This is a genomic window from Stenotrophomonas sp. YJH_SMC_33 (genome assembly GCF_059372295.1).
In genome coordinates, this window is record NZ_JCAFVJ010000010.1 from 113,355 (window position 1) to 168,158 (window position 54,804).

56 protein-coding genes and 2 tRNA genes (1 of these 58 cut by a window edge) are annotated in these 54,804 nt (G+C 66.8%); 24 read left to right on the top strand and 34 right to left on the bottom strand.

What is annotated here, in order from left to right:
• A protein-coding gene (locus AC5P9W_RS15310) for a TonB-dependent receptor (RefSeq protein WP_478433068.1) crosses the window boundary here: on the bottom strand, nt 1-2,351 show its 5' portion. It extends 163 nt beyond the left edge of the window; the window shows 2,351 of its 2,514 coding nt (coding positions 1-2,351); it begins with the start codon at nt 2,349-2,351; its stop codon lies off the left edge, out of view.
• A gap of 218 nt (nt 2,352-2,569) precedes the next feature.
• Here AC5P9W_RS15310 and upp point away from each other — a divergent pair, with 218 nt between their 5' ends.
• Entirely contained in the window at nt 2,570-3,202 is a 633-nt protein-coding gene (gene upp, locus AC5P9W_RS15315) for a uracil phosphoribosyltransferase (protein WP_495219348.1), read from the top strand.
• 186 nt (nt 3,203-3,388) lie between these two features.
• The gene (locus AC5P9W_RS15320) at nt 3,389-3,682 is read left to right on the top strand and encodes a PsiF family protein (RefSeq protein WP_019661214.1); all 294 of its coding nucleotides are present in this window, start codon (nt 3,389-3,391) and stop codon (nt 3,680-3,682) included.
• A 40-nt stretch (nt 3,683-3,722) separates the two neighbouring features.
• Here AC5P9W_RS15320 and AC5P9W_RS15325 read toward each other — a convergent pair whose 3' ends face one another.
• The 6 genes from AC5P9W_RS15325 to rsmD all read right to left on the bottom strand — a co-directional run bounded on the left by AC5P9W_RS15325 (nt 3,723) and on the right by rsmD (nt 8,537).
• Nucleotides 3,723-4,610 carry an MBL fold metallo-hydrolase gene (locus tag AC5P9W_RS15325; protein ID WP_019661213.1) on the bottom strand — a complete coding sequence of 296 codons (888 nt, stop codon included), beginning with the start codon at nt 4,608-4,610 and terminating at the stop codon, nt 3,723-3,725.
• A gap of 119 nt (nt 4,611-4,729) precedes the next feature.
• A complete protein-coding gene (gene ggt / locus AC5P9W_RS15330; RefSeq protein ID WP_495219349.1) occupies nt 4,730-6,460 on the bottom strand; it encodes a gamma-glutamyltransferase in 1,731 nt (576 codons plus the stop codon).
• A complete protein-coding gene (locus tag AC5P9W_RS15335) occupies nt 6,457-6,738 on the bottom strand; it encodes a YfhL family 4Fe-4S dicluster ferredoxin (RefSeq protein WP_010484376.1) in 282 nt (93 codons plus the stop codon). Before AC5P9W_RS15335 ends, ggt begins: the two co-directional genes overlap by 4 nt.
• A 132-nt stretch (nt 6,739-6,870) precedes the next feature.
• Entirely contained in the window at nt 6,871-7,362 is a 492-nt protein-coding gene (locus AC5P9W_RS15340) for a hypothetical protein (RefSeq protein ID WP_010484374.1), read from the bottom strand.
• Between the two features lie 60 nt (nt 7,363-7,422).
• A complete protein-coding gene (coaD, locus tag AC5P9W_RS15345; protein WP_005416145.1) occupies nt 7,423-7,932 on the bottom strand; it encodes a pantetheine-phosphate adenylyltransferase in 510 nt (169 codons plus the stop codon).
• 26 nt (nt 7,933-7,958) lie between these two features.
• The gene (gene rsmD / locus AC5P9W_RS15350) at nt 7,959-8,537 is read right to left on the bottom strand and encodes a 16S rRNA (guanine(966)-N(2))-methyltransferase RsmD (protein WP_019661211.1); all 579 of its coding nucleotides are present in this window, start codon (nt 8,535-8,537) and stop codon (nt 7,959-7,961) included.
• Nucleotides 8,538-9,185: 648 nt separating this feature from the next.
• On the opposite strand from rsmD, the gene htpG reads away from it, so the two are divergent.
• Nucleotides 9,186-11,078: a molecular chaperone HtpG gene (htpG, locus tag AC5P9W_RS15355; protein ID WP_058980285.1), complete on the top strand. Its 1,893-nt coding sequence runs from the start codon at nt 9,186-9,188 to the stop codon at nt 11,076-11,078.
• A 177-nt stretch (nt 11,079-11,255) separates the two neighbouring features.
• Here htpG and AC5P9W_RS15360 read toward each other — a convergent pair whose 3' ends face one another.
• On the bottom strand, nt 11,256-11,555 hold the full coding sequence (locus tag AC5P9W_RS15360; protein ID WP_021203986.1) for a hypothetical protein: 300 nt from the start codon (nt 11,553-11,555) through the stop codon (nt 11,256-11,258).
• Between the two features lie 129 nt (nt 11,556-11,684).
• On the opposite strand from AC5P9W_RS15360, the gene ftsY reads away from it, so the two are divergent.
• The 3 genes from ftsY to AC5P9W_RS15375 all read left to right on the top strand — a co-directional run bounded on the left by ftsY (nt 11,685) and on the right by AC5P9W_RS15375 (nt 14,459).
• Nucleotides 11,685-12,965, top strand: coding sequence for a signal recognition particle-docking protein FtsY (gene ftsY / locus AC5P9W_RS15365; protein ID WP_206621486.1), 1,281 nt, complete (start codon nt 11,685-11,687; stop codon nt 12,963-12,965).
• A gap of 94 nt (nt 12,966-13,059) precedes the next feature.
• Nucleotides 13,060-14,184, top strand: a complete 1,125-nt coding sequence (gene mutY, locus AC5P9W_RS15370; RefSeq protein ID WP_111103666.1) for an A/G-specific adenine glycosylase — start codon at nt 13,060-13,062, stop codon at nt 14,182-14,184.
• A 5-nt stretch (nt 14,185-14,189) separates the two neighbouring features.
• Nucleotides 14,190-14,459 carry an oxidative damage protection protein gene (locus AC5P9W_RS15375; RefSeq protein WP_019661206.1) on the top strand — a complete coding sequence of 90 codons (270 nt, stop codon included), beginning with the start codon at nt 14,190-14,192 and terminating at the stop codon, nt 14,457-14,459.
• A gap of 67 nt (nt 14,460-14,526) precedes the next feature.
• On the opposite strand, the gene AC5P9W_RS15380 is transcribed toward AC5P9W_RS15375, so the two are convergent.
• From AC5P9W_RS15380 to AC5P9W_RS15425, 10 genes are all read right to left on the bottom strand, one after another.
• Nucleotides 14,527-14,976, bottom strand: a complete 450-nt coding sequence (locus AC5P9W_RS15380; RefSeq protein WP_021202024.1) for a DUF6491 family protein — start codon at nt 14,974-14,976, stop codon at nt 14,527-14,529.
• 188 nt (nt 14,977-15,164) lie between these two features.
• On the bottom strand, nt 15,165-15,878 hold the full coding sequence (lolD, locus tag AC5P9W_RS15385) for a lipoprotein-releasing ABC transporter ATP-binding protein LolD (RefSeq protein ID WP_019661204.1): 714 nt from the start codon (nt 15,876-15,878) through the stop codon (nt 15,165-15,167).
• The gene (locus tag AC5P9W_RS15390; RefSeq protein WP_019661203.1) at nt 15,871-17,112 is read right to left on the bottom strand and encodes a lipoprotein-releasing ABC transporter permease subunit; all 1,242 of its coding nucleotides are present in this window, start codon (nt 17,110-17,112) and stop codon (nt 15,871-15,873) included. Before AC5P9W_RS15390 ends, lolD begins: the two co-directional genes overlap by 8 nt.
• Nucleotides 17,113-17,135: 23 nt before the next feature.
• Entirely contained in the window at nt 17,136-17,585 is a 450-nt protein-coding gene (locus AC5P9W_RS15395; protein WP_021202023.1) for a hypothetical protein, read from the bottom strand.
• A complete protein-coding gene (locus AC5P9W_RS15400) occupies nt 17,536-17,784 on the bottom strand; it encodes an FAD assembly factor SdhE (protein WP_019661201.1) in 249 nt (82 codons plus the stop codon). The genes AC5P9W_RS15395 and AC5P9W_RS15400 overlap by 50 nt, the downstream gene beginning before the upstream one ends.
• Before the next feature lie 98 nt (nt 17,785-17,882).
• A complete protein-coding gene (locus AC5P9W_RS15405; protein WP_005409079.1) occupies nt 17,883-18,668 on the bottom strand; it encodes a succinate dehydrogenase iron-sulfur subunit in 786 nt (261 codons plus the stop codon).
• A 66-nt stretch (nt 18,669-18,734) separates the two neighbouring features.
• A complete protein-coding gene (gene sdhA, locus AC5P9W_RS15410) occupies nt 18,735-20,525 on the bottom strand; it encodes a succinate dehydrogenase flavoprotein subunit (protein WP_014036803.1) in 1,791 nt (596 codons plus the stop codon).
• A gap of 31 nt (nt 20,526-20,556) precedes the next feature.
• Nucleotides 20,557-20,943 (bottom strand): succinate dehydrogenase, hydrophobic membrane anchor protein, encoded by a 387-nt coding sequence (sdhD, locus tag AC5P9W_RS15415; protein WP_005409077.1) that lies wholly within the window; start codon nt 20,941-20,943, stop codon nt 20,557-20,559.
• Complete coding sequence (gene sdhC, locus AC5P9W_RS15420) at nt 20,940-21,332, bottom strand: succinate dehydrogenase, cytochrome b556 subunit (RefSeq protein ID WP_005416132.1); 393 nt, start codon at nt 21,330-21,332, stop codon at nt 20,940-20,942. Before sdhC ends, sdhD begins: the two co-directional genes overlap by 4 nt.
• 56 nt (nt 21,333-21,388) lie before the next feature.
• Complete coding sequence (locus tag AC5P9W_RS15425) at nt 21,389-21,559, bottom strand: DUF1674 domain-containing protein (protein WP_074901279.1); 171 nt, start codon at nt 21,557-21,559, stop codon at nt 21,389-21,391.
• Nucleotides 21,560-21,598: 39 nt separating this feature from the next.
• Between AC5P9W_RS15425 and ygfZ the strand changes: the two genes are divergently transcribed.
• Nucleotides 21,599-22,474 (top strand): CAF17-like 4Fe-4S cluster assembly/insertion protein YgfZ, encoded by an 876-nt coding sequence (gene ygfZ, locus AC5P9W_RS15430; protein WP_021202021.1) that lies wholly within the window; start codon nt 21,599-21,601, stop codon nt 22,472-22,474.
• A 159-nt stretch (nt 22,475-22,633) separates the two neighbouring features.
• Here the strand turns inward: ygfZ and AC5P9W_RS15435 are convergent, their stop codons facing one another.
• Nucleotides 22,634-23,716, bottom strand: a complete 1,083-nt coding sequence (locus tag AC5P9W_RS15435; protein ID WP_111103687.1) for an ABC transporter ATP-binding protein — start codon at nt 23,714-23,716, stop codon at nt 22,634-22,636.
• A gap of 352 nt (nt 23,717-24,068) precedes the next feature.
• Between AC5P9W_RS15435 and zwf the strand changes: the two genes are divergently transcribed.
• The 5 genes from zwf (at nt 24,069) to eda (ending at nt 30,152) form a co-directional block, all read left to right on the top strand.
• Entirely contained in the window at nt 24,069-25,505 is a 1,437-nt protein-coding gene (zwf, locus tag AC5P9W_RS15440) for a glucose-6-phosphate dehydrogenase (protein ID WP_019661197.1), read from the top strand.
• Nucleotides 25,502-26,509: a glucokinase gene (gene glk, locus AC5P9W_RS15445; protein ID WP_019661196.1), complete on the top strand. Its 1,008-nt coding sequence runs from the start codon at nt 25,502-25,504 to the stop codon at nt 26,507-26,509. Before zwf ends, glk begins: the two co-directional genes overlap by 4 nt.
• On the top strand, nt 26,506-27,228 hold the full coding sequence (gene pgl / locus AC5P9W_RS15450; protein ID WP_058980277.1) for a 6-phosphogluconolactonase: 723 nt from the start codon (nt 26,506-26,508) through the stop codon (nt 27,226-27,228). The genes glk and pgl overlap by 4 nt, the downstream gene beginning before the upstream one ends.
• A 58-nt stretch (nt 27,229-27,286) precedes the next feature.
• Nucleotides 27,287-29,203: a phosphogluconate dehydratase gene (gene edd / locus AC5P9W_RS15455; RefSeq protein WP_021202019.1), complete on the top strand. Its 1,917-nt coding sequence runs from the start codon at nt 27,287-27,289 to the stop codon at nt 29,201-29,203.
• 289 nt (nt 29,204-29,492) lie between these two features.
• The gene (gene eda / locus AC5P9W_RS15460; protein ID WP_109814982.1) at nt 29,493-30,152 is read left to right on the top strand and encodes a bifunctional 4-hydroxy-2-oxoglutarate aldolase/2-dehydro-3-deoxy-phosphogluconate aldolase; all 660 of its coding nucleotides are present in this window, start codon (nt 29,493-29,495) and stop codon (nt 30,150-30,152) included.
• A 319-nt stretch (nt 30,153-30,471) separates the two neighbouring features.
• On the opposite strand, the gene AC5P9W_RS15465 is transcribed toward eda, so the two are convergent.
• From AC5P9W_RS15465 to ispG, 3 genes are all read right to left on the bottom strand, one after another.
• Nucleotides 30,472-31,119: a response regulator gene (locus AC5P9W_RS15465; RefSeq protein ID WP_021202017.1), complete on the bottom strand. Its 648-nt coding sequence runs from the start codon at nt 31,117-31,119 to the stop codon at nt 30,472-30,474.
• 200 nt (nt 31,120-31,319) lie between these two features.
• Complete coding sequence (locus tag AC5P9W_RS15470) at nt 31,320-32,069, bottom strand: phosphatase PAP2 family protein (RefSeq protein WP_058980273.1); 750 nt, start codon at nt 32,067-32,069, stop codon at nt 31,320-31,322.
• Nucleotides 32,050-33,315 (bottom strand): flavodoxin-dependent (E)-4-hydroxy-3-methylbut-2-enyl-diphosphate synthase, encoded by a 1,266-nt coding sequence (ispG, locus tag AC5P9W_RS15475; RefSeq protein ID WP_019661189.1) that lies wholly within the window; start codon nt 33,313-33,315, stop codon nt 32,050-32,052. The genes AC5P9W_RS15470 and ispG overlap by 20 nt, the downstream gene beginning before the upstream one ends.
• 114 nt (nt 33,316-33,429) lie before the next feature.
• Here ispG and AC5P9W_RS15480 point away from each other — a divergent pair, with 114 nt between their 5' ends.
• Both AC5P9W_RS15480 and AC5P9W_RS15485 read left to right on the top strand, forming a co-directional pair.
• Nucleotides 33,430-34,656, top strand: a complete 1,227-nt coding sequence (locus AC5P9W_RS15480; RefSeq protein WP_197576026.1) for an ATP-binding protein — start codon at nt 33,430-33,432, stop codon at nt 34,654-34,656.
• Nucleotides 34,653-35,216 carry a response regulator transcription factor gene (locus AC5P9W_RS15485; RefSeq protein ID WP_005409063.1) on the top strand — a complete coding sequence of 188 codons (564 nt, stop codon included), beginning with the start codon at nt 34,653-34,655 and terminating at the stop codon, nt 35,214-35,216. The genes AC5P9W_RS15480 and AC5P9W_RS15485 overlap by 4 nt, the downstream gene beginning before the upstream one ends.
• Before the next feature lie 21 nt (nt 35,217-35,237).
• Here the strand turns inward: AC5P9W_RS15485 and AC5P9W_RS15490 are convergent, their stop codons facing one another.
• The 8 genes from AC5P9W_RS15490 to pcnB all read right to left on the bottom strand — a co-directional run bounded on the left by AC5P9W_RS15490 (nt 35,238) and on the right by pcnB (nt 44,310).
• Nucleotides 35,238-38,135, bottom strand: a complete 2,898-nt coding sequence (locus tag AC5P9W_RS15490; RefSeq protein ID WP_206621485.1) for a type 2 lanthipeptide synthetase LanM family protein — start codon at nt 38,133-38,135, stop codon at nt 35,238-35,240.
• 80 nt (nt 38,136-38,215) lie between these two features.
• The gene (locus AC5P9W_RS15495; RefSeq protein WP_010484314.1) at nt 38,216-38,422 is read right to left on the bottom strand and encodes a DUF6229 family protein; all 207 of its coding nucleotides are present in this window, start codon (nt 38,420-38,422) and stop codon (nt 38,216-38,218) included.
• 280 nt (nt 38,423-38,702) lie between these two features.
• Nucleotides 38,703-40,217, bottom strand: a complete 1,515-nt coding sequence (gene pgi / locus AC5P9W_RS15500; protein WP_021202012.1) for a glucose-6-phosphate isomerase — start codon at nt 40,215-40,217, stop codon at nt 38,703-38,705.
• Entirely contained in the window at nt 40,214-40,594 is a 381-nt protein-coding gene (panD, locus tag AC5P9W_RS15505; protein WP_005409061.1) for an aspartate 1-decarboxylase, read from the bottom strand. The genes pgi and panD overlap by 4 nt, the downstream gene beginning before the upstream one ends.
• Before the next feature lie 161 nt (nt 40,595-40,755).
• Nucleotides 40,756-41,595: a pantoate--beta-alanine ligase gene (panC, locus tag AC5P9W_RS15510; RefSeq protein WP_111103697.1), complete on the bottom strand. Its 840-nt coding sequence runs from the start codon at nt 41,593-41,595 to the stop codon at nt 40,756-40,758.
• The gene (gene panB, locus AC5P9W_RS15515; protein ID WP_111103699.1) at nt 41,592-42,407 is read right to left on the bottom strand and encodes a 3-methyl-2-oxobutanoate hydroxymethyltransferase; all 816 of its coding nucleotides are present in this window, start codon (nt 42,405-42,407) and stop codon (nt 41,592-41,594) included. Before panB ends, panC begins: the two co-directional genes overlap by 4 nt.
• 34 nt (nt 42,408-42,441) lie before the next feature.
• Nucleotides 42,442-42,927, bottom strand: coding sequence for a 2-amino-4-hydroxy-6-hydroxymethyldihydropteridine diphosphokinase (gene folK / locus AC5P9W_RS15520; RefSeq protein ID WP_111103702.1), 486 nt, complete (start codon nt 42,925-42,927; stop codon nt 42,442-42,444).
• 3 nt (nt 42,928-42,930) lie between these two features.
• A complete protein-coding gene (pcnB, locus tag AC5P9W_RS15525; protein WP_111098753.1) occupies nt 42,931-44,310 on the bottom strand; it encodes a polynucleotide adenylyltransferase PcnB in 1,380 nt (459 codons plus the stop codon).
• A gap of 52 nt (nt 44,311-44,362) precedes the next feature.
• Between pcnB and AC5P9W_RS15530 the strand changes: the two genes are divergently transcribed.
• A tRNA-Glu gene (locus tag AC5P9W_RS15530) sits at nt 44,363-44,437 on the top strand.
• A gap of 387 nt (nt 44,438-44,824) precedes the next feature.
• Here the strand turns inward: AC5P9W_RS15530 and AC5P9W_RS15535 are convergent.
• Nucleotides 44,825-46,249, bottom strand: a complete 1,425-nt coding sequence (locus tag AC5P9W_RS15535; RefSeq protein WP_111097708.1) for a sugar porter family MFS transporter — start codon at nt 46,247-46,249, stop codon at nt 44,825-44,827.
• Between the two features lie 193 nt (nt 46,250-46,442).
• Here AC5P9W_RS15535 and fdxA point away from each other — a divergent pair, with 193 nt between their 5' ends.
• Complete coding sequence (fdxA, locus tag AC5P9W_RS15540) at nt 46,443-46,766, top strand: ferredoxin FdxA (protein WP_004153066.1); 324 nt, start codon at nt 46,443-46,445, stop codon at nt 46,764-46,766.
• Between the two features lie 169 nt (nt 46,767-46,935).
• Here the strand turns inward: fdxA and AC5P9W_RS15545 are convergent, their stop codons facing one another.
• Both AC5P9W_RS15545 and dapA read right to left on the bottom strand, forming a co-directional pair.
• On the bottom strand, nt 46,936-47,451 hold the full coding sequence (locus tag AC5P9W_RS15545) for a hypothetical protein (protein WP_019661179.1): 516 nt from the start codon (nt 47,449-47,451) through the stop codon (nt 46,936-46,938).
• Nucleotides 47,452-47,483: 32 nt separating this feature from the next.
• Complete coding sequence (gene dapA / locus AC5P9W_RS15550) at nt 47,484-48,377, bottom strand: 4-hydroxy-tetrahydrodipicolinate synthase (RefSeq protein WP_019661178.1); 894 nt, start codon at nt 48,375-48,377, stop codon at nt 47,484-47,486.
• Between the two features lie 164 nt (nt 48,378-48,541).
• Between dapA and AC5P9W_RS15555 the strand changes: the two genes are divergently transcribed.
• The 8 genes from AC5P9W_RS15555 (at nt 48,542) to AC5P9W_RS15590 (ending at nt 54,195) form a co-directional block, all read left to right on the top strand.
• Complete coding sequence (locus AC5P9W_RS15555; RefSeq protein ID WP_019661177.1) at nt 48,542-49,102, top strand: glycine cleavage system transcriptional repressor; 561 nt, start codon at nt 48,542-48,544, stop codon at nt 49,100-49,102.
• A gap of 79 nt (nt 49,103-49,181) precedes the next feature.
• A complete protein-coding gene (locus AC5P9W_RS15560) occupies nt 49,182-49,661 on the top strand; it encodes a peroxiredoxin (RefSeq protein ID WP_019661176.1) in 480 nt (159 codons plus the stop codon).
• Between the two features lie 84 nt (nt 49,662-49,745).
• Complete coding sequence (locus AC5P9W_RS15565) at nt 49,746-51,146, top strand: PhoH family protein (RefSeq protein WP_019661175.1); 1,401 nt, start codon at nt 49,746-49,748, stop codon at nt 51,144-51,146.
• Nucleotides 51,143-51,649 carry a hypothetical protein gene (locus tag AC5P9W_RS15570; RefSeq protein WP_495219350.1) on the top strand — a complete coding sequence of 169 codons (507 nt, stop codon included), beginning with the start codon at nt 51,143-51,145 and terminating at the stop codon, nt 51,647-51,649. The genes AC5P9W_RS15565 and AC5P9W_RS15570 overlap by 4 nt, the downstream gene beginning before the upstream one ends.
• A gap of 12 nt (nt 51,650-51,661) precedes the next feature.
• Nucleotides 51,662-52,330: a YoaK family protein gene (locus AC5P9W_RS15575; protein WP_019661173.1), complete on the top strand. Its 669-nt coding sequence runs from the start codon at nt 51,662-51,664 to the stop codon at nt 52,328-52,330.
• Between the two features lie 65 nt (nt 52,331-52,395).
• Nucleotides 52,396-53,205, top strand: a complete 810-nt coding sequence (thiD, locus tag AC5P9W_RS15580) for a bifunctional hydroxymethylpyrimidine kinase/phosphomethylpyrimidine kinase (RefSeq protein ID WP_180833044.1) — start codon at nt 52,396-52,398, stop codon at nt 53,203-53,205.
• A complete protein-coding gene (locus AC5P9W_RS15585) occupies nt 53,202-54,128 on the top strand; it encodes an alpha/beta hydrolase family protein (RefSeq protein WP_171952197.1) in 927 nt (308 codons plus the stop codon). The genes thiD and AC5P9W_RS15585 overlap by 4 nt, the downstream gene beginning before the upstream one ends.
• Nucleotides 54,119-54,195: transfer RNA gene (locus tag AC5P9W_RS15590), tRNA-Arg, on the top strand. Before AC5P9W_RS15585 ends, AC5P9W_RS15590 begins: the two co-directional genes overlap by 10 nt.
• A 499-nt stretch (nt 54,196-54,694) precedes the next feature.
• Here AC5P9W_RS15590 and AC5P9W_RS15595 read toward each other — a convergent pair.
• Nucleotides 54,695-54,804: IS3 family transposase (locus AC5P9W_RS15595; RefSeq protein WP_288037892.1), on the bottom strand; the 110-nt coding region annotated here is incomplete at its 5' end.

Consider the following 54,804-nt stretch of genomic DNA (forward strand, 5'->3'; position numbering starts at 1 on the left):
TCGAGCTGGGTGTTGGGTGCCACGTAGATGTCGAACGCGCGGCCCTTGCCGATGCTGTCCAGATACTCGCTGCGGTACACGGCCGCCAGGCGCGTGCTTACACCATACTTTTCATAGCCGATGTGTGCGCTGTAGACATGCTTGGAAGCGCGCGGCAGCGTGAAGTCCTCGCCCGCACGGTCCTTGATGCCGGCATCGAACTCGGTATCCAGCCAGGTGCCACTGGCGCCGACCAGCAGGCCATCCAGGCCCTCCGGCAGGAAGGCCAGCTGCTGCTGCCAATTGAATTCGGCACCACGCACGGTGGCCTTGCGGCCATTGATCGGTTGGGTCACGTCGTATCCGCCGTAGGCCGGATCATTGGTGCGCACGGTCTCCACGATGTAACCGTCGATCGATTTATGGAACAGGCCCAGCGAAACGATGCCACTGCTGCCGATGTACTTCTCCACCGAGAGGTCGATGTTCTTCGACTCGTACGGGTCCAGGTCCGGGTTGCCCAGGCGCACTTCCTCGTCACCCCGGCTGTAACCCACGCGCGGCGAAACGTCGCCGAAGGACGGGCGCGAAACGGTCTTGTTGGCCGAGGCGCGCAGCACCCAGTCATCGGCCGCGTCATAGCGCAGGTGCAGGCCCGGCAGCACGTTGGTGTAGCTGCTGTTGGCCACGCGCGGGGCAACGGTGAAGCTGCGGCCGTTGGCAGCGACGTCCACCTGGTTGCCGATCGCCTTGAACTGCGTGTTTTCCACGCGAACACCGCCGATGATGCGCAGTGCGCCCACGTCCCAGGTACCCATGGCATAGCTGGCGAAGATGTCCTCGCTTGCCACGTAATCCTCTTCCAGCGACGTCATCGCATTGCCACCGGCGTCCTGCGGGCGGGCGCTGTACTGGCCGCCGTTGGCAGCCCAATAGGCACGCATCGCGGGCGAATCCATGCCGTCACCGATATCGCCGTGGCGGTGTTCCGGCGAGGTGGTGGTCCAGCTCGACAGCGCCACCTTCGGGCCGACACGCAGTTCGCGCTCGTCCACATTCACATCGCGGTCGCGCCAGCGGCCCAGCAGGCCGAACTTGATGCTGCTGCTGTCGCCGTCGAAGCGCACGTTGACCTGCGCGCTGTGTTCCTTGTCATTCACCTGCTTCGGCGAGATCACGAAACGATCGAACGCGTAGTTGGCATTGTCCAGCCACTGCGGATTGTCGAAGCTGTAGCTGGGCAGGCGGCTGCGCTGGTCCAGCGTGCCGTTGAAGGCCTTTCCGTTGAGCTTGAAGCGCGCCTCCATCTCGTCATTTACCCGCTCTTCGGTACGGGTGTAGCCGATCCGGTAATCGACCACGGCATTGGTCAACTTGTTCTCGCCGCCCAGGCTGGCCGCGAAGGTGTTTTCCTTCTTGGTGCGATAGCGCATGCGCTTGTCGATGGAATCCTTCGGCATGCCGTCCAGGCGGTACTGGTCGGTGCCGGTCTTGACCATCTTCGCGTCATCGAAGTTGAAGATCACGCGCTGACGGGTCTCCGCATCATCGAACTGACTGTACAGCGTGCGCAGGTAGTACTTGCTGTTTTCGTTCGGCCGCCAGTCGAGGTTGAGGTTGGCGCCGATGCGCTTGCGCTCGATCTCGTACTTGCGGTGCTGCAGGTTGATCGCGGTGACGTCGCCAGGTACGGCGTCATCCTCGCCGTCGTACTCCACTTCGGTGTTGTCCGACTCGAACTTCCGCTTCTGGTAGTTCACGCCCAGGGCCACGCCGAAGGTGTCGTTGAACACTTCGCTGTAGTTGAAGGCGGCCTTGGGGCTGGTCTCGCCGGACAACTGCTGGTGGCTGCCTTCGATCTTGCCACGCAGGCTGCGACCGTCGCGGTCGAAGGCCGAGGCTGATTCCACCAGTACGGCGCCGCCGATGGCATCACCGGGCATGTCCGGGGTCGGCGACTTGACCACGCGCAGGCGTTCGGTGGAGTCGGACGGGATAACGTCCAGCGGCGCGGCGCGGCTGGAATCTTCCGGCGTGCCGACGGCGATGCCATCCACGCTGACGCTGTTGAGATTGGCATCCAGGCCGCGGATGACCACGAAGCGGCCCTCGCCCTGGTCGCGGGTCACGCTGATGCCCGGCAGGCGCTGCAGCGACTCGGCCACGTTCTTGTCCGGGTACTGGCCCAGTGCGTCGGAGGACACTGCATCCTCGATGGCGTCGCTGCTGCGCTTGAGATCGACTGCGCGGATCTGCGACTCGAGCTGGGCGCGTACTTCGATGCGGTCCAGGTCGACCGCGTCGGCGGCCACGGCGCCGGTGGCGGCTACCGCCTGCTGCCCGGCCGCCTGCAGCGGTGCTGCGGCCCCCATTGCCAGGGTCAGGGTGATGGCAACGGCCAACGGAGTCTTGATATGCACTGGGAATCCCCATTCCTGTTAAGAATGGGTCTGCACGATATGTCCGCAAGGTTGCATGGCCATGACATGCACCTGCACATTTCCGGTCACGCCGCTCCGGGGCCGGTTTGGGATTCGACACGCCAATCCGGCAAAATGGCCTCCTCTCTCTCCTTTCACCCTTCCCGACCATGAAGATCGTCGAAGTGCGCCACCCGCTGGTGCAGCACAAGATCGGCCTGATGCGCAATGCCGCGCTCAGCACCAAGGATTTCCGCGAACTGGCCAACGAGCTGGGTACCCTGCTGGCCTACGAGGCCACCGCCGACCTGGACACCGAGCCGCACACCCTGCCCGGCTGGGCCGGCCCGGTGACGGTTCAGCGCATTGCCGGCGCCAAGATCACCGTGGTGCCGATCCTGCGTGCCGGCCTGGGCATGCTCAGCGGCGTGCTGTCGCTGATCCCGGCCGCCCGTGTCAGCGTGGTGGGCCTGCAGCGCGATGAGGAAACCCTGCAGCCGGTGCCCTACTTCGAGCGCCTGACCGGCCGCCTGGAAGAGCGCGACGCACTGATCCTCGACCCGATGCTGGCCACCGGCGGCACGCTGATCGCCACCATCGACATGCTCAAGCGCGCCGGCGCCCGTCGCATCAAGGGCATCTTCCTGGTGGCCGCGCCGGAAGGCATCGAAGCAGTCAAGGCCGTGCACCGGGACGTGGAGATCTACACCGCGGCCATCGATGCCCAGCTCAACGACAAGGGCTACATCCTGCCGGGCCTGGGCGACGCGGGCGACCGCATCTTCGGAACCCGCGTCGGGTAATCCCGGTGAACGGGTCGGATCCCTCTCCGCAGGAGAGGGCTCTGACCCGCCAACCACTCGCGGGCGCGCTTCGCCGCGGCACGTGAACGCCCGTGGACGCGGGCGTGGCCGACGCGTGATTCTTCACGTGGCCTTACCGGTCGGAAGCGAATGCTCCGCGCACCCGCCACCGCTTGGAGCATTTCGATGAAAGCCGCTTTCCTGCTGGCCGCCGTCCTGCTGGTTGGCCTGCCCCTGGCTGCCAACGCCACCACCCCGCAGCAGCAGCGCATGGCCGAATGTTCGGCCAAGAACAAGGGGCTGAAGGGTGATGCCTACAAGACCGCGCAGAGTTCCTGCCTCAGCGGCCACGCCGCCGAAACCAAGGCGGTCAATCCACAGCAGGAACGCATGCGCAAGTGCAATGCCGACGCGGGTGCGAAGAAGCTGGCAGGCGATGCGCGCAAGACCTTCATGAGCAGCTGCCTGAAGGCGTCGTAACGAGAGTGATGTAGAGCCGAGCCCACGCTCGGCTCTGCCGTTACCCCAGGGCGCGCGCCTTCAGCTCGCCCTGTTCGTGCAGGGTCACGAAACGTCCCTTGTCATCACGGCCCAGCTGCGCCAGCGCCACCTGCGGGTCGTGGGTGAAGAACAGCCGCACGTTGCGCGCCAGCTTGTCTTCAAGGAACTGCCGCTTCTCGTCGATCAGCAGCTCGGCGTTGCGGTCGTAGCCCATGGTGATCGGCACGTGTACCCATGAGCGCCCCGGGATCAGGTCGGCACAGAACACCACGCCACCGTGCGCATCTTCACCGGCATGCGCATGACCAACGATCTCGGCCAGCATCAGCCCCGGCGTATGCCCGTCGCTGTAGCTGAAGCGCACGCTGCGGCCAAGTGCCTTCGAGTACTCCCCCTCCACCACTTCCAGGCGGCCACTGGCCTGCAGCAGGCCGGGCAGCTCAGGAATGAAACTGGCCCGATCGCGCGGGTGTGGCTGCACGGCGCGCTGCCAGTGCTGCGCACCGACCACATAGGTTGCGTTGGGGAACAGCAGCTCGGGCTCGCGCCCTTCGCTCCATGCGGCAAGCAGACCACCGGCATGATCGAAATGCAGGTGGCTGAGCACCACCACGTCGATGTCCTCGTGCTCGAAACCTGCTTCGCGCAGTGAATCGATCAGCACGTGCTGGCTTTCCTGCACGCCGTAGCGCTCGCGCATGCGCGGATCGAAGAACGCCCCGATACCGGTTTCAAACAGCACGGTCTTGCCTTCCAGCGGACTGGCAAGCAGCGCGCGGCAGGCCAGCTCGATGCGATTGAGCTCGTCCGGTGCCGCCCATTTTTCCCACAACGCGCGCGGCGCGTTGCCGAACATCGCGCCGCCATCAAGGCGTTGCGAGTTTCCACGAATAGACCAGAGTTTCATGTGTCGATTATCGGCGCCGGACCGTTAAATAATCGCTAGAAAGCAAACGGAAAACCCCGCCGGCGAAGACGGGGTTTCGATATCCGCCGAGGTGCCGGCCAGTGGCCGGCACTCCCACGTCAATGGGCCGGCACGACCTGGGCACTGCCCACCGGATTGCGCGGGTCGCTGCCGCCGAACAGTCGGTTCGCCTTGCGGTCCCATTCCACGGTCTGCAGGTTGCCCCACACGTGGCTGGAACCGCGGCCGCCTGCGGCGACATTGCCCGGCAGGTCGATCTTGTGGCCCATCGCCTGCAGCTGCTTCACCGTCGCCGCGTCGAATGCATCGTCCTCAGCTTCGATCAGGTCCGGCAGCCACTGGTGGTGATAGCGCGGCAGCGCAGCAACCTGCTGCGCGTCCAGGCCGGCGTCGTAGCCGAGGATGCCCAGCAGCACCATGGTGATGATGCGGCTGCCACCCGGGGTGCCCAGCACGATCACCTTGTCGCTGTTTTCCATGAAGGTCGGCGTCATCGAGCTGAGCATGCGCTTGCCCGGCTTCGGCGCATTGGCCTCGTAGCCCATCACGCCGAATGCATTGGGCGTGCCTGGTTTCAGCGCGAAGTCGTCCATCTCGTTGTTCAGCAGCACGCCGGTGCCCTTCGGAATCAGGCCCGAGCCGTACAGCAGGTTGACGGTCTGGGTGGCGCCGACGCGGTTGCCGTCACGGTCGATGATCGAGAAGTGCGTGGTCTCGTCATCTTCCAGTGGCGTCGGGTTGCCCGACAGCAGGTCGCTGGGCGTGGCCTTCTCCGGATGGATGGTCGCGCGCAGGCCCTGCGCGTAGTCCTTGCTGGTCAGCACCTTCTGCGGGATCTGCACGAAGTCCGGATCGCCGAGGAAGAAGGTACGGTCGCGGTAGGCACGGCGCATCGATTCCACCACCAGGTGGGTGCGGTGCGCCGGGTCCATCTTCCTGATGTCCCAGCCTTCCAGGATCTGCAGCATGCTGGCCAGCGCGATGCCTCCGGATGACGGCGGCGGCGCGGTGGTGATCTTCCAGCCGTTGTAGTTGAACACGATCGGTTCGCGCTGCTTCACGCGATAACCGGCCAGCTCTTCAGCGGTCCAGTTGCCGCCGGCCTGCTTCACGCCGGCCAGCAACAGCTTTCCGGTCTGGCCCTTGTAGAAGCCATCGAAGCCACCCGCAGCCAGCCGCTCCAGCGTCTGCGCCAGTTCCGGCTGCCTGAACAGGTCTCCGGTAGTGATCGGCGTACCGTTACGCAGGTAGACCTCGCGCGTGCCGGGATAGCGCTCCATCACTTCACGGCGCGAGGCGTAGCCCTTGGCCATGCGCTCGTACACCGGGAAGCCTTCGCGTGCGATGCGGATGGCCGGCTGCAGCGAGGCCGACAACGGCAGCCTGCCGTGCCTGGCCGACAGTTCGACCAGCGCTGCAGGCAGGCCCGGGATGCCGGCCGACCAGGCGCCGTTGACCGAGCGGTCACGGTCCAGGTTGCCCTGCTTGTCGAGGAAGGCCTGCGGGGTCGCGGCGGCCGGCGCGGTCTCGCGCGCGTCCAGCATCACGTCCTTTCCGGTGGCCGCATCGTGCAGCAGGAAGAAGCCGCCACCGCCCAGACCGGAACTGATCGGCTCGACCACCGCCAGCGTGGACGACACCGCCACTGCAGCGTCGAAGGCGTTGCCGCCCTGGGCCAGGATGTCGATACCGGCCTGGGTGGCCAGCGCATGGCCGCTGGCAATGGCGGCGCCATCAGGGCGCTCGGCACGGACCGGGCTGCCGGCCCAGGCAATCGGGCTCAGCAGCAGGCCGAGCAGCAACAGGGGGCGGACGATCAGCGTCTTCATTCGGATGGGGGCTCCGCGTAGAGTTCGGGGTGATCGTGCTGCAGCTGGCGCAGCTTGGCCAGCAGCTGGTCTTCCGTTTCCACGATCTCCGGGTCCGGGTCGATGCACTCGACCGGGCAGACGACCACGCACTGTGGCTCGTCAAAATGACCGACGCATTCGGTACAGCGCGCAGGGTCGATCACGTAGATGGTTTCACCCATCGAAATGGCCTGGTTCGGGCAGGCCGGCTCGCAGACGTCGCAGTTGACGCAGAGCTCGTTGATTTTCAGCGACATGGCGATACTCCTCGCCCGCGCCTTGGGACAAAGGACCGGCCAGCGCGGGCGCGCGGGCCGGTCAGGTCATCAGCGGCACCCTTGCGGGGTGCCGCCCGGGCCATGCCGGAGCATGGCCGCCATGGCTCGGTATTACTTGGCTTCGACGAAAATGTACTCGGCGCCGGTCGGCTGGACCGCCGCCTGCACGCGGGCGTTGTCGGCCGACTGGCCGATGAAGACGACGCGCACGCCCTTCATCGAATCCGGCGCCACGTCCTTGAACACAGCCTGGATCATGTCAGCCATCTTGCCCGAGGCCGACGAACCGAAGGCCAGCATGTTGCCCGGCTGCACGCCACGGGCCACCGCCTGGGTCGCGCTCTCGGTCTGGCGCTCGTACTTGGCCTGGAAGTCCGGGTCCGATTCCGGCGAGAGGTAGTACAGGAACGGGCTGTTGCTGATGTTGCCCATGTTCTGGATGGCCACTTCCTGCAGGTACTTCTTCCAGCCGGCATCGTCATCCTTGGACGGCGCGACCAGGGCCTGCTTGGCCTCGTCGACAGGAGCGGCCTCTTCCTTCTTGCAGGCGGTGAAGGCCAGGGCCAACGAAGCGATCAGCATCGCGCGCATGGTGGTGTTCATGGGTTTCCTCCCGGAATGGTGCGTGGTGGTGTACGTAATGGGGTGCGGGTACAGCGGGGCTTACGACTGTGCCGCCTTCGCTTCGCGGACCTTGCGCAGGGCTTCGAGCACCGCGGCCGGCACGAAGCCGGACACGTCGCCACCCAGGCGGGCGATCTCGCGGACCAGCGAGGACGAAATGAAGCTGTGCTGCTCGGCCGGGGTCAGGAACAGGGTCTCGACCTCGGGGATCAGGTGGCGGTTCATGCTGGCCATCTGGAATTCGTATTCGAAGTCGGACACCGCGCGCAGGCCGCGCAGCAGCACCCCGCCCTGCACCGAACGTACGAAATGCGCCAGCAGGGTATCGAAGCCGATGACCTCGACATTGCCGTGATGGGCCAGGGCGCCGCGTGCCAGCTGCACGCGCTGCTCCAGCGGCAGCGCCGGGCCCTTGGACGGGCTCTGCGCCACGCCGACCACGACTTTTTCGAACAGCGGCGCGGCCCGGCTGACCAGGTCGATATGACCGTTGGTGATCGGATCGAATGTGCCGGGATACACGGCAATGCGGCGGTTGGCCACGGTCATGGGCGGGTGCAGATGTTCAGATGAGGTCAAAGTGTAGCAGTGGCGCGGCGGTACAGGGCAAAGCGCACCTCGCGGGTGCCGCCCTCGCGGTGCAGCAGCCAGTCCGGCGGCAGCACCGGCACGTGGCCGGCCGGCGATTCCAGGTACAGCCAGGCATCGGCGGCCAGGTGCCGCGGCAGCTGGGCCAGCACGTCCTGCCACAGGCCATCGGCGAACGGCGGGTCGATGAAGACCAGATCGGCCTGCTGCGCCTGCGCCCCTTGCAGCCAGCGCAGGGCATCGGCCTGCACCACGGTGATCTGGTCGCTGGCCTGCAGCCTGGTCACGGCGGCGGTCAGGTTGCGCCCCAGCTGAGCATCACGCTCGACCAGGGTGGCGTGAGCAGCGCCGCGCGAAACCGCCTCCAGGCCCAGCGCGCCACTGCCGGCGAACAGGTCCAGCACCCGCGCCCCGCCCAGCTTGGGCATCAGCCAGTTGAACAGGGTTTCGCGCACGCGGTCGCTGCTGGGTCGCAGCCCCGGCAGGGTCGGCACCGGCAGGCGGGTGTTGCGCCAGCGCCCGCCGATGATGCGGACCTGACCGTCATTGCCCCCACGGCCGCTCACCGGCGCCCCCGGCGGGAGGTATTCAAGAATTTCAGCATGAGTGGGATTGTAGTTCGGCCGGCCCGCGGCCGGCACCCGCAGAGGCCGAAGCGACAGCCAGAGCAACGGCAAAAGCTGGTTCCCTGGGGGTAGGCGGGGTAGGTCAGGCTGTGGGGGACGCCGTAAACCCGTCCATGGGGGCTTGGCCGCGGCATCCATGCCGCGGACACCCCCACAACCTGACCCACCCCGCCTTCGACAGTTTCCTGCGAGCTGTCGGAACGACTCTTGGGGTCAGATCCGTTTTCCTGCGGAAAACGGATCTGACCCAAGTTTTATTTCGATATCTGACAGATGTGTCGACCAAGGTCGACACCTACCAACAGCCGCGTGAACCTGTCAGAGGCGGGGCACTGTGGGTTCGCGGGGTGTGAGCCGCATGGATGCGGCGACCAAGGCTACATGGACGTACTTGCGCCGTCCCCGCGAACCCACAGTGCCCCGCCATCCCACGGAATGCCGCTCTGGCTCTGGCTTTGGCAGTTGCAGTTGCACTGGGCGGGTGCCGGGCGCAGCCCGGCCGACCAACCCCTTGATTTCGGGACAATCAGCCATACCCCTTGGCGAGGCCGCACGCGCTGGCGCGGCATTGCACATGGAGCCCTATCGATGACCGACACCATCCAGACCGAAACCCTTGGCTTCCAGACCGAAGTCAAGCAGCTGCTGCAGCTGATGATCCACTCGCTGTACTCCAACAAGGAAATCTTCCTCCGCGAGCTGGTCTCCAACGCCGCCGACGCCGCCGACAAGCTGCGCTTCGAGGCCCTGACCCAGCCGGCGCTGCTGGAAGGCGACAGCGAACTGCGCGTGCGCGTCAGCTTCGATCCCTCCGCCCACACCATCACCATCGACGACAACGGCATTGGCATGAGCCGCGCCGAAGCCATCGCCCACCTGGGCACGATTGCCAAGTCCGGCACCGGCGACTTCCTGCGCCAGCTGTCCGGCGACCAGAAGAAGGATTCGCAGCTGATCGGCCAGTTCGGCGTCGGCTTCTACAGCGCCTTCATCGTTGCCGACGAAGTGGAAGTGACCTCGCGCCGCGCCGGCCTGGCCGCAGGCGAAGGCGTGCGCTGGACCTCGCGCGGCGAAGGCGATTTCCAAGTGGCCACCGTCGACAAGGCCGAGCGCGGTACCCGCATCGTGCTGCACCTCAAGGACGGCGAGCACGGCTTCGCCGATGGCTGGCGCCTGCGCAGCATCCTCAAGAAGTACTCGGACCATATCGGCCTGCCGATCCAGATGCCGAAGGAAGGTGGCGAAGAAGGCGCCGCGGCCGAATGGGAAACCGTCAACCGTGCCAGCGCGCTGTGGACCCGTCCGCGCACCGAGATCAGCGACGCCGAGTACACCGAGTTCTACAAGCACGTTGCACACGATCACAGCGATCCGCTGGCGTGGAGCCACAACAAGGTCGAAGGCAAGCTGGAGTACACCTCGCTGCTGTACGTGCCTGGCCGCGCGCCGTTCGACCTGTATCACCGTGATGCGCCCAAGGGCCTGAAGCTGTATGTGCAGCGCGTGTTCGTGATGGACCAGGCCGAGCAGTTCCTGCCGCTGTACCTGCGCTTCATCAAGGGCGTGGTCGATTCCAACGACCTTTCGCTGAACGTCTCGCGCGAGATCCTGCAGTCCGGCCCGGTCATCGATTCGATGAAGGCCGCGCTGACCAAGCGTTCGCTGGACATGCTGGAAAAGCTGGCCACCGACAAGCCGGAGCAGTACGCCACGTTCTGGAAGGAATTCGGCCAGGTGCTGAAGGAAGGCCCGGCCGAGGACTACAACAATCGTGAGAAGGTGGCCGGGCTGCTGCGCTTCGCCTCCACTCGTGGCGACGGCGATGCACAGACTGTGTCGCTGGCCGATTACCTCGGCCGCATGAGCGAAGGCCAGGACAAGATCTACTACCTCACCGGCGAGAGCTACAGCCAGGTGCGCAACAGTCCGCACCTGGAAGTGTTCCGCAAGAAGGGCGTGGAAGTGCTGCTGCTGACCGACCGCATCGACGAGTGGCTGATGGGCTACCTGACCGATTTCGACGGCAAGGGCTTCGTCGACATCGCCCGCGGCGACCTCGACCTGGGCGCGCTGGAAACCGAAGCGGACAAGCAGGAACAGGAAGCGGCGGCCAAGGACAAGCAGGGCCTGGTCGAGCGCCTGAAGACGGTACTGGGCGATGACGTGGCCGACGTCCGCGTCTCGCACCGCCTGACCGATTCGCCGGCGGTGCTGGCCATCGGCGAGCAGGACCTGGGCCTGCAGATGCGCCAGATCCTCGAAGCCAGCGGGCAGAAGGTGCCGGACAGCAAGCCGGTGCTGGAGATCAATCCGGGCCATCCGCTGATCGCCAAGCTGGATGCAGAAGCCGACGGCGCACGCTTCGATGATCTCGGCCGGGTACTGTTCGACCAGGCCGCACTGGCCGCCGGTGACAGCCTGAAGGACCCCGGCGCCTATGTGGCGCGCCTGAACAAGCTGCTGCTGGAGTTGTCGGCCTGATCGAGGCGGTGGTCGCCGGGCATGGCCCGGCGATGCTCTGGTTGGTGCCAACCTTGGTTGGCACTGCAGCAGAGGCCAACCTTGGTTGGCGCCCCAAAAGCGTGCCAACCAAGGTTGGCACCTACTCAGGGGGGCGAGCGTGTCAACCCAGGTTGACACCCACCAAAGCCGGGCGGCTCAGACCTCCCGATCCAGCAGCGAACCCAGCATCTGGTCCTGGCGCCGTATCACCGTGGCATTGGCGGCGAAGGCCACCACCTCGGCTTTCGCCGCCAGCAGGTCCCCCAATGGCGCGCCAGCATCGGCGTCGGCAGGGGTCATCGCGGCCTGCACCCCGCCCTGCTCCGCCTCACTGCGCAGCAGTTGCAGGCGTCGGGCATCAGGAGTCGCCAGGTTGGCCACGTTGTGCGCGGCCACCTGCACGCCCTGGTGGGCCGCGCGCATCCCGCCGAGAGCGATTCCCATCACGTCGTTCATGGCGGTCTCCGGGCCGCGCTGCGCAGCCCTTCGGACCGGTTAACGGCCGGCGGGCCGCGACCTTGAGTCCACATCAGCCCGACAGGCCCGAGTGGTAGCATATCCCCCTGATTTCAGCGCCTTTTGCCAATGCTCAGTTTTTTCCGCCGCAAGAAGCCCCAGGATGCCCCCGCCACGGAGGCACCCAAGACCCAGCACTACTCGGCTGAAGAGCTGGCGGCGGCGTTCCCGTCAGCCGCCCCGGCCGAAGACGCCGCCACGATCCCGGTAGTCGAAGCCGCAGCACCGGCACCTGTACCGGAACCGGCGCCCGTCGCCGAATGGCCTGCCGTACCGGCTGCGCAGCCGGTCACCGCGCCGGAGGACGTCCAGGCCGAAGTGCTGGCTGCGGCCGCCGTGCTGGCCCCTCTGGCTCCGGTCATTCCGGTCGAGGAACCAACCGCCCCGGCCGCCGACCTGCCAGCTCTGGTGGATGCCCCGCCAGCCCCGGCCGGCAAGCCCGGCTGGCGCGAGCGCCTGCGCAACAGCGTCATCGCGCGCAGCTTCGGTGGCCTGTTCTCGCGCAATCCCAAGCTCGACGACGACCTGCTGGACGAACTGGAAACCGCACTGATCACTGCCGACGTCGGCGTGGGTGCCACTACCGATCTGGTCGAGGGCCTGCGCAAGCGCATGAAGTCGCGCGAGTTCGCTGATGCCAATGCGCTGCTGGCCGCGCTGCGCGCCGAGCTGATCGCGATCCTGCAACCGGTCGCCAAGCCGCTGGTGATCGACCGCAACGCCAAGCCCTTCGTGGTGCTCACCGTCGGCGTCAATGGTGTCGGCAAGACCACCACCATCGGCAAGCTGGCCAAGCGCTTCAAGGACGAGGGCCACAGCCTGATGCTGGCCGCCGGTGACACCTTCCGCGCCGCCGCCGTGGCCCAGTTGCAGGCCTGGGGCGAGCGCAATGGCGTGGCCGTGGTCGCGCAGGGGCAGAACGCCGATGCCGCTTCGGTGGCGTTCGACGCGCTGCAGGCCGGCAAGGCCCGCGGCACCTCGGTGCTGATCGCCGATACCGCTGGCCGCCTGCATACCCAGTCCGGCCTGATGAACGAGCTGGGCAAGATCCGCCGCGTGCTCGGCAAGATCGACCCCACCGCCCCGCACGAAGTGCTGATGGTGATCGATGGCACCACCGGCCAGAACGCGCTGTCGCAGCTGCGCCAGTTCAATTCTGCGGTGAACGTGACCGGCCTGGTGGTGACCAAGCTGGACGGCACTGCCAAGGGCGGCGTGGTGTTCGCACTGGCCCGCGAGTTCGGCATCCCGATCCGCTTTGCCGGCATCGGCGAGCGCCCGGAAGACCTGCGCGTGTTCGACCCGGAAGCCTTCGTCGACGCCCTGCTGCCCGAAGCGCTGGGCGCCTGATACACCGTGCAGCCACGCATGGCGTGGCTCTACTGCACCGCAACCGCAATCCAGTAGAGCCACCCTACGGGTGGCTGCCTTCCCCGGAACACCCATGCCCCGCCAGCCGCACGCCAGCGCCGACAGCCCCCAGCAAGACGACTTCATCGCTCGCCTGCTGCACTGGTTCGACGACCACGGCCGCCACGACCTGCCCTGGCAGCACCCGCGCAGCCCTTACAGGGTCTGGTTGTCGGAGATCATGCTGCAGCAGACCCAGGTGACCACGGTCATCCCGTACTTCCTGCGGTTCCTGCAGCACTTCCCGACCCTGCCCGACCTCGCCGCCGCCAGCAATGACGCGGTGATGGCGCAGTGGGCAGGGCTTGGCTACTACGCCCGTGCGCGTAACCTGCATGCCGCTGCAAAGCGCTGCGTGGAACTGCACGGCGGCGACCTGCCGCGCGATTTCGATGCATTGCATGCCCTGCCCGGCATTGGCCGCAGCACCGCTGGCGCGATCCTCAGCCAGGCCTGGAACGACCCGTTCGCGATCCTTGACGGCAACGTCAAGCGCGTGCTCAGCCGCTATCACGGCATCGACGGCTTCCCCGGCCTGCCAGTCATCGAAAAGCAGCTATGGGCGATCGCCGAGGCACACGTGGCGAAGGTGCCGGCCGGTCGCATGGCCGATTACACCCAGGCACAAATGGACCTGGGCGCGTCCGTATGCAGCCGGGCCAAGCCCGCCTGCGTCATCTGCCCGCTGCAGGACACGTGCGTGGCACGCCGCGAAGGCCGCACCGCTGAACTGCCCACGCCCAAGCCCAGCAAGACCCTGCCGGAGCGCGAAGCCGTGGCTCTGCTGCTGCGTGACGCCCAGCAGCGCGTGCTGCTGCAGAAGCGGCCGGACACCGGCATCTGGGCGCAGCTGTGGACGCTGCCGCAGGCGGAGGCCGGCAGCGACCTGCAGGACTGGTTCGACGCACATGTCGACGGCTCGCTGGAAGATGCAGAGGAACTGCCGGTGCTGCAGCACACCTTCAGCCACTACAGGCTGCACCTGCAGATATTGTCACGGAAGGTGCGCGGCCTGCGCGTGGAAGAACCCACGCTGCGCTGGGTCGCCAACGACGAGCTACCCGCATTGGGCCTGCCAGCGCCGATCCGCAAACTGCTCGACGGCGCCACGATCAGGACGCCAAAACGAACTTCCAAGAAATCCCGCAACCACGAGTGAGTGCCATGCCCCGAACCGTCTTCTGCCAGTACGAACAACGCGATGCCGAGGGCCTGGACTTCGTGCCCTACCCCGGCGAGCTGGGCCAGCGCATCTTCAACAACATCGGCAAGCAGGCCTGGGCCGCATGGCTGGCGCACCAGACCATGCTGATCAACGAGAACCGGCTGTCGCCGCGCACCCCGGAGCATCGTGCGTTTCTTGAAGGCGAACTGGTCAAGTTCCTGTTCGAGAAGGACGCAGAGAAGCCGGCTGGCTTCGTTCCGGAAGCCTGACCTGCCGGTAGCGCCGGGCCATGCCCGGCGTCCAGGCATCCGCCGGGCATGGCCCGGCGCTACCCGTTCATTTCCCGGATTCCTCGCGCTCCTGCACCTGCGCCTGTCGCAGCTCCTGCTCGGACGCGCGCAGCGCCTTCACATCCAGCTTGCGGATGCTGTCGATGAAGCACGGCATGCGCGGGCCACCGGTAGGGTCGCGCACCAGCACCTTGTCGAAGCGCGCCGAAACACGATTCATCTGGCTGGTCAGGCCGATGGCGGTGGCATACGGCAGGTCCTGGCAGGGGCCTCTCAGCTCCAGCAGGTAGGCCTCGCTCGGGCGCGTCCAGACCGCCAGTGCGCTGTCGCCCAGTTCGGTCCAGCCATTGAGGGTGCCGAAGAACTGCATGTCGCTCTGCGGCGCACCGGCGTGGGCGCGGTAAAGGTCAAGCTTCTCGGCGCTGCTGAGCCGGCCGGTGGTCGCGCAGGCGACCAGGGCGAGGCAGAGGCCGGCCAGCAGGATCGGGGTCTTCATGGCGATCTCCTCGGGGAACTGTCGCCATCATGCGCCCGGGCTCGCAACGCTGGCGCGACGACCGGCAGCCCATTCAGCCGCCGGTCGGCGGCTGCTGGCCGGACCACGGTAGACGCCAACCTTGCTTGGCGCTCGCCCTGAAGGAGCAGCCGACCCAGGTCGGCTTGCACCAAAGCGGGCCCAGCGCCTCAGACGTCGGCGTGGGCCAGTGCGTGCAGGCGCCCTTCCCGCAGTTCCAGCACCCGGTCCAGGCGACGCGCCAGGCTGCGGTCATGGGTCACCAGCACCAGGCTGGTATGGCGCGCGCGGTTGAGTTCAAGCATCAGCTCGAACACCGTTGCCGCCGTGCGGTCATCCAGGTTGCCGGTAGGCTCGTCGCCCAGCACGCAGGCCGGGTGATTGACCAGTGCCCGCGCCACCGCAGCACGCTGCCGCTCGCCGCCGGACAGCTCGCCCGGCTTGTGGTCCAGGCGATGGCCGAGGCCGACCGCTTCCAGCAGCATGGTGGCGCGGCTGCTCGCTTCGGCCACCGCGGTGCCAGCCAGCAGCACCGGCATCATCACGTTTTCCAGCGCGGTGAACTCCGGCAGCAGGTGATGGAACTGGTAGACGAAGCCCAGCGCCTGGTTGCGCAGCAGACCGCGCGCGGTATCCGACAGCGCCGACATGCGCTGGCCGGTCACATAGACCTCACCGGCAGTGGGAATGTCCAGGCCACCCAGCAGGTGCAACAGCGTGCTCTTGCCGGCGCCGGAGGCACCGATGATCGCCACCGTTTCGCCGGCGGTCACGGTCAGGTCCAGCCCATCGAACACCGGGGTCTGCATGCGCCCTTCAGCGTAGGTCTTGCCCAGTGCTTCGGCACGGATCACTTCGTCGCCGCGGTTGAAGACCTTATTCATAACGCAGGGCCTCCGCCGGCTGGGTGCGTGCTGCCCGCCAGGCGGGATACAGGGTGGCCAGGAAGCTCATCAGCAGCGCGACCACGGTGATCGCCACCACGTCGCCCGTCTGCATGTCGGTCGGCAGGCCGGTGATGTAGTACACATCCTCCGGCAGCAGCTTGACGTTGAACACGCTCTCGATGGCGCCGAGGATGCGTTCCAGGTTGAGGGTCAGGGTGATGCCGCCGATCAGGCCAGCCAGCGTACCGAAGATGCCGATCAGCGAACCCTGCACCATGAACACCTGCATCACGCCACCCGGGGTCAGGCCGAGGGTGCGCAGGATGGCGATGTCGGCCTGCTTGTCGGTCACCAGCATCACCTGCGAAGACACCAGGTTGAACGCACCCATGGCGATGATCAGCGACAGCAGGATGCCCATCACCACCTTTTCCATGCGCAGTGAGTGGTAGAGGTTGGCATTCTGCTGCGTCCAGTCGCTTACGCGGTAGGCGCCACCGAGGTTCTGCGCAAGATCCACGCCCACCTCCAGCGAGCGGTCCATGTCGTGCAGTTTCAGGCGCACGCCGGTGGCACCGTCGCTGCGCAGCACGCGCTCCAGGTCCTGCATGTTGGCGAAGCCGACGCCGCGATCGACCTCGTTGTAGCCGGCCTCGAAGAGGCCACTGACGGTGAAGCGTTTCATCCGCGGCACCGCGCCGGCCGGCGTGCCCTGCACTTCGGCAAAGGTCACCAGCACCTGGTCACCAACGTCCACGCCCAGCCAGATCGCCAGCTCCTTGCCCAGCAGCAGGTTGAAGCTGCCCGGCTTGAGGCTGTCATAGCTGCCCTTGGTGATCTTCTTGTCGATCACTGAGACGTTCGGCTCCAGCGCCGGATCGATGCCCTGGATGATCGCGCCCTGCACGCGCGGGCCGCTGATCATCGACTGGATCTCGATGTACGGTGCGGCGCCGGCCACACGCGGGTCCTTCCTGGCCACGTCGACCACCCGCATCCAGTCCGGCATCGGTTCGCCGTCGCGGCTGATGGTGGTGTGCGCGGTCATCTGCAGCAGGCGGCTGCGGATTTCCTTCTGGAAACCGCTCATGACGGCCAAGGTGGTGATCAGCACCGTAACGCCGAGCGCGATGCCCAGGATCGATGCCATCGAGATGAAGGAGATGAAGCCGTTGCGGCGCTTGGCACGCAGGTAGCGCAGGCCGATCGCCACGGGAATGGGTTTGAACATGCAGGCACGCCAGTCAATTCAGCTTATGGTGCCATTGACCGGGGCCGACGGGAAACGCCGCGTGCGGCCACGGCCAGTCGCAGTTCACGTCGCTGCCCGGAATCGAGCACATCGGGCCAGAACAGCAGGCGCCGGCGGCGCCGATCCTCACACCACAGCAACAACAGCCATGGGCCACGCACCACCAGCCGTGGCGTATCAACGTCCTGCCCGGCCACCTGCAGTGGTTCGGGAAGCGGCGCAAGAAGCACCTGTACGCGTGGCCTGCGCTGGCGCCAGGCCAGTTCGGCCAAGCCGACGCCCCAGGCCAGCAGCAGCGCGGGCATCAGCAGCCGCGCAGGCAGATCCGAGGCGCGCAACAGCCAGGGTGCGGCCAGCAGCACCGCCAACTGAGCGGCGGCCTGCAGCCTCGAAGGGCGCCACTCAAGGCTTGAGGGTGAGGATCTTCTGCATGAGGGGGATCGCGTGCGCATGCGGACAGGCCTCGTAGCCCATGAACCAGCGCCACAACTTATCGTCCTCGCAGTCGAGCAGGAACAGGAAAACCTCGCGCTCTTCGGTCGGCGCAGTGCGCCATTCGTGGTCGAGATAGCGCTCGAACAGCTGATCCAGCTCACGCATGCCGCGGCGGCAGCGCCAGCGCAGCTTCTTCAGCAGAACGTCTTCTTCCATCGTGCTTCTCCAGATACAGCAAAGCCACGCATGGCGTGGCTCTACTGAGGTGGTGCAGCCACGCATGGCGTGGCTCTACCGGGTACAGCCAGGCCTGATCAGGCGCGGCGTTCCATCATCAGCTTCTTGATCTCGGCGATGGCCAGCGCCGGGTTCAGGCCCTTCGGGCAGGTGCGGGCGCAGTTCATGATGGTGTGGCAGCGGTACAGCTTGAACGGATCTTCCAGATCGTCCAGGCGCGCGCCGGTGTCCTCATCGCGCGAGTCGATGATCCAGCGATAGGCCTGCAGCAGGATCGCCGGGCCCAGGTAACGCTCGCCGTTCCACCAGTAGCTCGGGCAGCTGGTCGAGCAGCAGGCGCACAGGATGCACTCGTACAGGCCGTCCAGCTTCTTGCGGTCTTCCGGCGACTGCAGGCGCTCGCGGTCCGGCGGTGCCGGGGTCTGGGTGCGGATCCACGGCTTGATCGAGGCGTACTGCGCGTAGAAGTGGGTCAGGTCCGGAACCAGATCCTTGACCACGTTCATGTGCGGCAACGGGTAGATCGGCACTTCCTTCTTGCCGCAGTCCGAGATGGCTCGGGTGCAGGCCAGGGTGTTGGTGCCGTCGATGTTCATCGCGCACGAACCACAGATGCCTTCGCGGCACGAGCGGCGGAAGGTCAGGGTCGGGTCGATCTCGTTCTTGATCTTGATCAGGGCGTCCAGGACCATCGGGCCACAGGCATCCAGATCGACCTCATAGGTATCGGTGCGCGGGTTGCTGTCGTCGTCCGGACTCCAGCGGTAGATCTTGAAGGTGCGCACATTCTTGCCGCCGTTCTTGACGGGGAAGTGCTTGCCTTTCGTGATCTTGGAATTCTTGGGGAGTGAAAACTCGGCCATGGCTGCTCTCGTTGGCTCAGGCGGCCCGCGCCCGTGGGCGCGGATTGCATGGTAGGCGGGGTCGGATCAGTACACGCGCGGCTTCGGTGGCACCACGGACACGTCGTCGGTCAACGTGTACATGTGCACCGGACGGTAGTCGAAGCTGCACTTGCCCTTCTCGTCGACGCTGACCAGGGTGTGCTTCTGCCAGTTGACGTCGTCGCGGTCCGGATAGTCCTCGTGCGCATGCGCACCACGGCTTTCCTTGCGCTGTTCGGCCGAGTTGATCGTCGCCACCGCGTTGAGCAGCAGATTGTTCAGCTCGTAGGTCTCGATCAGGTCCGAGTTCCAGACCAGCGAGCGGTCGGAGACCTTCACGTCCTGGAACGAGTCGAAGATCTTGTCCATCTTCTCGCAGCCTTCCTTCAGCGTCTGGCTGGTGCGGAAGACGGCCGCGTCGGCCTGCATGGTGCGCTGCATGCGGTCGCGGATGACCGAGGTCGGGGTATCGCCGTTGGCGTGGCGCAGCTTGTCCAGCAGGCCCAGCGCCTTGTCGCAGGCATCGGCCGGCAGCGGCTTGTGCGCGGCGCCCGGCTTGATGGTCTCGGCGCAGCGGTTGGCCACCGCACGGCCGAACACCACCAGGTCGAGCAGCGAGTTCGAGCCCAGGCGGTTGGCGCCGTGCACGGAGACGCAGGCCGCTTCGCCGATGGCGTACAGGCCCGGCACCACGGCGTTGTCGTTGTCGCCGACCTTCTGCACCACTTCACCGTGGTAGTTGGTCGGGATGCCGCCCATGTTGTAGTGCACGGTCGGAATGACCGGGATCGGCTGCTTGTGCACGTCGACGCCGGCGAAGATGCGGGCGCTCTCGGCGATGCCCGGCAGCTTCTCGTCGATCACGCCCGGGCCGAGATGGGTCAGGTCGAGCAGGATGTGGTCCTTGTGCTCGCCGACGCCGCGGCCTTCGCGGATCTCGATGGTCATCGAACGGCTGACCACGTCGCGCGAGGCCAGATCCTTGTAGTGCGGTGCATAGCGCTCCATGAAGCGCTCGCCGCTGCTGTTGCGCAGGATGCCGCCTTCACCGCGGACACCCTCGGTGATCAGGCAGCCGGCGCCGTAGATGCCGGTCGGGTGGAACTGCACGAACTCCATGTCCTGCATGGCGATGCCGGCACGCATGGCCAGGCCGCCACCGTCGCCGGTGCAGGTGTGCGCCGAGGTGGCGCTGAAGTAGGCACGGCCGTAGCCGCCGGTGGCCAGCACCACGCCCTGGGCGCGGAACAGGTGCAGCGTGCCATCGGACATGTCCAGGGCCAGCACGCCGCGGCAGGCGCCTTCGTCGTCGAAGATCAGGTCGAGCGCGAAGTACTCGATCATGAAGCGCGCATCGTGCTTCAGCGACTGCTGGTACAGGGTGTGCAGCATCGCGTGGCCGGTACGGTCGGCCGCCGCGCAGGTACGCTGCGCCGCCGGGCCTTCGCCGTACTTGGTGGTCATGCCACCGAACGGACGCTGGTAGATCTTGCCTTCGGCGGTGCGCGAGAACGGCACGCCGTAGTGTTCAAGTTCGATGATGGCCGGGATGGCCTCACGGCACATGTACTCGATGGCGTCCTGGTCACCCAGCCAGTCCGACCCCTTGATGGTGTCGAAGAAGTGGTAGCGCCAGTCGTCCTCGCCCATGTTGCCGAGCGCGGCCGAAATACCGCCCTGGGCGGCAACGGTGTGCGAACGGGTCGGGAAGACCTTGGTCAGGCACACGGTCTGCAGGCCCTTGGCGGCCAGGCCGAACGTGGCGCGCAGGCCGGCACCGCCGGCGCCGACCACGACCATGTCGTACTTGTGTTCGGTGATCTTGTAAGCGGACATCTAATCTGGATTCCTGTGTAGGTGCCTGGGCTCAGGCAACGCCGAGGGCGATGCGGCCCACCGCAAACACACTGACGATCATGCCGAGCACGGCGACGAACTTCACCGCGGTCTGCAGCACCAGGGCCAGCAGCGATTCGTGGATGTAGTCTTCCAGCACGACCTGCATGCCGAGCTGCGCGTGCCAGAACATGGCGATCAGCAGGCCGATCAGCGGCACCGCGTTCCACGGCTTGGCCACGGCGGCGGCGGCGGTCGCGTAGTCCGAGCCGAGCAGGCCCAGCACGAAGACCAGGAACCAGATGCCCAGCACCACCAGTGCGGCGGCGGTCAGGCGCTGGTGCACGAAGTGCTCGGTGCCGGTCTTGGCCGAGCCCAGGCCGCGCACGTTCTTCAACGGAGTACGGAACTTGCTCACGCGGCACCTCCGAACATCACATAGGCCCACACCAGCAGGGTGATCACCAGGCTGCCGATGACCGACAGCCAGCTGCTGCGGATGAAGGCCGGGATGCTGAAGCCGATGGCAAAGTCCTGCACCACGTGGCGGATGCCATTGCACAGGTGATAGGCGAACGACCATGTCCACGCGAACAGGAACACGCGGCCATACCAGGCCCCGGCATGGCCGGTGAAGCAGTTCCAGGACTCGGGCCCCATCATCAGGGCCAGCAGGCCGGCAGCGATGATGAGGGCACCAACAGACAGAAAGATGCCGGTGGCTCGATGCAGGATCGAGGTGGCCATCTGAATCTGCCAGCGATACACCTGAAGGTGCGGGGAAAGTGGGCGTTGTCTGGTCGCCATTCGCTGGGCTCGTTGTCTCGGCTGGGCGGCACGCGGCCGCGTTGGCTCAATGCTGATCAGAAATCGATGCAGCGTCCGTTTTTCTCCCAATCGCCATACCGCACCGGATCAAGTCCGCCGCGGCCGCCGAATTCTTCTGCCTTTTCCTGCTCCACGGGCACGGGTGCCGCAGGGACCAGCGGGGCTTCAGTTTCGTCGTCGGGAGTGGGGGTTGTTTGGCCTATCATGTTCGGTCTCGCAACGCACAAATTTTAGACCTCGTTCACGTGCCTGACAACCTGCCCCCTGCTTTCGTCGGATATCCGCGCCTGCCCGGCCACCAGCTGCTGAGCCTGCAGGGCCCGGATGCGGCCGCCTTCGCCCACGCCCAGTTCAGCAGCGATGTCACCGCCCTGCCCCTGTTGCACTGGCAGTGGAGTGCCTGGCTGAGTGCCAAGGGCCGCACTCTGGCGGTGTTCCAGCTGCTCCGGCTGGCCGACGATCACGTGATGCTGGTGCTGGCCGACGGCGATGCCGATGCGATTGCGTCGCAACTGCAGCGCTTCGTGTTCCGTCGCAAGGTGAAGGTGCAGGGACGCAGCGATCTGGCAGCGGCCGGCGCCTTCACCGCGCCCGAGGCCGCCAGCGGCGCGGCGATTGCGCAGGCCGCAGATGAGGGTTGGGAGCTGGACCTGGGCAGCGATGCACTGCCGCGCACCCTGCGCATCGGCAGCGCCGAAGCGTTCGCCGCCAGTTCTGAAGCCGATGAGACTGCTTTTGCCCTGGCCTGGCGCCAGGCCGACCTGCGCTACGGCCTGCCACGGCTGGAAGAGAGCCAGCGCGAAGTGTGGACCCCGCAGCAGCTGGGCCTGGACCGCCTGAATGGCTACAGCGTGAAGAAGGGCTGCTACCCCGGCCAGGAAATCGTCGCCCGCACCCATTTCCTCGGCAAGGCCAAGCGCGCGGTGCAGCTGCTGCATACCGCGGCACCCGCACAGGCCGGCGATGGCGTGCAGCAGGACGGCGCGACGCTGGGCACAATCGCCAGCGTGGCCGGCGAGCTGGCGCTGGCGGTGCTGCCACTGGAGGCTGGCGACGCCGAGCTGCAGGTGGGTGATGCCATTGCGCAGCGCGTGCCGCTGCTGGATGGATTGGCGCGCTGAATCTGACGCGCCCTCATCCACGCATGGCGTGGATCTACTGACCGACCCGGTGGGTGCGGACCGTTGGTCCGCACGCCTTCGGTGAAGGAATGGTAGTGCCGGGCGCTGGCCGGCAACCATGCAGGGTTGAGGTTGCCGGCCAGCGGCCGGCGCTACCCGTTACAGGCGCTCGCCGCTCTCTGCGTTGAAGAAATGCAGGCCCTGCGGGTGGATCGCCACGCGGATGTCATCGCCCACCGCAGGCAACGCCTGCGGTGCCACGCGCATGGTCAGCGCATGCTGGCCACTGCTGAGGTTGACGAAGATCTCGTTGCCGACCGGTTCGATGCCCTCAATGCGCGCGATGAACGCGTGCGCATCATCGGCAGCAGCCGGTTGCAGGTGCTCCGGGCGCACGCCCACCGAGATCGGTTTCTGCAGCCATGCCGGATCGATCGTGGCCTGGCCCAGCGGTGCACGCCACTGGCCGTCGACCACGGTCACGCCACCGGCATCGCCCTGCAGCGTGCCACGCAGCACGTTCATCGCCGGGCTGCCGAGGAAACCAGCCACGAACAGGTTGGCCGGGCGGTCGTACAGCGCCATCGGCGTATCGATCTGCTGGATGATGCCGTCCTTCAGCACCACGATGCGCTGACCCAGGGTCATCGCTTCAACCTGGTCGTGCGTCACGTAGATCATGGTGGTGCCCAGCTTCCGGTGCAGCTGCGCAATCTCGGTACGCACGCTGTGACGCAGCTTGGCGTCGAGGTTGGACAGCGGCTCGTCGAGCAGGAACACCGCCGGCTCGCGCACCAGCGCCCGGCCCAGTGCCACGCGCTGACGCTGGCCACCGGACATCGCCTTGGGCAGCTTGTCCATCATCTCGGTCAGGCCCAGCGTCTGCGCCGCCTCGGCAATGCGCTTGTCGATGGTCGCCTTGTCATGCCCGCGCAGCTTCAGGCCGAAGGCCAGGTTCTCGGCCACGGTCATGTGCGGGTACAACGCGTAGCTCTGGAACACCATGGCGATGTCGCGATCCTTCGGCGCCACGTCGTTGACCACGCGATCACCAATGGTCAGCGTGCCACCGCTGATCTCTTCAAGGCCGGCCACCATCCGCAACAGGGTCGACTTGCCACAGCCGGACGGTCCGACCAGCACCATCAACTCGCCATCGGCGACCTCGAAGGTGGCGTCCTTCACCGCGACCTGGCCGTTGTCATAGACCTTGCGCACACCCTGCAACTGCACTTTTGCCATATCACCTATCCGGTCCGCCCGAAGCCGGGCTGTCTTTTGGGACTGCCTCGGCCCTCCCGATGGCAGTGATGATTGCGCGCCTGCCGCATGACGGCGAGCACTGCAATCGAATACAGTTGCCCATTCTGCCATGTAAACGTTTTCACGTGGCACTATCCGATGATCGGTGCGCACCGATCTGCGTCGGCGGTTGAACGAAGGTTCCGCCGAGGTAGTGGTTTCGAATGGAACGGTCTTCCGCAGTACGGTAGAACGCCCCTGACGAACCTCGGACAGGCAGTTGCGCGGATGTCCCCCGAACCCAGCCATGAAGCGATTGACAACGATGTCACCCGGATCTGAAACTCGAGCGATGCACGACACCCTCTTCCTGTTCGGTGCCACAGGTGATCTGGCCCAGCGCTACCTGTTCCCTTCGCTGCTTCGCCTGCTTGGCGACGGCCTGCTGCCGGAGGACTTCCGCATCCGCGCACTGGCCCTGTCCGGGCATGACACCGAAGCTTTCCATGACATCCTCCGGCCGCGCCTGCAGCAGGCCATGCCGATGGCCACGCAGGACGACATCGCTGCCCTGCTGCGCCGCATCGACTACCGTTCGGTGGACCTGCGCGATGTCGACTCGGTTGCCGCCGCCGTCTCCGACCTGGTGCACCGCAAGTGTGTCAGCTACCTGGCCATTCCGCCGGGCCTGTACATCTCCACCTGCGAAGGCCTGGCAAAGGGCGGCGCCCTCGCCGCGCCGGCACGCCTGATGCTGGAGAAGCCGATCGGCAGCGACAGCGAGAGCGCCGAGGAAATCATCAGCACCATCGGCCAGTGGATCGACGAGGACCGCGTGTTCCGCCTCGACCACTATCTGGGCAAGGCGGCAGTGCAGAACCTGATCGCGCTGCGCTTCGGCAACACGCTGCTGGAAGCGGTGTGGAACCGCAACTACATCGAATCGGTGCACATCCTGGTGGCCGAGAGCGAAGGCGTGGACGGCCGTGACGCCTACTACGCCCGCTCCGGCGCGCTGCGGGACATGGTGCAGAGCCACATCCTGCAGCTGCTGTGCATGGTGGCGATGGAACCGCCGGCATCGCTGGAAGCCGATCGCATCCGCGACGAGAAGGTCAAGGTGCTGCGCGCCCTGCGCCCGCTCGATGCCAGGCACGCCGCGCGTGACAGCATCCGTGGCCGCTACACCGCCGGCACCATCAATGGCCAGCCGGCCCAGGCCTACCAGCCGCCGGAAGGCAGCGACGTGGAAACCTTCGCCGGTGTCACCGCGCATATCGACAACTGGCGCTGGAGCGGCGTGCCGTTCCACCTGGTCACCGGCAAGCGCCTGCCAGAGCGCACCACCCGCGTGGTGGTCACGCTGAAGCCGGTCACCCACTGGCTGTTCGAGCGCCCGCAGCGCGCGCAGGCCGCGCCGAACCGCCTGGTGTTCCAGCTGCAGCCGCAGGAAAACATCGAACTGGGCCTGATGAGCAGCCTGGCCGGCCCGGAATGGGGTGCCCTGGAACTGCATCCGCTGGAACTGGAACTGTCGGTGCCGACCGGCCTGCACCGCCGCATCGCCTACGAACGCCTGTTCCTGGATGCCTTCAACGGCAACCACACGCTGTTCGTGCGCGACGACGAAGTGCGCGCAGCGTGGGCCTGGATCGACAGCGTTGCCGACGCCTGGAAGGAGGCCAAGCTGCCGCTGGAACCGTATCCTGCTGGCCAGTGGGGCCCGAGCAATGCAGGCGAGTTCCTGCCGCAGGGCGTGGACGCGCCGGACAGCGGGGCCTCGGCATGAGTGCCATCTCGCAGCCGGTGCTGGTTGCCGACATCGGCGGCACCAATGCCCGCTTCGCCCTGGCCGACACCTCGCAGGACGCGCCGCTGCTCAAGGAGAGCATCCGCGAGTACGCGGTGGCGGAATTCCCGTCGCTGGGTGATGCCGCGCGCCACCACCTGGAGCAGATCGGCGCTGCGGCCAGCCGCGGCGTGTTCGCAGTGGCCGGCCGCGTCGACGGTGACGAGGCGCGCATCACCAATCATCCGTGGGTGATCTCGCGCAGCCGCACGGCCGCGATGCTGGGGTTCGACGAGCTGCACCTGATCAACGACTTCGCCGCACAGGCGATGGCGATTTCGCTGCTGCAGCCCGAGGACGTCGTCCAGGTCGGCGGCGCCGCCTGGGTACCGGGCAAGCCGGGACAGCCGCGCAACTACGCGGTGATCGGGCCCGGTACCGGGCTCGGCGTCGGTGGCCTGATCATGCGCCACGGCCGCTGCTATCCGCTGGAAACCGAAGGCGGTCATGTCAGTTTCCCACCGGGCACACCGGAGGAAATCCGCATCCTGGAAATCCTCTCCGAGCAGTTCGGCCGCGTCTCCAACGAACGCCTGATCTGCGGACCCGGGCTGGTCAACATCCATCGCGCCGTGTGCGAGATGGCCGGCATCGACCCCGGCCAGCTGCAGCCGGTAGACGTGACCGCGCGTGCCCTGCACGGTGATCCGCAGGCAATGCGCACCGTGGACGTGTTCTGCGCGGTGTTCGGCGCCATCGCCGGCGATCTGGTACTGACCCAGGGCGCCTGGGACGGCGTGTTCCTGACGGGCGGCCTGACCCCGAAGATGCTCGATTCACTGCAGCACTCCGGCTTCCGCCAGCGCTTCGAACACAAGGGGCGGTTCTCTTCGATCATGGCGAGGGTGCCATCGCTTGCCGTGATGCATCCCCACGCCGGACTGCTGGGCGCCGCCGCCTATGCTGCCGACGCCGAACGTGACGCACCAGGAGTTGCCGCATGAGCCCCACCTTCCACGACGACCGCATCGAGTTCATTCAGCACGGCGACGCCGATGGCTGGATCGAGGCGGTGGCCGCCGAAATGGCGCAGACCCTCAACCACGACATCAATGAGGTGGGCCGGGCCCGCATCCTGCTCTCCGGTGGCACCACGCCGGCGCCGGTATACCAGGCACTGGCCGAACTGGACGTGCATTGGGACCGGGTGGAAGTGAGCCTGGCCGATGAGCGGTGGCTGTCGCCGCAGGATCGCGACAGCAACGCCTGGCTGGTGCGCGAGCACCTGCTCAAGCGTGCCGAGGGTGCGCACTTCGATCCGCTGGTGCGGATCGGCAAGCCGCTGACGGAGTGCGTCTACACCGCCAACCTGCAGGCCCAGCACAGCCAGCCACCCAGCCTGGTGGCACTGGGCATGGGCAACGATGGCCACACCGCCTCGCTGTTCCCGGGTTCGAAGGACCTGGCCCGTGCACTGGAAAGCACCCTGCCCTATGCGGCACTGGATGCCACCGGCTGCCCGGGCGCGAACCAGTGGCCGCTGCGCATCACCCTGACCCCGCACGGCCTGCGCCAGTGCCGCCAGCGTCTGCTGCTGCTGCGCGGCAAGCAGAAGCTGCAGGTACTGCGCCAGGCACTGGACAGCAATGACCCCCAGCAGTACCCGATCCTCAATGCAATCAACCTGGAAGGCGCGCGCCTGCGCGTCCACTGGGCTGATTGATGTCGGCGGCGGCGCCACGCCGCCGCTTGCCTCTCGCCACCACGAACGCCGGTAGCCAATGAGCCTCCATCCGCAACTGCAAGCCATCACTGAGCGCGTCATCCGCCGCAGCGCGGCCTCGCGCGCCGCCTATCTGGCCGCGATCGACGCCTCCCTGCGCGAAGGCCCGTTCCGCAGCCGCCTGAGCTGCGGCAACCTCGCCCACGGATTCGCCGCCTGTGGCGGCACCGACAAGAGCCGCCTGCGCGGTGGGGTGACACCGAACCTTGGCATCATCACCGCCTACAACGACATGCTGTCGGCGCACCAGCCGTTCGAGACCTATCCCGAGCAGATCCGCCAGATCGCCCGCGAGCTGGGCGCCACCGCGCAGGTGGCCGGCGGTGTACCGGCGATGTGCGACGGCGTCACCCAGGGCCGTGGTGGCATGGAGCTGTCGCTGTTCTCGCGCGATGTGATCGCGCAGGCGACGGCGATCGGGCTCAGCCACGACATGTTCGATACCACCGTCTACCTCGGTGTCTGCGACAAGATCGTGCCGGGGCTGCTGATCGGCGCACTGGCCTTCGGCCACCTGCCGGCGGTGTTCGTGCCGGCCGGCCCGATGACCCCGGGCATACCCAACAAGCAGAAGGCGGAAGTTCGCGAGCGCTATGCCGCCGGCGAAGCCACCCGTGAAGAACTGCTGGAAGCCGAGTCGGCCTCCTACCACGGCGCCGGCACCTGCACCTTCTACGGCACGGCCAACTCCAACCAGGTGCTGCTGGAAGCGATGGGCGTGCAGCTGCCGGGCGCGTCGTTCGTCAATCCGGGCACCCCGCTGCGCGACGCTCTTACCCGCGAAGCGACCGAACGTGCACTGGACATCACTGCGCTGGGCGATGACTTCCGTCCGCTGGGCCGGATCATCGACGAGCGCGCGATCATCAACGCGGTCATCGCGCTGATGGCCACCGGCGGTTCGACCAACCACACCATCCACTGGATCGCGGTGGCGCGTGCGGCCGGCATCGTGCTGACCTGGGACGACTTCGACGAGCTGTCGCAGCTGATTCCGCTGCTGGCCCGCGTCTACCCGAACGGCGAGGCCGACGTGAACCGCTTCGCCGCCGCCGGTGGCCCGGCGTTCGTGTTCGGCGAGCTGATCAAGGCCGGCCTGATGCATGGCGACCTGGTCAGCGTGGCCCGTGGCGGCATGGCCGACTACGCCCGCGAACCCCAGCTGCGCGACGGCCAACTGGTTTATCTGCCGGGCCTGGAACGCAGCGCCGATGACGAGGTGGTGCGTGGCGTCGACAATCCGTTCGAACACCAGGGTGGCCTGCGCCTGCTGCGCGGCAACCTGGGCAAGTCGCTGATCAAGCTGTCGGCGGTGAAGCCGCAGTACCGCACGATCGAAGCACCGGCCGTGGTGGTCGATGCACCGCAGGTGCTGAACAAGCTGCACGCCGGTGGCCTGCTGCCCGAGCATTTCGTGGCGGTGGTGCGTTACCAGGGCCCGCGTGCGAACGGCATGCCGGAACTGCATTCGCTGGCGCCGCTGCTGGGCCTGTTGCAGAACCAGGGCCGACGCGTGGCGCTGGTCACCGACGGTCGCCTGTCCGGCGCCTCGGGCAAGATTCCGGCGGCGATCCACGTGACGCCGGAAGCGGCGCGCGGCGGCCCGCTGGCGAAGGTCCGCGAAGGCGACATGATCCGGCTGGACGGCGAGGCCGGCACGCTGGAAGTGCTGGTGGACCCGGCCGAATGGGCGGCGCGTCCGCTGGCGCCGAACACTGCGCCGGCCGCGCATGACCTGGGCCGCAATCTGTTCGCGGTCAACCGTCGCGTGGTGGGCCCGGCCGACCAGGGAGCGATGTCGATTTCGTGCGGTCCGGCGGCGGCCGATGGCGGGCCGTGGGAGTACGACGCGGAGTACGAGCTGGGGCATGATGCCGCGGCGGCGGCAGCGCCGCATGAGGCGAAAGACGCCTGAAGCGAAAAGCCGCGGCAGGCTTCCCGGCCTGGGCAGTAGAGCGCCCTGGCCGGGACACGCCGTAAACCCCCTACGGGGCCGGCCCAACCGCTGGCGGTTGGGCGTTCGGGCGCTTGCAAAGCGGTGCTTCGCAAGCAAAGCGCCCTCACCCATGGGGGCTCGGTCGCGGCATCCATGCCGCTTACGGTCCCGGCTGGGGCTGACCGCGCCCTTCTGACACTCTCCGGCGCATCAATGCCGCGAAGTGATCATTGAAATCAAATTCGACAGCAAAGGCAGAAGCAGAGCTATGGGTATCGAACAACATCAGGTGAAGGCGGCGGAGCTGTTGCATGCGGCGGGCATCCTGCCGGTGGTGACGGTTCATACGCTGGACCAGGCGCGGGCGGTCAGTGCGGCGCTGCTGGACGGTGGTTTGCCGGCGATCGAGCTGACGCTGCGTACGCCGGTGGCGATGGAAGCGTTGGCGATGCTCAAGCGCGAGCTGCCCGATGTGGTGGTGGGCGCGGGCACGGTGCTGACCGTGGAGCAGATGCAGCAGTCGATCGATGCGGGCGCGGACTTCCTGGTGACCCCGGGCACGCCGCCAGCGCTGGCCGATGCACTGGCTGCTGCGCCGCTGCCGGTGGTGCCGGGTGCGGCCACGCCGACCGAGCTGCTGTCGCTCTACGCGCGCGGCTTCCGCGTGTGCAAGCTGTTCCCGGCCACGGCCGTGGGCGGGCTGGCGATGATCAAGGGACTGGCCGGCCCGGTGGCGGACCTGAAGCTGTGCCCGACCGGCGGCATCACCGAAAACACCGCCGCCGAATACCTCGAGCAGAAAAACGTGGTCTGCATCGGCGGTTCGTGGATGGTGCCGGGCAACTGGATTGCCAACGGCGAATGGGACAAGGTGCGCGCCAGCGCCGCCGACGCCGCGAAGATCATCCAGCGCGTTCGCGGCCACTGAGCCCAACGCAGCTGTAGAGCCGAGCCCACGCTCGGCTCCACGCCAGCGGAATGGAAAGCAGCCGAGCATGGCTCAGCTCTACAGGACCAGCATCCAGAGCGCGACCCGCTCCCGCTCTTCCTTCTTCATTCCGCGGTGGCGGCGCACGAAAACCGTCCTTGGCCCTGCGGAGGGATTGCGCAGGGGCGTGAGCGCCATGGATGGCGCGACCGAGCCTCCAGGGATGGATTCACGGCGTCCCCTGCGCAATCCCTCCGCAGGGCCAACCCCGCGAATCCTGCCGCACACCGCAAGGGGCTCAGCCGTTGGCCGAAACCCGTTACAGCGGCCGCGCCGGATCCACCAACCCGTACTGGCTGGCCATCCGCGCCAGCGCGATGTTGTCGTGGATCCCCATCTTCTCGAACAGCCGCGCCTTGTGCGTGTTCACCGTCTTCGCACTCAGGCTCAGCCGCCGCGCGATATCTTCCTGGCGCAGGCCCTGGGTCAGCAGCAACGCCACTTCCAGCTCGCGCGGCGACAGGCTGTCGAACGGCGAACCGTTGCCTTCCACCGTCGACAGTGCCAGATTCTGCGCGATGCTGGTGCCCAGGTAGCGGCGCCCACCTGCCACGTCACGCACCGCGCGCAGCAGTTCCTGCGCATCACAACCCTTGCCGATATATCCGGCCGCGCCGGCTTCGAGCAGCCGCTTCGGCAGCGGGCCATCTTCCAGCACCGACACGATCACTACGCGGGTGTTGCGGTGGCTGCGCACGATGCGCTCGGTCACTTCCATGCCGCTCACACCCGGCAGGTGCAGGTCACACAGCACCACATCCGGCAGCAGCTGGCGGACTTCACGCAGCGCGTCTTCGCCGGTCTCGGCTTCGCCCACCACCTCGATGTCGGCTTCCCCCGACAGAATCATCTTCATCCCGGTGCGGACCAGCGCGTGGTCATCCACCAGGTAGACTCGAATCGTCATTCACGTACCTCTTCGAATGCGGCCATTGCAGGTCAAGCTAGGCAGGGTGCCGATACCCTGCAAGCGCGTTCGGAATGCGGCCCCGGCAATCTGCCTTGCGCATCACAGTACCGCGCGTTGTGCTTGCCCCCTGTCTTGCAGAACCTGCTGCAACGAAACAACTGATCTATCACGTAGACGTCCCGCGCGGGGCATCCACGTCAATCCCCCTGTGATGATGCTTCGCTGGCCTTCGCTGGCCGCGTGCCATGATGCCGCCAAGGGTGCCGGCGACTGAACATGACCAGATAGCACCCTACCACCCAAACCAGCGCGGCACACCATCCGGCCAGGATATCGGAGGGGTAATGCACCCCCAGATAGACCCGGGAGACGCTGACCAGCAGGCTGAATGCCGGTGCCAGCAGCAGCACCGGCCAGCGCCAGCGGGTGTTCCAGGCCAGCAGTACCAGGGTCACCGCCAGGGTCATCGAGCCCATCGCGTGGCCGCTGGGAAAGCTGAACGTCGATTCCGGCGCGATCGATTCCCACAGGCTGGGGCGCTGGCGCTGGAAGAAGTGCTTGCTGCCCATGTTCAGCAGCGCCGAGCCGACGAAGCTGACCGCCACGAAGGTGGCCTCGCGCCAGCGCCGGTAGCCCAGCAGCACCCCGATGATCAGCACGTCGGCCGGGATCAGGAACCACTCATAGCCCAGTTTGGAAATGAGCACGAAGAAGCGGTCCAGCAGTGGCGAGTGCAGGCCATGCATCTGCCACAGCAGCGGCGCGTCGAAATGGAACGATTCAAACTCGTGCACCTCGTCCGCCAGGGCGACGAAGCCAGCCAGCGGCAGCAGCACGCCGCCGAACAGCAGGACCAGGCGCCAGGCATTGCGCGCCATCCAGTGGCGGAAACCGGAGGCGGATTCCGGTGCAGCGAGGATTGCAGGCTTATCCGGCGCTTCGGACATACGTGTGTTCGACGTAATCGTCGATCAGGGCGACGAACTCCTGGGCGATGTTGTCGCCGCGCAGGGTCACCTTCTTCTCGCCATCGACAAACACCGGCGCTGCGGGTGTTTCGCCCGTGCCCGGCAGCGAGATGCCGATGTTGGCATGGCGCGACTCGCCCGGCCCGTTCACGATGCAGCCCATCACCGCCAGGGTCATGTTCTCCGCCCCCGGGTGGTGGATCTTCCACAGCGGCATCTTCTCGCGCACGTGGTTCTGCACCACCTTGGCCAGCTCCTGGAAGAACTCCGAGGTGGTGCGGCCGCAGCCCGGGCAGGCCGTGACCAGCGGCGTGAAGGCGCGTTGGCCGGTGGTCTGCAGCAGTTCCTGGGCGACGATCACTTCCTGCGTGCGCGACTGGCCCGGTTCCGGGGTCAGCGAGATGCGGATGGTGTCACCGATGCCTTCCTGCAGCAGCACGCCCAGCGCCGCCGCCGACGCGACGATGCCCTTGCTGCCGATACCGGCTTCGGTCAGGCCCAGGTGCAGGGCGAAATCCGAGCGCTGAGCCAGGTCGCGGTATACCGCGATCAGCTCCTGCACGCCGCTGACCTTGGCCGACAGCACGATGCGGTCGCGCGGCAGGCCGAGTTCCACCGCCTGCTCGGCCGAATCCAGGGCCGAGCGGATCAGCGCTTCGCGCAGCACGCGGCCGGCATCCCAGGGCTGTTCGCGCAGGCTGTTCTCGTCCATCAGCTTCGCCGCCAGGGCCTGGTCCAGCGAGCCCCAGTTGGCGCCGATGCGCACCGGCTTGTTGTAGCGGATCGCAAACTCGATCAACTGCGCGAACTGCAGGTCCTTCTTCTTGCCGAAGCCGACGTTGCCGGGGTTGATGCGGTACTTTGCCAGCGCTTCGGCACACGCCGGTTCGGCGGTCAGCAGCTGGTGGCCGTTGTAATGGAAGTCACCGATCAGCGGCACGTCGATACCCATCATCGCCAGCTTGTCGACAATGCGCGGGATCGCCGCAGCCGCTTCCACGGTGTTGACGGTCAACCGCACCATTTCCGAACCCGCACGCCACAACTCGGCCACCTGCTTGACGCTGGAAGCCACGTCGGAGGTGTCGGTGTTGGTCATCGACTGCACCACTACCGGCTTGCCTCCGCCTACGGTGACCCCGCCGATCTGCACGGCATGGGTCTGGCGGCGGGGCCAGGAGGTGGCATCGGAGGGAGGCGTAGGGCGGGTCACGGCGTCGTGCATGGGCGCATTCTACCGCCCGCTCCCGCATTCGGGGTGACTCGCATTCAGCCGGCGGCACGGCTGCGGCCGATTGTCGCAGGCACGCGCGCCCGTGAACGCATACGATGAGCATGAATGACCGGTCCCGACGCCCCGTTCCTCCGTACCCTGTGCAGCCTGCGCTGGCTTGCCGTAGGCGGCCAGGCCGCCACCATCCTGGTCGCCAGCTGGGTGCTGGGCCTGCCGTTGCCCCAGCTGCCACTATGGGCCGGCGTGGCCGTGCTCACCTTGTTCAACATCTACACCCAGCTGCGCCCGGAAGCGGCCGACACCGCCCCGCTGACCGCATTCGGCCATATCCTGGTGGACGTGATCATCCTGACCTGGATGGTGGGCTGGAGCGGCGGCATGGCCAACCCGTTCAGTTCACTGTTCCTGATCCTGATCGCGCTGGCCGCCTTCGCCCTGCCCCTGCGCTGGGCACTGGCAGTGGCCCTGGCCTGCCTGCTCGGCTACGCCGCCAGCGGCATCTTCGGCCAGCCGCTGCCGGACGGCTATTTCCGCGCGCAGGACCTCAACCGTTGGGGCGTGGTCGCCAACTTCCTCATTTCCGCAGCGGTCGTGCTGACCTTCTCCACCCGCCTGGCGCTGGCGCTGCGACAGCGCGAACTGGAACTGTCGGCACTCAGGGAACGCTTCGCCCGCAACGAAGGCATCGTCGCCCTGGCCACCCATGCCGCCTCCGTGGCGCATGAACTGAACACGCCGCTGGCGACCATGACCCTGCTTGCCGATGACGTCGCCGAGCGCAGCGAAGAGCCCGAAGTGCGCGAAGACATGGAAACCCTGCGCGAGCTGCTGGTGCAGTGCCGGGAACGTGTGCTGGCGCTGGCCGCACCGGCCTCGGCCGACGCGCCGGGCCGCAGCCATTCCAGCGCCCAGCACGTACTGGAACAATGGCGCCTGGTGCGGCCGACCATCGACCTGCACCGCAATGACGATGCGCCGCTGCGGCTGCCGCTCGACCCGGGCGTAGGCCATCTGTTGATGGTCCTGCTCAACAATGCCGCAGATGCCGGCGAGAAGGCCGGCCGGCCGCGCGTGGACCTGGACCTGCGCATCGAGGGCGACGACCTGATCGGCGAAGTACGCGACTACGGCCATGGTTTCGACGCCCGTGCCGCCGTGCTGCCGGGCAAGCTGTTCGGCAGCAGCAAGAGCGAGGGCATGGGCGTCGGCCTGGCCCTGTCCCATGCCACCATCGAACGCCTCGACGGCGAGATGTGGATGCGCCCGGCCCAGGGGGCCGGCAGCCGCGTCGGCTTCCGCCTGCCGCTGGCCCCACGCGAGGAAACCCCATGAGCGCCTCAACCCTTGGTCTGCTGGTCGACGACGACGAGCTGTACCTGCGCACCCTGCAGCGCAGCCTGGCCCGCAAGGGCCTGGAAACACAGACCGCACAGGATGCCGCCAGTGCCCTGGCACTGGCCCGCCAGCATCCGCCGGCGTTCGCGCTGATCGACCTGAAGCTGGGCAGCGATTCCGGCCTGGCGCTGATCCAGCCGCTGCGCGCACTGCGCGCGGACATGCGCATCCTGCTGGTGACCGGCTATGCCAGCATCGCCACCGCAGTGGAGGCGATCAAGCTGGGCGCGGATGATTACCTGCCGAAGCCGGCCACGGTGCCGATGATCCTGCGCGCCCTCGGTGAAGAGGACGACGGCCCGGCCGACGATGGCGAAATGGAAGTGCCGGACGCGATGACGCCGATCAGCCGCCTGCAGTGGGAACACATCCAGCAGGCGATGCACGAGACCGGCGGCAACGTGTCCGCAGCGGCGCGCCTGCTCGGCATGCACCGGCGTTCGCTGCAGCGCAAGCTGGCAAAGCGGCCGAGCCCGGAACGCGATCCGAGCCGTTGATCGCTGACGGACCGGTCCGGCTCAGGCCTCGACCAGCGCCGGCCGGTCCTGCGCGGCGCTGGAGCGCACCGCACACGCATCGGCCCGCGTGGCCATCGTCTCCTGCAGCAGCGGCGATGGCAGTACGCAGGCCGGATGCATGCGCAGGAAGCCGTAGATCGAACCCGCCAGGCCGATCATCAGGCCCGGGGTAAAGGCCGCGCGGGTGAGGCCGCCAACCATCCCCTGGTGCTCCTCGATCGAAGAAATGATCTCGATGGCGGCCTCGTCCTGCGGATAGGGACACCCTGCCGGATCCAGCGCAGCGGCCAGCACCAGCAGTTCCCGGGTGGACACATCGCCATGGCACAGGGTGTGGCTGAACCCCCATTTGCCGCGCGCATCGGCCACGGCGCGACGCATGTCGCGCAATTGCGCGGCATCACCGGTGCGGGCATACAGGTCCGCCGCCGCCAGGCCGATGCCCACGCTGCCGTGGCACCAGGTCGGGAAGTTCTTCTGCCCATCCTGCAGGTGGATGTCCCGCCAGTGCCCGGTATGTGGCTCGAACAGGGCTGCCTGGAATGCAAATGCTCCTTCGGCCAGCCGCCGCCATGCGGCCCGCTCGGGCACGCTGCCAGCCTCGGAGCGGGCCAGTCGTGCCAGCGCCCAGCCCATGCCCATCGCACCGTGGCCAAAACCACCGATCGGCTCGCTGAACTGTGGCGTCGGCCAGCGCGCACCGTCTGCGTCGACAATCGCAGCGTCCTGCATGCGGCGTCCCGCTGCGGCCGCCAGTTCCAGCCAGCGTGCGTTGCCGGTGGCTTCAGCCAGCGCCAGCAACGGCAGGATCATGCCGGACACACCATCAATCAGTTCGAACTTTGCCGCCTGCTGGAAACCGCGATGCTCCGCGGCTTCCGCGCAGCGCTCTGCCAGCGCCAGCAGCGCCGGTCGCTGCAACAGGTCGTGCAATGCCAGCAATGCCCACATTTGCGAACCGGTTCCGACGAATCCACCGTCAATTTCGGCAGGGTGCCGCTCGCACAGGGTCTGGAACACCGCAAGGGCGCCCTCGATGGCCGGATCCAGCCCGGCCACCGGATCGGCACGCCCCTGCTCCACTTCGTGGCGATAGGCTGCCAGTGCGAAAGCGATGCCGCCCAGCCCGAAGTACAGGTCTGGCTGCACCGGCTGGACGGTCCATCCGGTACGCGTCACTTCAGGTGTGATCCAGGTCATCGAGCCGTCTTCGCCGTGCACCGCCAGCCGCAGCAGGCTTTCCACCGCGCGCGTGGCCAGCGTGCGACGGCGTGCGTCCAGGTCGTCGGCGCGCGGATGCCGTGCTGCATAGCTGTAGCCGGACCGGGCCTCGGCTCGGGCCAGTGCATGCTGGTTCAGGTCGGTGGCGACCAGCGTGCTGCGGATCGTCACGTCTTCCAGGTCGATCCGCATCGCGCGCCAGTTGGCGACGACGGAGTGGATACGCGCCGCGTCCAGCTGCGATGCGAAGATCGGAATGTCACCGTGGCGCAGGTCATCGACCTCTCCGCGTACGGTTTCCAGGTCCGATGGCGCAGCGGGCGACACCGCCGCATTCCGCACCAGCAGGTCGATCGCGCGCTCAACCGCCCGAGCTTCGTGGTGAAGCGATGCTGGATGCCAGAGCATCCGCCCGAGCTCGGCGTAGGCCATTGTCGGCCGCCGTACATCCCGCACCTGGCAGCCTTCGAAGGCCGTCAGCAGCGGCATCAGTTCGCCGTTCGCGTCCAGCGCGCGCAGGCGCCCACTGGCGTCGATGAAGCCCTCGCTGATGTGGTCCCAGTACAACGACACATCGGGCTGTGCGCTGGGATGGTTCTGCGCAATGGAGACCTCGGCCTCGACCATGCCCAACCGGGCCGGTTCCGTCCCGTCGTCGACGATCACCGGCACCTGCACCCGTGGCTGCTCGCCGGGCAGCGCGCCGGCTGCAGACAGGTCCACGCCCTCCATGCCCAGGCCGGCAGTACGGAACGGCACGATTCCGGTACGCAGCACTGAATTGCGCATCAGCTTGACGGCGGTGTCGTACGCATCGCCAAGCCCTGATGGCTCGATTTCGATTACCCGGCAGAACACGCTTTCGGCGTCGACCACCACCGGCACCGGCCCGACCGCGATCAGATTCTCCAGATGGATGTCGGTGCCACCGATCAGGCGCAGGATGGCCAGCCAGTGGCCGAGGCCGCGGTAATAGCACCGCAGTTCAGCCTCGCCGGAACAATAGCGATGCGCGGCGAATGCAGCCCAGCCGTGGCTGCCACGATCGATCACCTTCGGCACGCGCACGCGGTCAGGGGCATCACCGAAGACCGCGGACAACAGGCCATCGAGCGTGGCATCGATGCGCAATGAGCGCGGCTTGTACATCACCGTGCCGCCTTCGAACTGCAGCCGTGCCACGGTGCGGCCGCCACCGTGCAGGTCTCCGCGGCCCAATGCAACGGCATGCAGCGTGCCCGCCGGCGCACCCAGCAACTCGGCCAACGCAACACGATCACTGCCGATGCGTGCAGCGAGCTCCACCACGGCCGCGCATTGTCCTTCGAGCATGCGCGTCAGGCGCGGCAGCAGTACCGGATAACGTTGCTGCAGATGCGCGCGGAAGCCCTCGCTCGTGGCCAGGGCAACGAATTCGTCCAGCGCACCAGCACTGTCAAGCGGGCCGATGTCACCGCTGCGTGCAGCGGCGTGCAGCTCCAGCAGGAGCACGCGGTTGAGCTTGAGCTGGGCATGCTCATGCAGCGCCGCCTCGCCCTGCGAATGCAGCAGCGCACGTTCGCCGGGCTGCAGGGCAATGGCGGGATCATGCAGGCCGGCAGCCAGCGCAGCGCGCGCCTGGGCAAGGAAATGTTCGGTGATGCGCGCAAACGCGGCCGCAGCCGGAGAAGCGGTCATTACGCCCCCTGCGAGATTCAAGAGTCTGTTCCAGTCGCCGGCACGCAGCTGCATGCCTCTGCGTGCCGGCACGGGCTACATCAGCAACACAGGCAGTGGTTGATCACCGATACCGTGGTGGTGCACTCGTTGGTGCCACCGGTGATCATGGTGTCCGAAGCCCCGGTGAGGGCCGCTTCGGTGGCTGCCGCACCGTAGATGAACAGCGAACCCGCAGGGTTGGCGCACCCATCCACATCGTCCGAGCCATTGAGCCAGCCGGACACAACGTCGTCATTCAGATCCATTCGCAATCTCCTGTCATTCACAACATGAGGCGTTGAGGACATGAATCGATTCCACGTCCCTTCGGATACGGCCAGTCCCTGGCATCAACATCATGCTGCGAGCGATACTGGATGACAGGTACAGCCGCCCATGCACACTGCATTGGCACGCCATGCGTAGTCAAGCTGCGCTGCCGCAGGCACGCGAATACGCTGCATGGGCAACGCCGCAGGGCCCCGGAATGGCAGGAACGGAAGGCACGGGATGGCCGGCCTGTCGCCGGCGCATCCACGACCGGGCTCAGCGCTTCAGCTGCGCCAGTATCTCGCGGGTCATCGGATCGGCAATCGCCACACCCTCACCCTGCAGCGCCGGCAACAGGCCACTGGCCAGCTGCTTGCCAAGCTCGACACCGAACTGGTCGAAGGCATTGATGTTCCAGATCACCGACTGCACGTACACAGCGTGTTCGTACATGGCGATCAGTGCGCCCAGCGCCTGCGGGGTCAGTGCGTCGAGCAGGATCAGCGTGCTCGGGCGGCCCCCGGGGTAATCGCGGTGCGGGTCGTCGCTGCTCTGGCCATTGGCCAGTGCTTCGGTCTGCGCCAGCAGGTTGGCCAACAGGGCCTGATGATTGATCGTGTAGGGATCGTCGCTGTGCACGCAGCCGATGAAGTCGGCCGGAACGATGCTGGTGCCCTGGTGCAGCGCCTGGAAGAAGCTGTGCTGCACGTCGGTGCCCGCCCCGCCCCACCACACCGGCACGGTGTCGGTGGTGACCGGCTGTCCGTCACGCTGCACGCGCTTGCCCAGGCTTTCCATCACCAGCTGCTGCAGGTAGGCCGGCAGCAGCGCCAGGCGCTGGTCGTAGGTCATCACCGCGTGCGTGGCATGGCCCAGCAGGTTGCGGTTCCAGATGTCGGTCAGGCCGTGCAGCACCGGCAGGTTGCGCTCCAGCGGTGCATCCAGCGCATGCGCATCCATCTGCGCGGCGCCTTCCAGCAGCTGCTCGAAGCGCTCGAAACCGATAGCCAGCGCGATCGGGAAACCCACGGCCGACCACAGCGAATAACGGCCACCGACCCAGTCCCACATCGGCAGCACGCGATCGGCGGCGATCGCGAAAGCCTTGGCCGCGCGTTCCGGATTGGCGCTGACGGCATACAGGCGCTCACTGCCCCCCAGCCAGTCGTGCAGGATCTGGCCGTTGAGCAGGGTTTCCTGCGTGCCGAAGGTCTTGGAAATCAGGATGCCCGCGGTCTTCGCCGGATCCAGCGTGGCCAGCGTGCGCTGCATGGCGGCGCCGTCCACGTTCGACACGAAATGCACGCGCAGGCGCGCACCGCTGACCGGACGCAGCGCATCGGCGACCAGGCGCGGACCGAGGTCGGATCCACCGATGCCGACACTGACCACGTCGGTTACGCCGCTGTCTTCCAGCGCGCGCACCAGCACGCCCATGCGCTGGCGGATCTCGCGCGCGGTGGCATAGGCCTCAGCGGCAACCGGTGCATCGACCACGTCGCCGCGCAATGCGGTGTGCAGTGCGGCGCGACCCTCGGTCAGATTGACCTGCTCGCCACGGAACAGGCGCGTGATGGCGCCGCCGACATCACGTTCGGCAGCCAGCGCCAGCAACGCCTGCAGCGCGGCGGCATCGTATTTCTGCCGCGCGAAGTTGACGTACAACGGACCGACCCGCAGCGCCAGATCCTGCACGCGGCCGGGTTCGGCGGCGAGCAGGCTGGGAATGCTTGCGCCCTTCAGGCGCTGGGCGTGGGAATGCAGCGAGTCGAATCCGTTGTTCGTTGTCATGCGGCCTGGGTCGGGATCGTGTCGTTGGTGTGGGTGATCTGGTTCTTGCCATCAACGTACACCAGCTTCGGCTTGAAGCTGTCGGCTTCCTGCTCGGTCATGCTGGCGAACGCGGCGATGATGATGATGTCACCGACCTGCACGTGGCGCGCGGCGCCACCGTTGAGCGAGACAACGCCGCTGCCGGCCTCGGCGCGGATGGCATAGGTCGAGAAGCGCGCACCGTTGGTCACGTCCCAGATGTGCACCTGCTCGAACTCGCGGATGCCGGTGGCAGCCAGCAGGTTGTCATCGATGGCGATCGAGCCTTCGTAGTTCAGCTCGGAATGGGTGACGGTGGCGCGATGGATCTTGGTCTTGAGCAGGGACAGGTGCATGGGGGCGCTGCAACGGCAAAGGAAAGAGCGGATTCTAGCACCCGCACAGCGCGGGGCATCACGGCCGACAACCTGTTCAGGTAGGCGGTGAAACCGGGGGTCAGAACCCTTTCCCCTGGAAAAGGCATCTGACCCCATGCATCGCGCGGCGCCGCCGGAACTCAGAATTCCAGGTTGTCGATCAGCCGGGTCGTACCCAGGCGCGCGGCGATCAGCGCTACGCGGCCACCGCCATCGAACGTCGGCTCGGCCAGCTCCGGGGTGCGCAGCACCGCATAGTCGACCTGGAAACCGGCCGCCTGCAGTGCGGCGGTGGCATCGGCCTCGATGCGTTCGCGCGGGTGACCGGCCACGTAGCCCTCGCGCATGCCCAGCAGGGTGCGGTGAATGGCGGTCGCGACCGGGCGCTGTTCCGCGCTCAGGTACTGGTTGCGCGAACTCTTGGCCAGGCCATCCTCGTCACGCACGATCTCGGCACCGACGATCTGGATCGGGAACGACAGTTCGGCCACCATCTGCCTGATGACAGCCAGCTGCTGGTAGTCCTTGCGGCCGAACACGGCCACGTCCGGCTGCACCTGCAGGAACAGGCGCGCTACCACCGTGCACACGCCGTCAAAGTGACCCGGGCGACTGGCACCTTCAAGCACTTCACTGACACCCGGCGCGTGCATGCGCGTGGTCTTGTCCACGCCCAGCGGATACATCGCCTCCACGCTGGGCAGCCACACCGCATCGCAGCCGACCTGTTCCAGCCCAGCCACATCGGCCTCGGGCGTGCGCGGGTAGCGGCTGAAATCCTCGTTCGGCCCGAACTGGGTCGGGTTGACGAAGATGCTTGCCACCACCTTGTCGGCGTACTGGCGGGCCAGGGTCACCAGCGAATGATGGCCGCCATGCAGGTTGCCCATGGTCGGCACCAGCGCCACGCGCAGGCCCTCGCGCTTCCAGTGGGCGATCTGCCCGCGCAGCGCGCCGAGCTCGTTGAAGGTCTGGATCATTGGGCGTAGGCGTGCTGTTCGTCGGGGAAACTGCCGTCGCGCACGGCGTCGGCAAAGGCACGGGTGGCACCGGCCACCGAGCCGCCTTCGGCAAGGAAATCCTTGACGAACTTGGGGCGGCGATGACCGCTGTCCAGGCCGAGGAAATCGTGCAGCACCAGCACCTGGCCATCGCAGTGCGGGCCGGCACCGATGCCGATGGTCGGCACCTCCACCGCAGCGGTCACCTCGGCGGCAACCGGGGTCGGCACGCACTCAAGCACCATGATGCTGGCGCCGGCAGCGGCCACGGCCCTGGCATCTTCCACCAGCTGGCGCGCGGCATCGCCGCGGCCCTGGATCTTGAAGCCGCCCAGGCGCAGCACCGATTGCGGGGTCAGGCCCAGGTGCGCGCAGACCGGAATCTCGCGCTCGACCAGGTAGCGGATGATGTCGACCTTGAAGCCGGCACCTTCGATCTTGACCATCTCGGCACCGGCCTGCAGCAGCTGCAGCGAGGCATCCAGCGCGCGCTCCGGGGTGGCATCGGCGCCGAAGGGCAGGTCCGCCACCAGCAGCGCACGCTGCAGCACGCGGGCCACGGCGCGGGTGTGGTAGACCATGTCGGCCACGGTCACCGGCAGGGTCGAATCATGGCCCTGCACCACCATGCCCAGCGAATCGCCGATCAGGATCAGGTCAACGCCATTGGCGTCGAAAGTGCGGGCGAAGCCGGCGTCGTAGGCGGTCAACATGACCAGCTTCTGGCCATTGCGCTTGGCCTCGGCCAGGGCGGGAACGGTCCAGGGCTTGCTGTCTGCGTGGGTGCTCATGTGCTGATAACCGGGGGAGATAACCCGGGCATTATCACCCTATCGGGGCAATCCCGCAGGCGTCCACCCGCACCACTGCGTCCCGCACGCGGCCGTGGCCGGGAATGGCCAGATCCGGCGCGATTTCGGCCAGCGGCACCAACACGAAGGCCCGTTCGTGCATGTACGGGTGTGGCACCTTCAGCCCGGGCTGGTCGAGCTCCTGCACGCCGTACAACAACAGGTCCAGGTCCAGCGCGCGCGGGCCCCAGTGCACTGCCGGATCGCGCACGCGACCGAAGCGCTGCTCCAGCGCCAGCATGGCCTGCAGCAGCTCATCGGCCGGCAAGATGGTTTCGACCGAGGCCACCGCATTGACGAACGGCAGCTGGTCTTCATTGCCCCAGGCCGGCGTTGCGTAAAGCCGCGAGGCCTGGCGCAGCCGGGTCCCGGGCAGGCCGTCCAGCGCGGCAATCGCCGCGCCGACGGTGGCGGCCGCGTCGCCGAGGTTGGCGCCGAGGCCGATCCAGGCAGGGGTCATCGCCTACTCGCCCGCTGCACCGGCCGGGGCACCCGGACGACGGCGGCGACGGCGGCGCTTGCGCGGCGCTCCGCTCTCGTCATCGCCTTCTTCGCTGTGCATCGCATCCAGCGACGACTCCAGCTCACGCCCGGACTGCGCCTGCGCTTCGCGCCAGAACTCGACATCGGCGGCGTGCTCGGACGACGCCACCTGGCGCAGGCTGAGGAAATCGAACGCGGCACGGAAGCGCGGATGGGTCAGGGTGCGGAACACGCGCTTGCGCTGGCGCGAGCTGAAGCGCGACTGCAGCAGCCAGATTTCCTGCATCGGCAGCGAGAAGCGGCGCGGCAGCGCGATGGTGCTCAACTGCTGCACGGTGACGCGGTCGGCGGCGCGGCGCTGCGCCTCTTCCGGTGCCACGCCCTGCTTGAGCAGGGTCGCCTGTGCACGGCAGAACGCCGGCCACAGCAGCAGCGCGAACAGGAACGCCGGCGAGACCGGTTCGTCGTTGGCCACCCGCGCATCGGTATTGGCCAGGCCCTCGACCAGCATGCGGCGCAGCGCGCCGGTGCGGTTGGCTTTCAGCGCCTTGGCGCTTTCCGGGAACAGCACGTCGAGCAGGCCGTAACGCTCAAGGCCTTCGAAGCTGGCCACGCCGTGTCCGGACAGGAACAGCTTGAGCACTTCCTCGAACAGGCGCGCTGGCGCGGCTTCGTTGAGCAGGCCGGCCAGGTGCGGGATCGGCGCGGCAGTACCCTCCTCGATCTGGAAGCCGAGCTTGGCCGCCAGGCGCACCGCTCGCAGCATGCGTACCGGGTCTTCCTGGTAGCGCTGCACCGGGTCGCCGATCAGCTTCATCAGGCGCGCCTGCACGTCCTCGAAGCCACCGGTGTAGTCGCGCACCGAGAAGTCCTCGATGGCGTAGTACAGGGCGTTGCAGGTGAAGTCGCGGCGGATGGCGTCGTCTTCGATGGTCCCGTACACGTTGTCGCGCACGAGCATGCCGTTTTCCATCTCGCGGTCGCCGCTGCCGTCATCGCTGTTGGCGCGGAAGGTGGCGACTTCGATGATTTCGCGGCCGAACACAACGTGGGCGAGGCGGAACCGGCGGCCGATCAGTCGGCAGTTGCGGAACAGCTGCTTGACCTGTTCGGGCGTGGCGTCGGTGGCCACGTCGAAATCCTTGGGTTGGCCATTGACCAGCAGATCGCGCACCGCGCCGCCGACAAGGTAGGCGCCGAAGCCGGCATCGCGCAGGCGATAAAGCACGCGCAGGGCGTTCGGGCTGATGTCCTTGCGGGAGATCGTGTGCTGGTCGCGCGGGATGACGCGCAGGCTGAACGGTGATGTAGCAGGGGAAATGATGTTGGCGCTTCCGGTTGAAGTTTCGGGATTGCCCAATGGCATCGAGGTGCATATACTAGCGCTCCTGCCTCGGCAGCGACACAGTTACGCTCCCTTCGTCTAGTGGTTAGGACGTGGCCCTCTCAAGGCTAAAACAGGGGTTCGAGTCCCCTAGGGAGCGCCAGTCGCCGCAGCAGGAACCGAAAAAGCCCGCCTTGTGCGGGCTTTTCTGTTTTCCGGGGTTTGCATCGGCATCGGTCGGCCTGGTCGCAGTAGCGCCTTCCTGTTCCTGCGTGGGAGGGGGTGGGCCACCCTGACAGTTTCCCGCGACGGCGGCACGAACAGCCTCGCTCCTCCGCAGCCAATTCAATCCCGACGCGCAGACCTGCGTCCGCCAGAACCGCAATGCCTGACGCGAAGGCGGGGCAGCTCAAGCCGGGACCGTTGGCGCCATGGATGGCGCCATCGAGCCCCCATGGATGGGTTCACGGCGTGTCCCGGATTGGGCTGCCCCGCCTTCGCCCTCGATGACACCGAGGCGCCAACGGAATGCAACCGAAGCCGGGCAGCGTCAGCCTTCCATCTGCTCCAGCTCCTTGCCCTTGGTCTCGCGCACGTAGCGGACCACGAAGAAGATCGAGAGGATGGCCGCCACCGTATAGATCCCGTAGGCCCCGGCCAGGCCGATGCCCGCCAGCAGCATCGGGAACGTCACGGTGATCGCGAAATTCGACGTCCACTGCGCCGCACCGGCGACGGCCAATGCCGGGCCGCGGATCTGGTTGGGGAACATTTCACCCAGCATCACCCACATCACCGGGCCCCAGGACATGTTGAAGAACACCACATAGACGTTGGCCGCCACCAGCGCCAGCCGGCCCATGCCGTCGGACAGTTGCAGGCGACCGTCGGCGAGACTGCCACTGGCGAACGCGACCACCATCAGTACCAGCGCTACCGACATGCCGACCGAGCCGATCCAAAGCAGCGGCTTGCGTCCGATGCGGTCGATCAGCAGCACTGTCAGCAGGCAGGCACCGATGCTCAGCGCACCGGACAATACATTGATCAGCAGCGCGTCGCTTTCCGAGAACCCCACCGCCTGCCACAGCACCGCGCCGTAGTAGAACACCACGTTGATGCCGACCAGCTGCTGGAACATCGCCAGGCCGATGCCGACCCAGAGGATCGGGCGCAGCCTGCCGGTGACCTTGTCGCGCAGGTCGGCGAAGCGTGGCTTGTGCTGGTCCTGGGCCAGGCTCGCCTCGATCTCGGCCTGCTTGGCCGTGGCTGCGGCCTCGCCGTACAGCCGCGCCAACACCGCCCTCGCCTGCTCCGGGCGCCCCTTCACGACCAGGAAGCGCGGGCTTTCGGGAATCACCAGCAACAGCAGCAGGAACAGCCCCGATGGCAGCGCCTGCATCCAGAACATCCAGCGCCAGGCCTCATGGCCCAGCCATAGCGGCTCGGTCGACGCCCCAGCGGCACGGGCCAGCAGGTAATTGCTGAGGAAGGCGGCGAACAGGCCGCAGATGATCGCCATCTGCTGCACCGTGGCCAAGCGCCCGCGATAGCGCGCCGAGGCCACCTCGGCGATGTAGGCCGGCGACATCACGCTGGCCGCGCCCACCGCGAAACCGCCCAGCACGCGCGCGGCGATGAACAGCCAGGAAGCGTGAGCGGCACCGGCGCCCAGCGCCGAAACCAGGAACATCAGCGCCGACACGATCAGCACGCCTCGGCGGCCCAGGCGATCCCCCAGCCAGCCTGCCAGGAAGGCACCGACCGCACACCCCAGCAGCATCGAAGCGACTTCGAAACCAAGCGCCGCCTCGGTGGAGTTGAAGGCCTGGCGAAGGCCGTCGACCGTGCCATTGATGACACCACTATCGAAGCCGAACAGGAATCCACCGAGGGTGGCCACGCAGCTGATGAGGACGATGAATGCCGTGTTTTCGCCGCCGTGGGAGGCGATGCCGGGTTGGCGCTGGGACATGGATGAACCTGTTGGGAAGGGAGGCCGGCCATCCGACGCAGCCGGCTGACCCGCAGCGTCGCACAGGCCTTGCCCTGCCGCCAATGTCCGCCACGGCCGCGCCTGCCAGGCGCCCGATTTCCGCCCCGCGCCGACACTGGGGGCCAACCTGTTCTAGAATTGGCGGGTTCAGGAATCGATCCGCCCCCAGCCCATGCCCTTTGTCGTCACCGAAAACTGCATCAAGTGCAAACACACCGATTGCGTGGAAGTGTGCCCCGTGGATTGCTTCCACGAAGGCCCGAACTTCCTGGTGATCGATCCGGATGAGTGCATCGACTGCACCCTGTGCGAACCGGAATGCCCGGTCAACGCGATCTTCCCGGAGGACGATGTTCCTGCCGGCCAGGAGAGCTTCGTCGCCCTCAACGCCGAGCTGGCGAAGGAGTGGCCGGTGCTGACCGTGCGCAAGGACCCGCCTGCCGACGCCGGCGAATGGGATGGCAAGCCGGACAAGCTGAAGCTGCTGGAACGCTGAGAAGCGCCTGCTGCGACAACGAAAAAGGGCGCCTTGGGCGCCCTTTTCCATTTCCGGTAGCGCCGGGCCATGCCCGGCGGATCCTGGGCCGCGCTTCAAGCTCGCCGGGCATGGCCCGGCGCTACCCAAGGCAGGTGCGGACCAAGGCCCGCATCCACCCGACCAGCCCTTACTGCGCCAGCTTCGCCTTGAGCGCGGCGATCAGCTTTACCGGCGCTTCGGCCGTGGCCGGCAGGCCGCGCGGGTCCACCGCGGAGATGTAGGCGCCGGCATCGACGGCCACCACGCGGACCAGGAAGTTGCTGCCTTCGTAGGCCACGTCATACGAGCCCAGCAGCTGCGCGCGGCTGGCGATGGTCACGCCTTCCACGCCTTCCAGCGCGGTGCCGACCTTGGCGAAGGCCTCATCCTTGCCACCGGCGATGGTGAAACCCGTGTTGCCCACGGCCGGGGCCGCAGCCACCGGGGCCGCCGGCTTGGTCGCCGAGGAAAGGGTCGGCACCTTGTTGTCGCCGGTGGTGGCCGGCAGGTTCAGGTCCGGCGGCACTTCCAGCGGACGCATTTCCGGGGCCAGGGCGTAGTCGCCCTTGACGCCGCGCTTGAAGCAGCCGGTGGTGCCGGCAGCGACCGCCACAGCAAGCAGGGCATAGGACAGCACGCGGACGGTGGAAACGGATTGACGCATGTGAATCTCCTGGGTCAGACCAAGACGGAAGGTCAGTGGCTGGAAAGGGCTTCGAGGGCGGCGATGTCGCCGGCAAGGTGGTCGGCGGCCGCATGGTGCGGCGCCGACAGCGGCAGCAGCGGCAGGCGCAGGTCATGGCCGACACCGATGCGGCGCAGCAGCGCCTTGACCGGAATCGGGTTCGGTTCAACGCCGCAGAAATCGTGGAACGGCTGCAGGCGCGCGTCCCAGGATTCGGTGGCTGCATGGTCGTGCGCGGCGGCCAGTTCGCACATCCGGCGGTAGGCACCCGGAAGCACGTTGGAGCCCACGGAGATCAGGCCATCGATGCCGGCCCGGATCGAGCGCGCGGCGGTGCCGTCATCGCCACTGAGGACCGCGAACTTCGGGCTGCGCAGCGCCAGCAGCGCCTGCACCCGGCCGGTGTCGCCCACCGCCTCCTTGATGCCGACGATGTTGGGGTGGCTGGCCAGTTCGGCCACGGTCTCCGGCTGCATGTCGCAACCGGTACGGCCGGGCACGTTGTACAGCACGACCGGCAACCCGCCCTGGTCGGCGACCGCACGATAATGGGCAATCAGGCCGGCCTGGGTCGGCCTTACGTAAGGCGGGGTGACCACCAGTGCATGGCTGGCGCCAAGCGCGGCCGCACGACGGGTCTGTTCGATGGTTTTGGCAGTACCGGACAGGCCGGTGCCGGCCATGACCGGGATGCGGCCGCCAATGCGTTCGACCGCGCTGGCCAGCAGCAGGTCGTACTCGGCATCGGTGAGGGTTGCCGCTTCGCCGGTCGAGCCGGCAACGACAACGCCATGGACGCCACCTTCCAGTTGCAGGTGCAGCAGGCGCTGCCAACCGTCGGGATCGAGGGCGCCGTCGGCCCGGAACGGGGTCGCCAGCGCGGTGATGAGGCCGGAAAGGGACAAGGACGTGCTGCTCTTGGCTGGAAAGGGAAAACGCCCGCCACGAAAGGCCGGGGGCGACCTGAATGTTACTTGCGGCGCGAAAGCACGGGCAAGTATGCTGGACACCGGTGGATCCCCGCCTCTGGCGGGCATTCAGACTCACGCATGCATTACCCGGAATCGCCTTGACCGACACCACCCCGCGCCCCGCGCCGAGCGAAAACCACCTCCTGATCAACGCCTACACGACGCATCCGGAGTCCCCCCTGCTGCCCGTCACCCGCCGCATCGCCGACAGCGGCTGCAATCTGGTGGACGCACGGCTGGCCACGGTCGGCCGCGACGTCTCGGTCACCGCCCTGGCCACCGGCTCCTGGGACTCGGTGGCCAAGCTGGAGGCGATGCTGACCCGGCTGGAGCGCGAGGAAGGGCTGAAGCTGGTCTGGTACCGCACCGCCGCCAAGCAGGCGCAGTCCAACCTGCTGCCCTACATCGTCGAGGTGATCGCCGCCGACAAGCCGGGCATCCTGTTCCAGCTGGCCGATTTCTTCGACCGCCAGGGCATCACCATCGAGAACCTGCAGAGCACGCGCTACCGCGCCATGCAGACCGGTGCGGAAATGTTCAGCGCACAGGTCACCATCGGCGTGCCGGCCAACATGCATATTGCCGCGCTGCGCGACGATTTCCTTGAGTTCTGCGACCACCTGAACCTGGACGCGATCATGGATCCCATGAAGTTCTGATTCTTCGCGCGTCTCTCACGCGCGCGTGGCGTTTCATGTAGCTGTAATGGCAAGAACCCAGGCTCGACAGAAGGACCTCATGAACAACGGCGACACCCTGGACAGCACTACCCTCTCCCTGCCGCTGGCCCTGTCCGGCGGCGACCACGCCACCCTCGGCGACTATGCCGGCCAATGGCTGGTGCTGTACTTCTATCCCAAGGACAGCACGCCGGGCTGCACCACCGAAGGCATCGACTTCAACGCCCTGCTGCCGAAGTTCAGGAAGGCGGGCGCGGTGGTACTGGGCGTCTCGCGCGATTCGGTGAAGTCGCACGACAACTTCTGCGCCAAACAGGGCTTCAACTTCCCGCTGGTCAGCGATGGCGACGAAGCGCTGTGCAGCGCCTTCGACGTGATCAAGATGAAGAACATGTACGGCAAGCAGGTACGTGGCATCGAACGCAGCACCTTCCTGATTTCCCCCGACAGCCGCATCGTGCAGTCCTGGCGCAAGGTCAAGGTTGCCGGCCATGCCGATGCCGTTCTCGCCGAACTGAAGGCCTCCCAGTCCAAGTGAGTCCCACTGCCTACCGTGTCTGCCATCACCCTGCCCCGCTGCAGGCCGTGGTGGTTTTTCCCTGCCCGTAACCAGGAATCGACGATGACCCGAGGCAAGCGCATCTACGTGCTGGATACCAACGTGCTGATGCACGATCCCACCGCGCTGTTCAAATTCGAGGAGCACGACATCTACCTGCCCATGCAGGTGATCGAGGAGCTGGACAACGGCAAGAAGGGCACCTCCGAAGCCAGCCGCAACGCTCGCCAGGTGAGCCGTTTCCTCAACGAGCTGGTGCAGGAATCCGGCCTGGACAACCTGGCCGACGGCATTCCACTGCAGCGTCCCAATGGCCTGCAGCTGCGCGGCAAGCAGAGCGCCGGCAAGCTGCGCTTCCAGACCAGCCATTTCGACGCGGGCAAGAGCTTTGGCAAGGTCATTCCGGACAATGCCATCCTCGGCGCGATCCTGGCCCTCAAGGAAGAAACGCCGGACCTGCCGGTGGTGTTCGTTTCCAAGGACATCAACCTGCGGATCAAGGCCGCCATCGCCGGCATCGTGTCCGAGGACTACGAGAACGACCGCGCACTGGACGATTTCAGCCTGCTCTACACCGGTGCCACCGAGCTGCCCGAAGACTTCTGGAAGCGCCACGGCGAGGATCTGCGCAGCTGGAGCGACAAGGGCCGCAGCCATTACGAGATCCAGGCGCAGGATGGCGAGGAGTGGTACCCGAACCAGTACGTCTACCTGCCCGGCGAAGACGAAGTCGAACTGCGCGTCAGCCGCGTAGTCGGCGACGGCAAGGTAGTGCTGTCGCTGGTCGATGATTTCCGCCACGGCAGCCATGCCGTGTGGGGCATCAGCGCACGCAACCGCGAGCAGAATTTCGCCCTCAACGCACTGATGGACCCGGAGATCGACTTCGTCACCCTGCTGGGTACCGCCGGTACCGGCAAGACCCTGCTGGCACTCGCCGCCGGCCTGGCGCAGACGATGGACCAGCAGCGCTACCGCGAGATCATCATGACCCGCGCCACGGTCAGCGTTGGCGAGGACATCGGTTTCCTGCCGGGCACCGAGGAAGAGAAGATGACGCCGTGGATGGGCGCGCTGACCGACAACCTGGAAGTGCTCACGCACAACCAGGAAGGCGGCACCTGGGGCCGCCAGGCCACCAACGACCTGCTCGCCAGCCGCATCAAGATCCGCTCGATGAACTTCATGCGCGGCCGCACGTTCCTGTCACGCTACCTGATCCTGGACGAGGCGCAGAACCTCACCCCCAAGCAGATGAAGACGCTGATCACCCGTGCTGGCCCCGGCACCAAGATCGTCTGCCTGGGCAACGTCGAGCAGATCGACACCCCGTACCTGACCGAAACCACCTCGGGCCTGACCTACGCGGTGGATCGCTTCAAGAACTGGCCGCATAGTGCGCACATCACCCTGCGCCGTGGCGAACGCTCGCGCCTGGCCGATTACGCTTCGGAGGTGTTGTGAACCGCTGCACCCGCCTGCTGCTGCCCACGGCTGCGATCGCCCTCGCAGCCGCGCTCGGCGCCTGCACCACCACGCGCGGCCCGGCCAGCGTGCCGACCGCCGAACGTACCGGACAATCCTGGGCGGTCACCCGCCCGATCATCGCCGCGCAGGTGCTCGACACCTGCTCGCGGCCCAGTCCAGGCCGCGAGGCGGGCCGGGTCAGCGGCTATTGGGCACCCAGCCGGCAGCAGATCGACCAACTGGAAGCACAGCTCTCGTCGCTGCAGGCACAGGTCCCGAAGGTGCTGGACTTCGACCGCCAGTACGTCGGCATCGAAAGCGCCGGCAAGCGGCTGATCTACGTCAACGCCTTCCATCTGCCCGATGGCAGCGGCATCAATCCGGCACGGGAAGCGATCCGCGTCTGCGACGGCGGCACGCAGTTCTGGGGCGCGGTGTTCGACCCCTCCAGCAATACCTTCAGCGAGCTGCAGTTCAACGGCGGCTTCGGCGGGCCCTGAGGGGCCTTGCCGATGGGAATACGCCTGCCCACCTGGGTCTGGATTGGTGCGGTCGCGCTCTCGTGCGTGGCCGGCATGGTCAACGTGGTCGGCTTCCTCGGCTTCGAGCATCAGGCGGTCAGCCACATGACCGGCAGCACCAGCCAGCTGGGCATGGCGCTGGCGCAGGGCGACTGGCGCGCGGTCGGCCATCTGTGGGGGCTGCTGATCGCGTTCTCACTGGGTGCGATGCTCAGCGGCCTGTTGATCCAGGACAGTACCCTGCAACTGGGCCGACGCTACGGCGTGGCGCTGGCCTTGGAGTCCGCGCTGCTGCTGGTGGCCATTCCGCTGTTCGAACGCCACCAGATCTGGGGCGCACTGGCCGCCGCCATGGCCTGCGGCCTGCAGAACGCGATGGCCACCACCTTCAGCGGCGCGGTGGTACGCACCACCCATCTCAGCGGCATGTTCACCGACCTCGGCATCGGCCTGGGCCACCTGCTGCGCGGATTGCCGCTGCAGGTACGACGCCTGACCCTCAGCGGCCTCATCATCAGCGGCTTCCTGGCCGGCGGCATCCTCGGCGCCTGGCTGTTCATGCGTTGGCAATATGACGCCCTGCTCGCCCCTGCCCTGCTGACCGGCCTGACCGGGCTGGGCTATGTGCTGTACCAGCAGTGGGCGCGCTGGCGGCATTGAGGTGAAGCGCATCCACGCATGGCGTGGGTCTACCTTCCCCTGCGGGACCACGGCACAATCGCTGGATGAGCCCGACCACCCCCGTTTCCGCCCTCACCATCGCCGGCTCCGACTCCGGTGGAGGGGCGGGCATCCAGGCCGACCTGAAAACCTTCGCCGCGCATCGCGTGCACGGCCTCTCCGCAATCACCGCACTGACCGCACAGAACACGCGTGGCGTCATCGCCGTGCATGTGCCGCCGATCGACTTCCTGCGCGCGCAGCTGGATGCCTGTTTCGACGATTTCGACATTCACGCGGTAAAGCTGGGCATGCTGGCCAACGCCGGCGTGATCAACGCCGTTGCTGACGCACTGGAGAAGCATCGTCCGCCGCACGTGGTGCTGGACCCGGTGATGGTCGCCACCAGTGGGGCGCGCCTGCTGGAAGACAGCGCATTGCAGGCCATGCGTGAGCGCCTGATCCCGCTGGCCACGCTGATCACCCCCAACACACCGGAAGCAGAACTGCTGGTCGGACGGAAGATCAGCAATGGCGATGACGCTGAGCGCGCGGCGTCAGCCCTGCTCGATCTCGGTGCCGGCGCCGTACTGCTGAAAGGTGGCCACCTGCAGGAAGGCAACCGCGTAATCGACCGCTACTTCGACGGCGTCAGCAACGAAGAATTCATCCACGCCCGCCTGCCACTGGATGCACATGGCACCGGCTGCACGCTGGCTGCGGCCATCGCCGCGCAGCTGTGCAATGGCCTGAGCCTGGCCAACGCCTGCGAAGCCGGCATCGATTACGTCGCACGCGGCCTGCAGCGGAGCCATGCCCCTGGTCGCAGCGAGGTGCGGGTGCTCGATCACTTCGGCGCGGCACCACACGCATGAACCTGGCGCCGCGCATCCTCGCCGTACAGTGCGACGACGGCCATCGCTACGAAGTGATTGCCTGCGTGCCCGAGCACCCCATTGCGCGCCTGCTGTGGCTGCCCGCGCTGGGCGTGGCCGCGCGCCATTACCTGCCGTTGGCGCAGGCGCTGGCTGCGAAGGGCGTGGCGGTGTACCTGCACGAGTGGCGCGGCAACGGCAGCAGTTCGCTGCGCCCATCGCGCGCGCTGGACTGGGGCTATCGCGAGGTACTCGAACAGGATCTGCCAGGCAGCCAAGCCGTTCTGGCTGCAGCGGATGAAGAGGCTGGCACCCTGCCCTGGATCATCGGCGGCCACAGCCTTGGCGGGCAGCTGGCCTGCGTGCATGCCGGACGCCATCCGCAGCACTTCAACCGGCTGTGGCTGGCCGCCAGCGGCTCACCGTTCTGGCGTGGCTTCCCGCCACCACGCGGATGGCTGCTGCCGCTGGTCTACCGCTTTCTGCCGTGGATCGCGCAGCGCCAGGGCGTGCTGCATGGCCGTCGCCTTGGCTTCGGCGGCACCGAGGCGCGCGGCCTGATTGCCGACTGGGCGCGCGTGGGCCTGAACAACCACTACGCCGCGTCCGGCATGGACGAAGACCTCGATGCGCAGATGGCGCGCGTGCATGGCAGCGCGCAGGCGGTGCTGATGGAGCACGACTGGTTGGCCCCCACCGGATCGATGCAGACGCTGCTGGCGAAGCTGCCGAATGTGGACGCGCAGCTGCGCGTGCTGTCCGCGCAGGAACTGGGCACGCGCGCCGATCATTTCGCATGGCTGAAGGCGCCGGACGCCGTGGCTGACAGCTTTTTCATTCAGTTGGATGAAAATTTTCACAAAACTGTTGACGGTCCGCGCCGACATCCGCATAATTCCGCTCCTGTCGCAGGGCGCCCGTAGCTCAGTTGGATAGAGTACCTGGCTACGAACCAGGCGGTCGGGAGTTCGAATCTCTCCGGGCGCACCATTACACCGAAACAGCAGGCCTCGGCCTGCTGTTTTTTTATGTGCGCTTTTCGGCAGGGCTGCGCCCTGCACCTGCAGATGCTTCAAGCCAAGGCAAGGCAAGGCAAGGCAACGGCAACAGCAAAAGCTGGCATTCCGTGGTTTGGCGGGGCGGCATGGGCAGGCAGGACACGCCGTAAACCCATCCATGGGGGCTCGATGGCGGCATCCATGCCGCCAACGGTCCTGCCTGCCCATGCCACCCCACCTCTGACAGATTTCAGCGATCTGATGGATCCACGCCATGCGTGGATGAATCTCCATCGAGTTCAAGTATTTCGATAATTGATCGAAGAGCATCCACGCATGGCGTGGATCTACCGTGTCGACCCAGGTCGACACCTACCAACAGCAGCGGCACTCTGTCGAAGGCGGGGTGGGTCAGGTTGTGGGGGTGTCCGCGGCATGGATGCCGCGGCCAAGCCCCCATGGTGAAGTGACCCCCGAGACTTGGACAGGGGTCAGGCGGCCGATTGGGCCTGTTGGGCCTGCTCCCGGTACTGTACCGGGCTCAGGCCCTTCAATTTCAATTTGATGCGCTCCTGGTTGTAGTACTGGATGTATTCCACCA

Bases quoted from the DNA above. Each gene is read 5' to 3' on its own strand.
- AC5P9W_RS15465 (WP_021202017.1), bottom strand. From the start codon at position 31,119: ATGACGATTCGAGTCTACCTGGTGGATGACCACGCGCTGGTCCGCACC.
- folK (WP_111103702.1), bottom strand. From the start codon at position 42,927: ATGACCCCTGCCTGGATCGGCCTCGGCGCCAACCTCGGCGACGCGGCC.
- sdhA (WP_014036803.1), bottom strand. From the start codon at position 20,525: ATGTCCGCTTACAAGATCACCGAACACAAGTACGACATGGTCGTGGTC.
- AC5P9W_RS15565 (WP_019661175.1), top strand. From the start codon at position 49,746: ATGACCCGAGGCAAGCGCATCTACGTGCTGGATACCAACGTGCTGATG.
- ftsY (WP_206621486.1), top strand. From the start codon at position 11,685: ATGCTCAGTTTTTTCCGCCGCAAGAAGCCCCAGGATGCCCCCGCCACG.
- AC5P9W_RS15480 (WP_197576026.1), top strand. From the start codon at position 33,430: ATGACCGGTCCCGACGCCCCGTTCCTCCGTACCCTGTGCAGCCTGCGC.
- AC5P9W_RS15425 (WP_074901279.1), bottom strand. From the start codon at position 21,559: ATGATAGGCCAAACAACCCCCACTCCCGACGACGAAACTGAAGCCCCG.
- AC5P9W_RS15490 (WP_206621485.1), bottom strand. From the start codon at position 38,135: ATGACCGCTTCTCCGGCTGCGGCCGCGTTTGCGCGCATCACCGAACAT.
- AC5P9W_RS15340 (WP_010484374.1), bottom strand. From the start codon at position 7,362: ATGAACACCACCATGCGCGCGATGCTGATCGCTTCGTTGGCCCTGGCC.
- ispG (WP_019661189.1), bottom strand. From the start codon at position 33,315: ATGCACGACGCCGTGACCCGCCCTACGCCTCCCTCCGATGCCACCTCC.
- glk (WP_019661196.1), top strand. From the start codon at position 25,502: ATGAGTGCCATCTCGCAGCCGGTGCTGGTTGCCGACATCGGCGGCACC.
- AC5P9W_RS15400 (WP_019661201.1), bottom strand. From the start codon at position 17,784: ATGGAAGAAGACGTTCTGCTGAAGAAGCTGCGCTGGCGCTGCCGCCGC.
- AC5P9W_RS15435 (WP_111103687.1), bottom strand. From the start codon at position 23,716: ATGGCAAAAGTGCAGTTGCAGGGTGTGCGCAAGGTCTATGACAACGGC.
- fdxA (WP_004153066.1), top strand. From the start codon at position 46,443: ATGCCCTTTGTCGTCACCGAAAACTGCATCAAGTGCAAACACACCGAT.
- AC5P9W_RS15390 (WP_019661203.1), bottom strand. From the start codon at position 17,112: ATGTTCAAACCCATTCCCGTGGCGATCGGCCTGCGCTACCTGCGTGCC.
- AC5P9W_RS15575 (WP_019661173.1), top strand. From the start codon at position 51,662: ATGGGAATACGCCTGCCCACCTGGGTCTGGATTGGTGCGGTCGCGCTC.
- zwf (WP_019661197.1), top strand. From the start codon at position 24,069: ATGCACGACACCCTCTTCCTGTTCGGTGCCACAGGTGATCTGGCCCAG.
- AC5P9W_RS15470 (WP_058980273.1), bottom strand. From the start codon at position 32,069: ATGTCCGAAGCGCCGGATAAGCCTGCAATCCTCGCTGCACCGGAATCC.
- thiD (WP_180833044.1), top strand. From the start codon at position 52,396: ATGAGCCCGACCACCCCCGTTTCCGCCCTCACCATCGCCGGCTCCGAC.
- sdhC (WP_005416132.1), bottom strand. From the start codon at position 21,332: ATGGCGACCAGACAACGCCCACTTTCCCCGCACCTTCAGGTGTATCGC.
- AC5P9W_RS15395 (WP_021202023.1), bottom strand. From the start codon at position 17,585: ATGCGCACGCGATCCCCCTCATGCAGAAGATCCTCACCCTCAAGCCTT.
- AC5P9W_RS15375 (WP_019661206.1), top strand. From the start codon at position 14,190: ATGCCCCGAACCGTCTTCTGCCAGTACGAACAACGCGATGCCGAGGGC.
- upp (WP_495219348.1), top strand. From the start codon at position 2,570: ATGAAGATCGTCGAAGTGCGCCACCCGCTGGTGCAGCACAAGATCGGC.
- mutY (WP_111103666.1), top strand. From the start codon at position 13,060: ATGCCCCGCCAGCCGCACGCCAGCGCCGACAGCCCCCAGCAAGACGAC.
- AC5P9W_RS15325 (WP_019661213.1), bottom strand. From the start codon at position 4,610: ATGAAACTCTGGTCTATTCGTGGAAACTCGCAACGCCTTGATGGCGGC.
- AC5P9W_RS15405 (WP_005409079.1), bottom strand. From the start codon at position 18,668: ATGGCCGAGTTTTCACTCCCCAAGAATTCCAAGATCACGAAAGGCAAG.
- pgl (WP_058980277.1), top strand. From the start codon at position 26,506: ATGAGCCCCACCTTCCACGACGACCGCATCGAGTTCATTCAGCACGGC.
- AC5P9W_RS15535 (WP_111097708.1), bottom strand. From the start codon at position 46,249: ATGTCCCAGCGCCAACCCGGCATCGCCTCCCACGGCGGCGAAAACACG.
- ggt (WP_495219349.1), bottom strand. From the start codon at position 6,460: ATGAAGACGCTGATCGTCCGCCCCCTGTTGCTGCTCGGCCTGCTGCTG.
- AC5P9W_RS15545 (WP_019661179.1), bottom strand. From the start codon at position 47,451: ATGCGTCAATCCGTTTCCACCGTCCGCGTGCTGTCCTATGCCCTGCTT.
- panD (WP_005409061.1), bottom strand. From the start codon at position 40,594: ATGCACCTGTCCCTGCTCAAGACCAAGATCCATCGCGCCACCGTCACC.
- panC (WP_111103697.1), bottom strand. From the start codon at position 41,595: ATGATCCAGACCTTCAACGAGCTCGGCGCGCTGCGCGGGCAGATCGCC.
- AC5P9W_RS15335 (WP_010484376.1), bottom strand. From the start codon at position 6,738: ATGTCGCTGAAAATCAACGAGCTCTGCGTCAACTGCGACGTCTGCGAG.
- htpG (WP_058980285.1), top strand. From the start codon at position 9,186: ATGACCGACACCATCCAGACCGAAACCCTTGGCTTCCAGACCGAAGTC.
- edd (WP_021202019.1), top strand. From the start codon at position 27,287: ATGAGCCTCCATCCGCAACTGCAAGCCATCACTGAGCGCGTCATCCGC.
- AC5P9W_RS15585 (WP_171952197.1), top strand. From the start codon at position 53,202: ATGAACCTGGCGCCGCGCATCCTCGCCGTACAGTGCGACGACGGCCAT.
- panB (WP_111103699.1), bottom strand. From the start codon at position 42,407: ATGAGCACCCACGCAGACAGCAAGCCCTGGACCGTTCCCGCCCTGGCC.
- lolD (WP_019661204.1), bottom strand. From the start codon at position 15,878: ATGAATAAGGTCTTCAACCGCGGCGACGAAGTGATCCGTGCCGAAGCA.
- AC5P9W_RS15495 (WP_010484314.1), bottom strand. From the start codon at position 38,422: ATGGATCTGAATGACGACGTTGTGTCCGGCTGGCTCAATGGCTCGGAC.
- coaD (WP_005416145.1), bottom strand. From the start codon at position 7,932: ATGACCGTGGCCAACCGCCGCATTGCCGTGTATCCCGGCACATTCGAT.
- AC5P9W_RS15485 (WP_005409063.1), top strand. From the start codon at position 34,653: ATGAGCGCCTCAACCCTTGGTCTGCTGGTCGACGACGACGAGCTGTAC.
- AC5P9W_RS15380 (WP_021202024.1), bottom strand. From the start codon at position 14,976: ATGAAGACCCCGATCCTGCTGGCCGGCCTCTGCCTCGCCCTGGTCGCC.
- pgi (WP_021202012.1), bottom strand. From the start codon at position 40,217: ATGACAACGAACAACGGATTCGACTCGCTGCATTCCCACGCCCAGCGC.
- AC5P9W_RS15360 (WP_021203986.1), bottom strand. From the start codon at position 11,555: ATGAACGACGTGATGGGAATCGCTCTCGGCGGGATGCGCGCGGCCCAC.
- AC5P9W_RS15320 (WP_019661214.1), top strand. From the start codon at position 3,389: ATGAAAGCCGCTTTCCTGCTGGCCGCCGTCCTGCTGGTTGGCCTGCCC.
- AC5P9W_RS15560 (WP_019661176.1), top strand. From the start codon at position 49,182: ATGAACAACGGCGACACCCTGGACAGCACTACCCTCTCCCTGCCGCTG.
- eda (WP_109814982.1), top strand. From the start codon at position 29,493: ATGGGTATCGAACAACATCAGGTGAAGGCGGCGGAGCTGTTGCATGCG.